General features: G+C 66.1%; 55 protein-coding genes, 1 tRNA gene, 1 pseudogene and 2 riboswitches (2 of these 59 running past the window's edge). Of the genes and pseudogenes, 35 read left to right on the top strand and 22 right to left on the bottom strand.

Going from position 1 to position 55,102, the window contains the following annotated elements:
• The 3 genes in view from ACQR2C_RS27445 to ACQR2C_RS27435 are tightly spaced (at most 38 nt apart) and all read left to right on the top strand, a layout consistent with a single transcriptional unit that may run on beyond the window.
• A protein-coding gene (locus tag ACQR2C_RS27445; RefSeq protein WP_434882504.1) for an ABC transporter ATP-binding protein crosses the window boundary here: on the top strand, positions 1–557 show its 3' portion. 214 nt of this gene lie to the left of the window's left edge; the window shows 557 of its 771 coding nt (coding positions 215–771); its start codon lies beyond the left edge, outside the window; its stop codon occupies positions 555–557.
• Between the two features lie 16 nt (positions 558–573).
• Positions 574–1,278: an ABC transporter ATP-binding protein gene (locus ACQR2C_RS27440; protein WP_315801771.1), complete on the top strand. Its 705-nt coding sequence runs from the start codon at positions 574–576 to the stop codon at positions 1,276–1,278.
• A 38-nt stretch (positions 1,279–1,316) separates the two neighbouring features.
• On the top strand, positions 1,317–1,616 hold the full coding sequence (locus tag ACQR2C_RS27435; RefSeq protein WP_315801615.1) for a hypothetical protein: 300 nt from the start codon (positions 1,317–1,319) through the stop codon (positions 1,614–1,616).
• 33 nt (positions 1,617–1,649) lie between these two features.
• Here the strand turns inward: ACQR2C_RS27435 and ACQR2C_RS27430 are convergent, their stop codons facing one another.
• The gene (locus ACQR2C_RS27430) at positions 1,650–2,012 is read right to left on the bottom strand and encodes a hypothetical protein (protein WP_316182025.1); all 363 of its coding nucleotides are present in this window, start codon (positions 2,010–2,012) and stop codon (positions 1,650–1,652) included.
• A 218-nt stretch (positions 2,013–2,230) separates the two neighbouring features.
• Positions 2,231–2,332, top strand: a riboswitch (guanidine-I (ykkC/yxkD leader).
• A 74-nt stretch (positions 2,333–2,406) separates the two neighbouring features.
• Here ACQR2C_RS27430 and ACQR2C_RS27425 point away from each other — a divergent pair.
• The 5 genes and pseudogenes from ACQR2C_RS27425 to ACQR2C_RS27405 form a co-directional block, all read left to right on the top strand.
• The gene (locus ACQR2C_RS27425; RefSeq protein WP_434882503.1) at positions 2,407–3,477 is read left to right on the top strand and encodes a putative urea ABC transporter substrate-binding protein; all 1,071 of its coding nucleotides are present in this window, start codon (positions 2,407–2,409) and stop codon (positions 3,475–3,477) included.
• 146 nt (positions 3,478–3,623) lie between these two features.
• A complete protein-coding gene (locus tag ACQR2C_RS27420) occupies positions 3,624–4,445 on the top strand; it encodes an ABC transporter permease (RefSeq protein WP_434882502.1) in 822 nt (273 codons plus the stop codon).
• Entirely contained in the window at positions 4,445–5,218 is a 774-nt protein-coding gene (locus ACQR2C_RS27415) for an ABC transporter ATP-binding protein (protein WP_315801611.1), read from the top strand. Before ACQR2C_RS27420 ends, ACQR2C_RS27415 begins: the two co-directional genes overlap by 1 nt.
• Before the next feature lie 40 nt (positions 5,219–5,258).
• Positions 5,259–6,464 (top strand): arginase family protein, encoded by a 1,206-nt coding sequence (locus tag ACQR2C_RS27410; RefSeq protein WP_315801610.1) that lies wholly within the window; start codon positions 5,259–5,261, stop codon positions 6,462–6,464.
• 143 nt (positions 6,465–6,607) lie between these two features.
• Positions 6,608–6,976 (top strand): annotated as a pseudogene (locus ACQR2C_RS27405) (hypothetical protein); the annotation flags it as partial.
• Between the two features lie 2 nt (positions 6,977–6,978).
• On the opposite strand, the gene ACQR2C_RS27400 reads toward ACQR2C_RS27405, so the two are convergent.
• From ACQR2C_RS27400 to ACQR2C_RS27390, 3 genes are all read right to left on the bottom strand, one after another.
• A complete protein-coding gene (locus ACQR2C_RS27400) occupies positions 6,979–7,236 on the bottom strand; it encodes a hypothetical protein (protein ID WP_316237357.1) in 258 nt (85 codons plus the stop codon).
• Between the two features lie 4 nt (positions 7,237–7,240).
• Positions 7,241–7,591: a PilZ domain-containing protein gene (locus tag ACQR2C_RS27395; RefSeq protein ID WP_315801608.1), complete on the bottom strand. Its 351-nt coding sequence runs from the start codon at positions 7,589–7,591 to the stop codon at positions 7,241–7,243.
• Between the two features lie 127 nt (positions 7,592–7,718).
• Positions 7,719–8,639 carry a helix-turn-helix transcriptional regulator gene (locus ACQR2C_RS27390; protein ID WP_315801607.1) on the bottom strand — a complete coding sequence of 307 codons (921 nt, stop codon included), beginning with the start codon at positions 8,637–8,639 and terminating at the stop codon, positions 7,719–7,721.
• A gap of 109 nt (positions 8,640–8,748) precedes the next feature.
• On the opposite strand from ACQR2C_RS27390, the gene ACQR2C_RS27385 reads away from it, so the two are divergent.
• From ACQR2C_RS27385 to boxB, 4 genes are all read left to right on the top strand, one after another.
• Positions 8,749–10,287 carry a benzoate-CoA ligase family protein gene (locus ACQR2C_RS27385; protein ID WP_434882501.1) on the top strand — a complete coding sequence of 513 codons (1,539 nt, stop codon included), beginning with the start codon at positions 8,749–8,751 and terminating at the stop codon, positions 10,285–10,287.
• 177 nt (positions 10,288–10,464) lie between these two features.
• Positions 10,465–11,268: an alpha/beta fold hydrolase gene (locus ACQR2C_RS27380; RefSeq protein WP_316218158.1), complete on the top strand. Its 804-nt coding sequence runs from the start codon at positions 10,465–10,467 to the stop codon at positions 11,266–11,268.
• 95 nt (positions 11,269–11,363) lie between these two features.
• A complete protein-coding gene (boxC, locus tag ACQR2C_RS27375; protein WP_315801604.1) occupies positions 11,364–13,052 on the top strand; it encodes a 2,3-epoxybenzoyl-CoA dihydrolase in 1,689 nt (562 codons plus the stop codon).
• Positions 13,053–13,169: 117 nt separating this feature from the next.
• Positions 13,170–14,621: a benzoyl-CoA 2,3-epoxidase subunit BoxB gene (gene boxB, locus ACQR2C_RS27370; RefSeq protein ID WP_434882500.1), complete on the top strand. Its 1,452-nt coding sequence runs from the start codon at positions 13,170–13,172 to the stop codon at positions 14,619–14,621.
• A 149-nt stretch (positions 14,622–14,770) separates the two neighbouring features.
• On the opposite strand, the gene ACQR2C_RS27365 is transcribed toward boxB, so the two are convergent.
• Complete coding sequence (locus ACQR2C_RS27365) at positions 14,771–15,580, bottom strand: SDR family oxidoreductase (protein WP_316182009.1); 810 nt, start codon at positions 15,578–15,580, stop codon at positions 14,771–14,773.
• Positions 15,581–15,695: 115 nt separating this feature from the next.
• Positions 15,696–16,754 carry a polysaccharide deacetylase family protein gene (locus tag ACQR2C_RS27360; RefSeq protein WP_434838119.1) on the bottom strand — a complete coding sequence of 353 codons (1,059 nt, stop codon included), beginning with the start codon at positions 16,752–16,754 and terminating at the stop codon, positions 15,696–15,698.
• Between the two features lie 164 nt (positions 16,755–16,918).
• On the opposite strand from ACQR2C_RS27360, the gene ACQR2C_RS27355 reads away from it, so the two are divergent.
• From ACQR2C_RS27355 to ACQR2C_RS27340, 4 genes are all read left to right on the top strand, one after another.
• Positions 16,919–18,313: an OmpA family protein gene (locus tag ACQR2C_RS27355; RefSeq protein ID WP_316182005.1), complete on the top strand. Its 1,395-nt coding sequence runs from the start codon at positions 16,919–16,921 to the stop codon at positions 18,311–18,313.
• Between the two features lie 4 nt (positions 18,314–18,317).
• Entirely contained in the window at positions 18,318–18,623 is a 306-nt protein-coding gene (locus ACQR2C_RS27350) for a hypothetical protein (protein ID WP_315801599.1), read from the top strand.
• Positions 18,624–19,126: 503 nt separating this feature from the next.
• Positions 19,127–20,182 carry a lysylphosphatidylglycerol synthase domain-containing protein gene (locus ACQR2C_RS27345; protein ID WP_315751236.1) on the top strand — a complete coding sequence of 352 codons (1,056 nt, stop codon included), beginning with the start codon at positions 19,127–19,129 and terminating at the stop codon, positions 20,180–20,182.
• A gap of 28 nt (positions 20,183–20,210) precedes the next feature.
• Positions 20,211–21,518 (top strand): ATP-binding protein, encoded by a 1,308-nt coding sequence (locus ACQR2C_RS27340; RefSeq protein WP_316237352.1) that lies wholly within the window; start codon positions 20,211–20,213, stop codon positions 21,516–21,518.
• A 120-nt stretch (positions 21,519–21,638) separates the two neighbouring features.
• On the opposite strand, the gene ACQR2C_RS27335 is transcribed toward ACQR2C_RS27340, so the two are convergent.
• Positions 21,639–22,154, bottom strand: coding sequence for a GcrA family cell cycle regulator (locus ACQR2C_RS27335; protein WP_434874025.1), 516 nt, complete (start codon positions 22,152–22,154; stop codon positions 21,639–21,641).
• Positions 22,155–22,632: 478 nt separating this feature from the next.
• On the opposite strand from ACQR2C_RS27335, the gene ACQR2C_RS27330 reads away from it, so the two are divergent.
• The 3 genes from ACQR2C_RS27330 to ACQR2C_RS27320 all read left to right on the top strand — a co-directional run bounded on the left by ACQR2C_RS27330 (position 22,633) and on the right by ACQR2C_RS27320 (position 26,039).
• Entirely contained in the window at positions 22,633–23,844 is a 1,212-nt protein-coding gene (locus ACQR2C_RS27330; protein ID WP_316182001.1) for an aspartate aminotransferase family protein, read from the top strand.
• 8 nt (positions 23,845–23,852) lie between these two features.
• Complete coding sequence (gene argF, locus ACQR2C_RS27325; protein WP_315801770.1) at positions 23,853–24,779, top strand: ornithine carbamoyltransferase; 927 nt, start codon at positions 23,853–23,855, stop codon at positions 24,777–24,779.
• Positions 24,780–25,043: 264 nt separating this feature from the next.
• Positions 25,044–26,039: an Hsp33 family molecular chaperone gene (locus tag ACQR2C_RS27320; protein ID WP_434874024.1), complete on the top strand. Its 996-nt coding sequence runs from the start codon at positions 25,044–25,046 to the stop codon at positions 26,037–26,039.
• Between the two features lie 127 nt (positions 26,040–26,166).
• Here ACQR2C_RS27320 and ACQR2C_RS27315 read toward each other — a convergent pair whose 3' ends face one another.
• Positions 26,167–26,712: a TetR/AcrR family transcriptional regulator gene (locus ACQR2C_RS27315; protein ID WP_434874023.1), complete on the bottom strand. Its 546-nt coding sequence runs from the start codon at positions 26,710–26,712 to the stop codon at positions 26,167–26,169.
• Between the two features lie 75 nt (positions 26,713–26,787).
• Between ACQR2C_RS27315 and ACQR2C_RS27310 the strand changes: the two genes are divergently transcribed.
• Together ACQR2C_RS27310 and ACQR2C_RS27305 are read left to right on the top strand one after the other, a co-directional pair.
• On the top strand, positions 26,788–27,756 hold the full coding sequence (locus ACQR2C_RS27310) for an NAD-dependent epimerase/dehydratase family protein (RefSeq protein ID WP_434874022.1): 969 nt from the start codon (positions 26,788–26,790) through the stop codon (positions 27,754–27,756).
• Between the two features lie 193 nt (positions 27,757–27,949).
• Positions 27,950–28,315, top strand: coding sequence for a hypothetical protein (locus ACQR2C_RS27305; protein ID WP_315801593.1), 366 nt, complete (start codon positions 27,950–27,952; stop codon positions 28,313–28,315).
• A 490-nt stretch (positions 28,316–28,805) separates the two neighbouring features.
• On the opposite strand, the gene apaG is transcribed toward ACQR2C_RS27305, so the two are convergent.
• Positions 28,806–29,201, bottom strand: coding sequence for a Co2+/Mg2+ efflux protein ApaG (apaG, locus tag ACQR2C_RS27300; RefSeq protein WP_315801592.1), 396 nt, complete (start codon positions 29,199–29,201; stop codon positions 28,806–28,808).
• 323 nt (positions 29,202–29,524) lie between these two features.
• On the opposite strand from apaG, the gene ACQR2C_RS27295 reads away from it, so the two are divergent.
• The 3 genes from ACQR2C_RS27295 to ACQR2C_RS27285 are packed head-to-tail and all read left to right on the top strand — an operon-like array spanning position 29,525 to position 32,797.
• On the top strand, positions 29,525–30,865 hold the full coding sequence (locus ACQR2C_RS27295; protein WP_315801591.1) for an OpgC domain-containing protein: 1,341 nt from the start codon (positions 29,525–29,527) through the stop codon (positions 30,863–30,865).
• Positions 30,865–31,623 (top strand): SGNH/GDSL hydrolase family protein, encoded by a 759-nt coding sequence (locus tag ACQR2C_RS27290; protein WP_315801590.1) that lies wholly within the window; start codon positions 30,865–30,867, stop codon positions 31,621–31,623. Before ACQR2C_RS27295 ends, ACQR2C_RS27290 begins: the two co-directional genes overlap by 1 nt.
• Positions 31,624–31,636: 13 nt before the next feature.
• The gene (locus ACQR2C_RS27285) at positions 31,637–32,797 is read left to right on the top strand and encodes a GDSL-type esterase/lipase family protein (RefSeq protein ID WP_316237349.1); all 1,161 of its coding nucleotides are present in this window, start codon (positions 31,637–31,639) and stop codon (positions 32,795–32,797) included.
• A gap of 132 nt (positions 32,798–32,929) precedes the next feature.
• Here the strand turns inward: ACQR2C_RS27285 and ACQR2C_RS27280 are convergent, their stop codons facing one another.
• A complete protein-coding gene (locus tag ACQR2C_RS27280; RefSeq protein WP_434874021.1) occupies positions 32,930–34,153 on the bottom strand; it encodes an O-succinylhomoserine sulfhydrylase in 1,224 nt (407 codons plus the stop codon).
• Positions 34,154–34,229: 76 nt separating this feature from the next.
• A riboswitch (SAM riboswitch) is annotated at positions 34,230–34,309 on the bottom strand.
• A 112-nt stretch (positions 34,310–34,421) separates the two neighbouring features.
• Between ACQR2C_RS27280 and ACQR2C_RS27275 the strand changes: the two genes are divergently transcribed.
• Both ACQR2C_RS27275 and ACQR2C_RS27270 read left to right on the top strand, forming a co-directional pair.
• Positions 34,422–35,528 carry a 2'-deoxycytidine 5'-triphosphate deaminase gene (locus ACQR2C_RS27275; RefSeq protein WP_434882499.1) on the top strand — a complete coding sequence of 369 codons (1,107 nt, stop codon included), beginning with the start codon at positions 34,422–34,424 and terminating at the stop codon, positions 35,526–35,528.
• A 128-nt stretch (positions 35,529–35,656) separates the two neighbouring features.
• Positions 35,657–37,129 (top strand): MATE family efflux transporter, encoded by a 1,473-nt coding sequence (locus ACQR2C_RS27270; RefSeq protein WP_434882498.1) that lies wholly within the window; start codon positions 35,657–35,659, stop codon positions 37,127–37,129.
• A gap of 4 nt (positions 37,130–37,133) precedes the next feature.
• On the opposite strand, the gene ACQR2C_RS27265 is transcribed toward ACQR2C_RS27270, so the two are convergent.
• The 5 genes from ACQR2C_RS27265 to ACQR2C_RS27245 form a co-directional block, all read right to left on the bottom strand.
• Positions 37,134–37,535 carry an SRPBCC family protein gene (locus ACQR2C_RS27265; RefSeq protein WP_434882497.1) on the bottom strand — a complete coding sequence of 134 codons (402 nt, stop codon included), beginning with the start codon at positions 37,533–37,535 and terminating at the stop codon, positions 37,134–37,136.
• A gap of 10 nt (positions 37,536–37,545) precedes the next feature.
• On the bottom strand, positions 37,546–37,905 hold the full coding sequence (locus ACQR2C_RS27260; protein ID WP_434882496.1) for a VOC family protein: 360 nt from the start codon (positions 37,903–37,905) through the stop codon (positions 37,546–37,548).
• A gap of 51 nt (positions 37,906–37,956) precedes the next feature.
• Positions 37,957–38,796, bottom strand: a complete 840-nt coding sequence (locus tag ACQR2C_RS27255) for a helix-turn-helix domain-containing protein (protein ID WP_434882495.1) — start codon at positions 38,794–38,796, stop codon at positions 37,957–37,959.
• A 75-nt stretch (positions 38,797–38,871) separates the two neighbouring features.
• The gene (locus tag ACQR2C_RS27250) at positions 38,872–39,444 is read right to left on the bottom strand and encodes a methylated-DNA--[protein]-cysteine S-methyltransferase (RefSeq protein WP_434882494.1); all 573 of its coding nucleotides are present in this window, start codon (positions 39,442–39,444) and stop codon (positions 38,872–38,874) included.
• Between the two features lie 223 nt (positions 39,445–39,667).
• A complete protein-coding gene (locus tag ACQR2C_RS27245) occupies positions 39,668–40,087 on the bottom strand; it encodes an SPW repeat protein (RefSeq protein ID WP_434882493.1) in 420 nt (139 codons plus the stop codon).
• Between the two features lie 226 nt (positions 40,088–40,313).
• Here ACQR2C_RS27245 and ACQR2C_RS27240 point away from each other — a divergent pair.
• Positions 40,314–40,387: transfer RNA gene (locus ACQR2C_RS27240), tRNA-Gly, on the top strand.
• A 34-nt stretch (positions 40,388–40,421) separates the two neighbouring features.
• Here ACQR2C_RS27240 and ACQR2C_RS27235 read toward each other — a convergent pair.
• Both ACQR2C_RS27235 and ACQR2C_RS27230 read right to left on the bottom strand, forming a co-directional pair.
• Positions 40,422–42,284, bottom strand: coding sequence for an AMP-dependent synthetase/ligase (locus tag ACQR2C_RS27235; RefSeq protein WP_434882492.1), 1,863 nt, complete (start codon positions 42,282–42,284; stop codon positions 40,422–40,424).
• 174 nt (positions 42,285–42,458) lie between these two features.
• Entirely contained in the window at positions 42,459–42,824 is a 366-nt protein-coding gene (locus ACQR2C_RS27230) for a nuclear transport factor 2 family protein (protein WP_434882491.1), read from the bottom strand.
• 165 nt (positions 42,825–42,989) lie between these two features.
• On the opposite strand from ACQR2C_RS27230, the gene ACQR2C_RS27225 reads away from it, so the two are divergent.
• From ACQR2C_RS27225 to ACQR2C_RS27200, 6 genes are all read left to right on the top strand, one after another.
• Positions 42,990–43,349, top strand: coding sequence for a hypothetical protein (locus tag ACQR2C_RS27225; protein ID WP_434874015.1), 360 nt, complete (start codon positions 42,990–42,992; stop codon positions 43,347–43,349).
• Between the two features lie 703 nt (positions 43,350–44,052).
• Positions 44,053–44,577 (top strand): hypothetical protein, encoded by a 525-nt coding sequence (locus ACQR2C_RS27220; protein ID WP_315801575.1) that lies wholly within the window; start codon positions 44,053–44,055, stop codon positions 44,575–44,577.
• Between the two features lie 159 nt (positions 44,578–44,736).
• The gene (locus ACQR2C_RS27215) at positions 44,737–44,889 is read left to right on the top strand and encodes a hypothetical protein (RefSeq protein ID WP_434847347.1); all 153 of its coding nucleotides are present in this window, start codon (positions 44,737–44,739) and stop codon (positions 44,887–44,889) included.
• 21 nt (positions 44,890–44,910) lie between these two features.
• Entirely contained in the window at positions 44,911–45,504 is a 594-nt protein-coding gene (locus ACQR2C_RS27210; RefSeq protein WP_316237344.1) for an SCO family protein, read from the top strand.
• A 98-nt stretch (positions 45,505–45,602) separates the two neighbouring features.
• Positions 45,603–46,508: a transporter substrate-binding domain-containing protein gene (locus ACQR2C_RS27205; protein ID WP_434882490.1), complete on the top strand. Its 906-nt coding sequence runs from the start codon at positions 45,603–45,605 to the stop codon at positions 46,506–46,508.
• Positions 46,509–46,649: 141 nt separating this feature from the next.
• Entirely contained in the window at positions 46,650–48,296 is a 1,647-nt protein-coding gene (locus tag ACQR2C_RS27200; RefSeq protein ID WP_434882489.1) for a lysine--tRNA ligase, read from the top strand.
• Positions 48,297–48,487: 191 nt separating this feature from the next.
• Here the strand turns inward: ACQR2C_RS27200 and ACQR2C_RS27195 are convergent, their stop codons facing one another.
• Positions 48,488–49,249, bottom strand: coding sequence for a carbonic anhydrase (locus ACQR2C_RS27195; protein WP_315801570.1), 762 nt, complete (start codon positions 49,247–49,249; stop codon positions 48,488–48,490).
• Between the two features lie 254 nt (positions 49,250–49,503).
• Here ACQR2C_RS27195 and ACQR2C_RS27190 point away from each other — a divergent pair, with 254 nt between their 5' ends.
• Positions 49,504–49,848: a DUF952 domain-containing protein gene (locus ACQR2C_RS27190; protein WP_315801569.1), complete on the top strand. Its 345-nt coding sequence runs from the start codon at positions 49,504–49,506 to the stop codon at positions 49,846–49,848.
• Positions 49,845–50,939, top strand: a complete 1,095-nt coding sequence (locus ACQR2C_RS27185) for a quinone-dependent dihydroorotate dehydrogenase (protein WP_315801568.1) — start codon at positions 49,845–49,847, stop codon at positions 50,937–50,939. Before ACQR2C_RS27190 ends, ACQR2C_RS27185 begins: the two co-directional genes overlap by 4 nt.
• Before the next feature lie 110 nt (positions 50,940–51,049).
• On the opposite strand, the gene ACQR2C_RS27180 is transcribed toward ACQR2C_RS27185, so the two are convergent.
• From ACQR2C_RS27180 to ACQR2C_RS27165, 4 genes are all read right to left on the bottom strand, one after another.
• On the bottom strand, positions 51,050–52,336 hold the full coding sequence (locus tag ACQR2C_RS27180; protein ID WP_315801769.1) for an MATE family efflux transporter: 1,287 nt from the start codon (positions 52,334–52,336) through the stop codon (positions 51,050–51,052).
• Positions 52,337–52,443: 107 nt separating this feature from the next.
• Positions 52,444–53,178 (bottom strand): MBL fold metallo-hydrolase, encoded by a 735-nt coding sequence (locus ACQR2C_RS27175; RefSeq protein WP_434882488.1) that lies wholly within the window; start codon positions 53,176–53,178, stop codon positions 52,444–52,446.
• 12 nt (positions 53,179–53,190) lie between these two features.
• Positions 53,191–53,499, bottom strand: coding sequence for a DUF6460 domain-containing protein (locus tag ACQR2C_RS27170; protein ID WP_315801566.1), 309 nt, complete (start codon positions 53,497–53,499; stop codon positions 53,191–53,193).
• Positions 53,500–53,817: 318 nt separating this feature from the next.
• Positions 53,818–55,102, bottom strand: the 3' portion of a protein-coding gene (locus tag ACQR2C_RS27165; RefSeq protein ID WP_434882487.1) for an ATP-dependent DNA ligase. Its footprint extends 602 nt past the window's final position; only the last 1,285 of its 1,887 coding nucleotides appear in the window; its start codon lies off the right edge, out of view; it ends in the stop codon at positions 53,818–53,820.

Below are 55,102 nucleotides of genomic sequence, written 5' to 3'. Positions count from 1 at the left end.
TCCCCGCCTATAAGCGCAGCGCACTGGGGCTGGCGCGTTCGTTCCAGATCACCTCGCTGCTGACCGACTTCACCGTGGCCGACAATGTCGCGCTGGCCGCGCAAGCCCATGACGGCAAACACTCGTTCCGTTTCTTCGCAGCCGCGCGCAAGGACAAGCCGCTGCGCGCCGCCGCGCACGCCGCGCTGGAGCGCGTCGGTCTCGGCCATCGCGCCGACGTGCTGGTCTCGAAGCTCAGCCATGGCGAGCAGCGCGAGCTGGAGCTCGCGGTCGCGCTCGCGACCAAGCCGCAGCTCCTGCTGCTCGATGAGCCGATGGCCGGCTTGGGGGTGACCGAGTCGCAGCGCATGGTGAAGCTGCTCAATGAGCTGCGCGACGAGGTCTCGATCGTGCTGGTCGAGCACGACATGGAGGCGGTGTTCGCGCTCGCCGACCGCATCTCGGTGCTGGTCTATGGCCGCATCATCGCCTCGGGCAAGCCGGACGAGATCCGGCAGAACGAGGAGGTCAAGCGCGCCTATCTCGGCGATCAGCACGTGGTGGTCGGCCATGGTTGATCTGGGGACAAGCGCCATGCTGCTCGAGGTCGACGGCATCGAGACCTGTTACGGCCTGAGTCAGGTCTTGTTCGGCCTGTCGCTGGCGATCCGTCCCGGCGAGATGGTCTCGTTGATGGGCCGCAACGGCATGGGCAAGACCACCACGATCCGATCGATCATGGGCCTGACCCAGGCGCGCGCCGGCCTGATCCGCTTCAGCGGCCAGGAGACGCGAAAGCTGCCGTCCTACAGGATCGCCCAGCTCGGCATCGGCCTGGTGCCGGAGGGACGGCAGATCTTTCCGAATCTGACCGTCACCGAGAATCTCGTAGCGGCTTCGGCCAACCGGCTCGGCGCGTCCGATCCTTGGACGCTCGACAAGATCCACGCGCTGTTTCCGCGGCTCGCCGAACGCGGCAGCAACATGGGCAACCAGCTCTCCGGCGGCGAGCAGCAGATGCTGGCGATCGGCCGGGCGCTGATGACCAACCCAAAACTCCTCATTCTCGACGAGGCGACCGAGGGGCTGGCGCCGTTGATCCGCGAGGAGATCTGGAACTGCCTGTCGCTGCTGAAATCGCGCGGGCAGTCGATCCTGGTGATCGACAAGAATGTCGAGCATCTGACCCGCATCTGCGACCGCCACTATATCATCGAGCGTGGCCGCACGGTGTGGCACGGCACATCGGACCAACTGATGGCCGAGCCGGAGCTGCAGCACCGTTATCTCGGTATCTGAGGGCGGAGCGCTGCCGGCTATGACGACGTGGAAGCGGATTGACTCAAATCAAGATCGCGTCGCGCGAGGGGCGTAGATTTCATAGTCGTGCTGGCGTGCGCCGATTTTTCGCATTGAGGCGCGGCGTGGACGGGATTATTCTTCAGGGTAGTACTTTGTTTCACCCTTTACCAAAGGTTGAGCAAATGCGTGCGCCTCATCTCCGAATCGAAGCACCGAAAAAGGCCGCGGCCAGTCTGCGCAGCTTCTGGTCTGCTCATTCCGACCTCGAGACGGCGCTTTGTCTCGCCTTCATGCTGATCGTCGGAATCATCGTCAAGATGACGCCGCCAACCTAGGCGCCGCCGATCTGCGCATCGCCGCCTCCGCGCTCAGCGGTCGAACGGGATGTACTTCTGGTATTCCTTCGGCACCCGGCTGCGATAGCGCGAGGGCACCTTGCCGCTGCGCAGGGAGTCTTCGACTTCCTGCCGGGTGGTCTTGGTACGCTTCTTCTTTTTCGTGGCGGCCGCATCGGCGGCCGGCTTTGTCTCGGCCGGCTTTTCGGTCGTGGCTGCCGGCGCCGGAGCAGGTGCCGCCGCGGCAGGGGAAGGACTTGGCGTCGGAGAGGGAGTTGCGGCGGGAGCAGGCTGGGCCGGCGCATCCGCTGCCGGTGCGCTCTGCGCCATGGCCGCTCCGGACGCAAGACTCACGACCAGCATGCTTGCCATTGCGATCCCTGACAACTTGATCATGACAACGAGACTCCCAACACAGCACCGGACGTGCCGACCTGATGAGGTCGTTCGCGCTCGGCCACCGGTTCATGCCACTGATGAATGGCCGCCGAGCGCCAACGATCCTCATCGCCTAAGATGAATTCGTGATGCCGTCTTTTTGAGCATATGCTGTGATTTGTTCCGTTGAATCGCAAGCATTTTCCGTGGCACGCGGATTGCTCTTCCAGTTGCTCAGAGTTGGCAGCTAGGGTTCCGGTTCTCGGTCGAGAACGCTGGTCCGAGAGCAGCCGCCAGGGGAGAGCCCTGGTGCACGGCGGGATAAAAACCCGGGAGACCTCAGTGGCCGCGCTTGGCAGGCACGAGGTTCTTCATGCCAGTCCGCGGTCAGAAAACCGATGAGGGACTGGACATGTTCAAAGCGCGAAATCTGTTTGTTGCCCTGCTCGCGGCATCGACGCTGGCGACCGCGTCGCTGTCACCAGCGTCAGCCGAGAAGAAGAAGGAATTCAACATCGCCTGGACGATCTATGTCGGCTGGATGCCGTGGCCCTATGCGGCCGAGTCCGGGATCGTCAAGAAGTGGGCCGACAAATACGGCATCACGATCAAGGTCACGCAGATCAACGACTACGTCGAATCGATCAACCAGTATACCGCCGGCAAGTTCGACGGCGTCACCGTCACCAACATGGATGCGCTGACCATCCCCGCTGCCGGCGGCGTCGACACGTCGGCCATCATCATGGGCGACTACTCCAACGGCAATGACGGCGTCGTGCTCAAGAAGGGCAAGACCATGGCCGACATCAAGGGCCAGAAGGTCAACCTCGTCGAGCTCTCGGTGTCGCATTATCTGCTGGCGCGCGGCCTCGAGACCGCGAAGCTGTCCGAGAAGAACATCAAGACGGTCAACACCTCGGACGCCGACATCGTCGCCGCCGCGAAGTCGCCGGACACGACGGCCGTGGTCACCTGGAATCCGCAGCTGCTGGAGGTGAAGGCCGAGCCTGGCGCGACGCTGGTGTTCGACTCCAGCAAGATCCCCGGCGAGATCGAGGATCTCATGGTCGTCAACAGTGCGACGCTCAAGGACAATCCCGAGCTCGGCAAGGCGCTGGTCGGCATCTGGTACGAGACCATCGCGCTGATGAAGGACCAGAGCGAGAAGGGCAAGGCCGCGCGCGAGGCGATGGCCAAGCTGTCGGGCACCGATCTCGCCGGTTTCGAGACCCAGCTCAAGACCACGTTCATGTATTATGAGCCGAAGGACGCGCTCGCCTTCGTGACCGGACCGGAATTGCCGAAGATCATGGATCTCGTGCGCACCTTCTGCTTCGACCACAATCTGCTTGGCGAGAACGTGAAGTCGAAGGACGCGGTCGGCATCTCCACGCCAACGAAGACGCTGGGCGCGGCAGGCAATGTCAAGCTGCGCTTCGATCCGACCTTCATGAAGATGGCCGCCGACGGGAAGCTCTGAGCCGTCTGTCCGCTGCGCAACTCGTGTCACCCCTCACCCTGAGGAGCTTGCGTCAGCAAGCGTCTCGAAGGGTGAGGCCGAGGTGGGCCTCATGGTTCGAGACGGCGCTGCGCGCCTCCTCACCATGAGGAGTTAGGGAGCCATCCATGACGCGTGCGATGAACGTCGTCCCGAACCGGGGCAGCCGGCTGTTGCTGGCGCTGCTGCCGTTCCTGCTGATCGCGCTGATCTACGTGGTGGGGTCGGCGCAGCGGCGTGCGGACAATCCGGACGACAAGCTGCTGCCGCCGGTCTCCGAGATGGTCGCGACCTCCAAGCGGCTCGCGACCGAGCCGGATCGTCGCTCCGGCGACTACGTGCTGTGGTCGGACACGGCCGCGAGCCTGCAGCGGCTCGCGCTCGGGCTCGGCATTGCCGCCGTCATCGGCCTCGTGCTCGGACTCGCCATCGGCTTGCTTCCGATCGCCGGCGCCGGCTTCGGCACGCTGATTGCGGTACTGTCGATGATCCCGCCGATGGCGGTGCTGCCGGTTCTGTTCATCGTGTTCGGCCTCGGCGAGCTGTCCAAGGTGGTGCTGATCATCATCGGCGTTACGCCGACCCTGGTGCGCGACCTCTCGCTCGAGGTGCAAAACATGCCGCGCGAGCAGCTGATCAAGGCGCAGACCCTGGGCGCCTCGACCTGGCAGGTCGCGATCCGCGTCGTGCTGCCGCAGATCATGCCACGCCTGATCCAGGGGCTGCGGCTCATGATCGGGCCCGCTTTCCTGTTCCTGATCTCGGCCGAGGCGATCGCCTCCGATGTCGGGCTCGGCTACCGCATCTTCCTGGTCCGGCGCTATCTGTCGATGGACGTGATCCTGCCTTACGTCGTCTGGATCACGCTGCTCGCCTACATCTTCGACTATGCGCTGGTCTGGTTCGGACGGCGCGCTTTTCCCTGGGCCTATGCGCAAGGGAGCCGCTGATGAGCACGCTGTCCTTCCGCAACGTCTGGGTCGAATACGGCAACCAGGTCGTGCTCGAGCGCATCAATCTCGAAATCGCCTCCGGCACCTTCCTGTCGATCGTCGGCCCTTCAGGTGCAGGCAAGAGCACCTTCCTGCGCCTGATCCTCGGCCAGGAGAGGCCGACCCAGGGCGCGGTGCTGCTCGATGGACAGCCGTTTCCGGCCGAGCCGGGGCCCGACCGCGGCATCGTGTTCCAGCGTTACTCGGTGTTCCCGCATCTGACCGTGCTCGGCAACGTGCTGCTCGGCTATGAGCTTGCCGGCAGCCCGTTCACGGCGCGGCTGTTCGGGTCGGCGCGCAAGGAGGCGATGGAGAAGAGCCGCGCGCTGATCGAGGCCGTCGGCCTGGCCGAGCATCGCGACAAATATCCGAGCGCGCTGTCCGGCGGCATGCAGCAGCGGCTGGCGATCGCGCAGGCACTGGCGAAGCAGCCGCGCGTGCTGCTGCTCGACGAGCCCTTTGGCGCGCTCGATCCCGGCACCCGTGCGCAGATGCATGGGCTGATCAAGCCGTTGTGGCGCGAGCACAACATGACCATCGTGATGGTCACCCACGATATCAAGGAGGCGTTCGGCCTCGCCACCCGGTTAATCGCGCTCGACCGCCCGCGCAAGGATCCGCAGGCGCCCGAGCGCTTCGGCGCGCGCATCACCTACGACCTCGATCTCACCCGCGACAGCGCCGTGCCGGTGCTCGGATTCATCCGCGCCAGCCTGCAGGCGGCGCAATAGTCAGTTCAAGAAACGTCGAAAGAAACGAAGGAGAGTCTCCATGTCATTCCCACTCATGCGCCGGTCGCACCGCGCCGGATTGCACGCGCAGCGCCGGCTCATGCGGCGTCACCATCCGGACTTCGACAAGATGGCGACGCAAGGCTGGCAGGCGCTGGAGGCCGAGGGCAGGCTGCCGAGCAACGGCTGGCGCAGGGAGAAGCAATGGGCGCTCGACATGGGTTTGCCCGGCGCCGACACGCTGACGGATCGCGAGATCCCGACCTTTGCGCGCGGCGAGCTGCCGCATTTCGCCGGGATCAACACCTTCATGAAGGCGCCGTATGTCGAGAACGTCCGCGACGTCGGCAAATACGACGCCGCGGTGATCGGCATCCCCTTCGATTCCGGCACCACCTATCGGCCCGGCACCCGCTTCGGGCCGCAGGGCATCCGCCGCATCTCTGCGCTGTACACGCCCTACAACTACGAGCTCGGCGTCGACCTGCGCGAGCAGATGACCCTGTGCGATGCCGGCGACGTCTTCACCATCCCCGCCAACCTTGAAAAGAGTTTTGACCAGATCAGCCGCGGCGTCGCGCATGTGTTCTCGTCCGGGGCGCTGCCGATCATGCTCGGCGGCGACCATTCGATCGGCTTCCCCTGCGTTCGCGGCATCGCGCAGTGCACCGACAAGCGCATCGGCATCATCCATTTCGACCGCCACATCGACATCCAGGAGAAGGATCTCGACGAGCGCATGCACACCACGCCCTGGTACTGGGCGACCAACCTGCCGAACGTGTCGCCGACCAATCTTGTGCAGCTCGGCATCGGCGGCTGGCAGGTGCCGCGCGAGGGCGTCGAGGTCGCGCGCAAGCGCAACACCAACGTGCTGACCATCGCCGACATCGAGAAGATCGGCCTGGAGAAGACCGCCGAGATCGCGCTGGAATTGGCCTGGAAGGATGCCGACGCGGTCTACATCTCGTTCGACGTCGATTCCATCGATTGCGGCTTCGTGCCGGGCACCGGCTGGCCCGAGCCCGGCGGCTTCCTGCCGCGCGAGGCGCTGAAGCTGCTCGGCCTCGTCGCCGCCGAAGGCCTGTGCGGGCTCGAGGTCGTGGAGGTCTCGCCACCCTACGACACCTCGGACATCACCGCGCTGATCGGCGTGCGCGTCGTCGTCGAGGCGCTCGGCTCGATGGTCGCCCACGGCAAGCTCGGCAGCCACAAGTCCATCATCAACAAGCCGGTCAGCTTCTGAGGCTCGCGATGCGTCATCATCACCACCATCATGGCCATCATCATCACGATCATGGCCATGCGCATGATCATGATCACCACCATGACCACGATCACCCCCCGCACGGTCCCGGTCACAACCATCCCCACGGCGGCCGCTCGCCGGTACAGTGGCAGACGCCGCATCAACCGGACGGCGCCAAGCCCGCCGCGGCGGCCGAACCGGATCTCGACAAGGTCGAGGCTGCCTTTGTCGACGGCTTCATCGCCGCGCCGGATCCGACCAGCTTCCTGCGGCTGGCGCGGGTTCCGTTCGAGATCCTGCGCGACGGCACGAGCCTCAAGCTGCTGCGCGTCGAGATCGACGCGCTGACCGATGTCGGCAGCCTGACGCCGCATCTCGGCGGCGGCACCTTCCGCTACGATCCGCTGCCGTCGAACTTCGTCTCACGCCGTCGCCGGTTGCGCTTCGTCTATTTCGATGGCGCCAGCCTCAAGCCGCTCACCTACGCGGAGCTGCGGGAAATGGAATGAGCTTACCGCAGCGGCGTTCGCTTGAGCGCCGCTGCGAGGGCCTCGAAGCGGTCGACGACCTCCGGCAGCACATAGGATCGCACGGTGGACGCCGCTGCGACGCCGATCAGCAGCACGATGACATATTGAGCGGCGAGCAGGAGGGCGACGCGCCGCAGCCACGCCAGCCGCGGCCGGCGCTCGGCAGCGCGAGCGGGGCTCTGCGGCGCATCGGGACCTGCAAGCAGCAGGTCGTCTCGGTCTCGCGAGACCTCGGACATCAGCTCAGTACCCCGACAGAATCTGTTCGAGGCGGGATTTGAGCCGCTTGTTGGTGCGTTCGCGGTCGCGCAGCGTGCGAGCCCATTCCAGCGAGACGACCTCGCTCTCCTTGTCGAAGGCGAGGCCGGCGCCGGCACCGTCGCGCCACACCATGCGGGCCGGCCGCGACCATCCGCGCCGTTCGATCGTGACGTCGACGCGGTCGGGCAGCAGCACGCTCCCTTCCAACTCGATCTTGATGCCTCGGTTGTTGAAGTTGCGCACGACGCAGGCGAGCGTCGAGCAGCCGGCGTTGAATGTCAGAACGCCGCCATAGTAGACGCGTTGGCGGGCCTCGTTGCGACGGTTGTCCATGACACGTCCTCCAGTCACTTAACGATCTATTAAGCAATCGGAGGGTGTGTGGCCACCATCGGCGGTATGAAAATGACGGCGGTGGTTAACGCATGCCGGGATGTGCCGGCATTGACGTTGCGCGCGTTCACCCTCGCGCAAACATCCTGGCCTCTTTGGCGATGACCGGCTTCACAGCTTCACCCAGCCGCGCGGCGGCCGCGTCGACCGACAGGCCCGCTGTATCCACGACGGCGTTGGCCCTTGCGTACAGCGGCTCGCGGCTGGCGAGGATGTTGCGCAGCTCGGCCATCGCCGAGCGGTCGTCGGCCATCGGGCGGAGGTCGCCCTGCTTGCGCACGCGCCCCATGTGCTCCTCCGGCTCGGCCTTCAGCCAGATCGTGTAGAACGAGGTCAAGATCAGGTCGAAGGTCACCGGTTCGGAGACGATGCCGCCGCCGGTCGCCAGCACCATCGGCTCCTTGCGCGCGAGCAGCTGCACCAGGGCGGCCTGCTCCATGCGGCGAAAGCCTTCCTGGCCGTAGAGCGCGATGATCTCGGCAACCGACAGCCCGTTCTGCCGCTCGATCTCCTTGTTCAGCTCGACGAAGCTCCAGCCGATCCGCGCCGCCAGCATCTTGCCGAGCGTCGACTTGCCGGCACCGCGCAGGCCGATCAGCGCAATGCCCGAGAACGAACGCCGCAGCGGCGCCGATGCGCCGCCGGCAAGCAGCTCCTTGACCTCGGCGATCTGGCTCGGGCTCGCCTTCTTCAGGAGATCGCGAATGACTGGCCAGTCCGGCGATGGCTCGCCGCCGGGGATGATGTCGTCGAGCGGCGCGTTGATCGCATTGGCGATGCGGCGCAGCAGCACGATCGAGACATTGCCCTTGCCGCTCTCGAGCTGGGCGATGTAGCGCTCGGAAATCCCGGAGACCTCGGCCAGCACCTTGCGAGACATGCCGGCGAGGCCGCGCATCCGCCGCACCCGCTGGCCCAGCTGGTCGAGGAAATCGGTCTCGGCCGCGGACTGGCCGTCGTCGCGCGGGGCATCGCTGTGTGGCGTCATATCCCTAAGGTACTCTTTTGAGCAGGAAACATAATGCCGGGGAGGATTGACAGCAAGCGATGTTGGTGGCCTTGTATGAATTATAATTCAAAAATCCGGGGAGAATGCCGTGAAGTCGTACAATGCGGTATCGTGGTTGCTTGACCGCAATGTCGAGGCGGGGCGCGGCGACAAGCTCGCCTACACGGACACGGTCTCCGAGCTGACCTATCGCGGTTTGCAGCAGCAGACCTGCCGCGTCGCCAACATGCTGCGTCGCCTTGGCGTCCGCCGCGAGGAGCGCGTGGCGATGATCATGCTCGATACGGTGGATTTCCCCGCGGTGTTTCTTGGCGCCATGCGCGCGGGCATCGTCCCGGTGCCACTCAACACGCTGCTGACCTCGGAGCAATACGCCTATGTGCTGGCCGACTGCCGCGCCCGCGTGCTGTTCGTGTACGAGGCGCTGTATCCGGTGGTGAAGGACATTGTCGGCCGGATGCCCGATCTCGATTGCGTCGTGGTCTCCGGCGCCAATGCCTTCGGCCACAAGCTGCTCACCGAGGAGCTCGCGCGCGAGAGCGATCAGTTCGACACGGTCGCCACCCACGAGGACGAGCCGGCGTTCTGGCTATATTCGTCGGGCTCGACCGGCATGCCCAAGGGCGTGCGCCATCTGCACGGCAATCTCGCCGCGACGGCGGAGACCTATGCCAGCCAGGTGCTCGGCATCCGCGAGAGCGACGTCTGTCTGTCAGCCGCAAAGCTGTTCTTCGCCTACGGCCTCGGCAATGCGCTGACCTTCCCGCTGTCGGTCGGCGCGACCACGATCCTCAACTCCGAGCGGCCGACGCCGGCGCTGATGTTCAAGCTGCTCAACCGCTACAATCCGACCATCTTCTACGGCGTGCCGACCTTGTTCGCCGCGATGCTGCACGATGAATCGCTGCGTCATGAGAAGGCCGGCAGCGCTCTGCGCATCTGCACTTCGGCCGGCGAGGCGCTGCCGGAATCGGTCGGCAATGCCTGGAAGGCGCGGTTCGGCGTCGACATTCTCGATGGCGTCGGCTCGACCGAGCTGCTGCACATCTTCCTGTCCAACGTGCCCGGGGACATCAAATACGGCTCATCGGGGCGCCCCGTGCCGGGCTATCAGGTTCGTCTTGTCAACGAGGCCGGTGAGGGCGTGCCGGACGGCGAGGTCGGCGAGATGCTGGTGCACGCGCCCTCGGCTGGCGAAGGCTACTGGAATCAGCGCCACAAGACCCGCTCGACCTTCGAGGGCTATTGGACGCGCACCGGCGACAAATATGTTCGCGATGCCGATGGCCGCTACACCTTCTGCGGCCGCTCCGACGACATGTTCAAGGTCTCCGGCATCTGGGTGTCGCCGTTCGAGGTCGAGAGCGCGCTGATCACGCATCCCTCCGTGCTGGAGGCCGCCGTGGTGCCGGAAGCCGATCCGGAGGGCCTGCTGAAGCCGAAGGCCTATGTCGTGCTGCGCCCGAGCGTCGATCGCTCGACCCTGCACGAGGCACTGAAGGAACACGTCAAGCAGAAGATCGGCCCGTGGAAATATCCGCGCTGGATCGAGGTGGTGGAATCCTTGCCGAAGACCGCGACCGGCAAGATCCAGCGCTTCAAGCTGCGCGAGGGGGCGAGCCAGTAATTGGTCTTCCTGCCCGTAAGTTGGCCCTGCTTTTAGTTGTCGTCATGGCCGGGCTTGACCCGGCCAACCATCCCGCCGCGACGAAGAAAGGCGTGGATGCCCGGGCCTTCGCCGCGTCGAAGCGGCTTCGGCCGCGCAGGCGGGTCAAGCCCGGGCATGACGAAGGAGAGAGTGACCGTGCAGCTTTCACCGAACGGCTTCCTCACCATCGACTCCGCCCAGCTCGAATATCGTCTCATCGGCCCGCAGCCGTCCGACGCCCCTTGCATCGTGCTGCTGCATGAAGGGCTGGGCTCGGTCGGCCTGTGGGGCGACTTCCCCGACAAGCTCCAACAGGCCACCGGCGCCTCCGTGCTCGCCTATTCCCGCGCCGGCTACGGCGCCTCGAGCCCGGTCACTCTGCCGCGCCCGCTCGACTACATGCAGCGCGAGGCGCGCGATGTCCTGCCGAAGCTGCTCGACGCGATCGGCTTCCGGCGCGGTCTTCTCGTCGGCCATTCCGACGGCGCCTCGATCGCGGCGATCTATGCCGGCAGCCACGCCGACCATCGCCTCCAGGGTATCGTGCTGATCGCGCCGCATGTCATCGTCGAGGACGTTTCGGTGTCGTCGATCGCCGCGATCAAGACCACTTACGAAACCACGGAGCTGCGCACCAAGCTCGGCCGCTGGCACAAGGACGTCGACAATGCGTTCCATGGCTGGAACGGCGCCTGGCTCGATCCGGCGTTCCGGACCTGGGACATCACGGCTGACCTCGCCTACATCCGCGTCCCCGTGGCCGTGATCCAGGGCGTCGATGACCAGTACGGCACCGTCCGCCAGGTCGAGATCCTCCAGGAGGAGTGCTACTGCCCGGTCGAGGTGACGATGCTGCCCAAGACCGGCCATTCCCCGCATCGCGAGGCGCCCGAGGCGACCCTGCGCGTTATCGCCGAGTTCGCCGCAGCCACCTTGCCGTCACCGGCATCACAAACATGAAACAAAGTGCATGTTCTGGCATTTAACGGTAGACGCCAGTCATAACATGAATTATTGTGCATCTCAACGATAAGCACTCCAACGAAGGGTGACTCATGGCCGGGGAAGACCGCGTGCTCGCGGGAGGCAAGACGTTCATCGATTTTCAGACCGATCCCTCCCGCTACAAACATTGGAAGCTCTCGATCGACGGCGAGGTGGCGACGCTCGCCATGGATGTCGACGAGAATGGCGGCCTGTTCGAGGGCTACCAGCTCAAGCTCAATTCCTATGATCTCGGCGTCGACATCGAGCTTGCAGATGCCGTGCAGCGGCTGCGCTTCGAGCACCCGCAAGTGAAGGTCGTGGTGCTGCGCTCGGCCAAGCCGCGCGTGTTCTGCGCCGGCGCCAACATCCGCATGCTCGCGGGCGCGACCCACGCCCACAAGGTGAACTTTTGCAAGTTCACCAACGAGACCCGCAATGGCTTCGAGGATTCATCCGAGAATTCCGGCCAGCGCTTCATCACCGTGGTGAACGGCACCGCGGCCGGCGGCGGCTATGAGCTCGCGCTCGCCACCGATCACATCATCCTCGCCGATGACGGCTCGTCTTCAGTGTCGCTGCCGGAGGTGCCGCTGCTCGCGGTGCTGCCCGGCACCGGCGGCCTGACGCGCGTCGTCGACAAGCGCAAGGTGCGCCGCGACCGTGCGGACGCGTTCTGCACGACGGAAGAGGGCGTCAAGGGCAAGCGCGCCGTGCAGTGGCGCCTCGTCGACGAGATCGCGCCGAACTCCAAGGTCGATGCCAAGGTCGCCGAGCGCGCCAGGGAGTTCGCGGCCGCATCCAAGCGCAACGGCAGCGGCAAGGGCGTCGCGCTCACGCCGCTGAAGCGCATCATTGACGCGAGCAGCGTGCGCTACGGCTTCGTCAATGTCGACATCGACCGCGCCGCCCGCATCGCCACCATCACGGTCTCAGCTCCCGAGGCCGCGCCGCCGGCCGACATCGACGGCATGATCGGGCAGGGCGCCTCGTTCTGGCCGCTGCAGGTCGCGCGCGAGCTCGATGACGCCATCCTGCATCTGCGCATCAACGAACTCGGCATCGCAATGCTGGTGTTCAAGTCGCAGGGCGAGAACTCCCAGGTCCTGGCCTACGACGCCTTCCTCGAAGCCAACAAGGCGCATTGGCTGGTCAACGAGATCAGGCACTATTGGAAGCGCGTGCTCAAGCGCATCGACGTCACGTCGCGCACGCTGGTGACGCTGGTCGAGCCCGGCTCGTGCTTCGCCGGCACCTTGGCCGAGCTCGTGTTCGCCTCCGACCGCTCCTACATGCTGATCGGCACCATCCAGGGCGACAACCGCCCGGCGCCTTCCATCGAATTGTCGGCGATGAATTTCGGTCCCTATCCGATGAGCCACGGTCTGACCCGGCTGCAGTCGCGCTTCCTCGACGATCCCAACGGGCTCGAGCGCGTGCACGAGCAGGTCGGCAAGCCGCTGGAGGCAGATGAGGCCGAGGAGCTCGGCCTCGTCACCTTCGCGCTCGACGATATCGACTGGGAGGACGAGATCCGCGTCTTCCTCGAGGAGCGCGCCAGCTTCTCGCCCGACAGTCTCACCGGCCTCGAGGCTAATCTGCGCTTCGCCGGTCCCGAGACGATGGAATCGAAGATCTTCGCTCGCCTGACCGCCTGGCAGAACTGGATCTTCCAGCGCCCCAACGCGGTCGGCGAGGAGGGCGCGCTCCGGCGCTACGGCACCGGCGAGCGGCCGCAATACGACATGACGCGCGTGTAGTTATCATCCGTCATGGCCGGGCTTGGCCCGGCCATGACGGGCTCATCGACACGAACGACGTGGATGCCCGGCACAAGGCCCGGCATGACCACCGGGAAGATTTCAGGGAGGCACGCCATGAACATGAACATCATGAACGTCGACTACTCGACCAAGATTCCGAACAACGTGAATCTCGCCGAGGACCGCCAGGTCCTGAAGGCGCTGGAAGGCTGGCATCCCGGCTATGTCGACTGGTGGAACGACATGGGCCCGGAAGGCTTCCAGCAGTCGCTCGTGTATCTGCGCACCGCTTATTCGGTCGATCCGCGCGGCTGGGCGAAGTTCGACTACGTCAAGATGCCGGACTATCGCTGGGGTATCCTGCTGGCCCCGCAGGAAGAGGATCGGAAGATTCCGTTCGGCGAGCATTATGGCGAGCCGGCGTGGCAGGAGGTCCCCGGCGAATACCGCGCGCTGATGCGCCGCCTGATCGTGATCCAGGGCGACACCGAGCCGGCCTCGGTCGAGCAGCAGCGCCATCTCGGCAAGACGGCGCCGTCGCTCTACGACATGCGCAACCTGTTCCAGGTCAACGTCGAGGAGGGCCGTCACCTCTGGGCGATGGTCTACCTGCTGCAGAAATATTTTGGCCGCGATGGCCGCGAGGAGGCCGACGAGCTGCTGCGCCGCCGCTCTGGCGATGCGGACTCTCCGCGCATGCTCGGCGCTTTCAACGAGAAGACGCCGGACTGGCTGTCGTTCTTCATGTTCACCTACTTCACCGACCGCGACGGCAAGATGCAGCTGCACAGCCTCGCGCAATCCGGCTTCGATCCGCTGTCGCGCACCTGCCGCTTCATGTTGACTGAAGAGGCGCATCACATGTTCGTCGGCGAGACCGGCGTCGGCCGCGTCATCCAGCGCACCGTCGAGGCGATGCGGGCCGCCGGCATCGACGATCCCACCGATATCGCCAAGGTCCGCGCGCTCGGCGTCATCGACCTGCCGACCATCCAGAAGAAGCTGAACCTGCACTACACGCTGTCGCTCGATCTGTTCGGCTCGGAGGTCTCGACCAACGCGGCCAACGCCTTCAACGCCGGCATCAAGGGCCGCTATCACGAGACCCAGATCCAGGACGATCACCAGCTCAAGAGCTCGACCTATCCGGTGCTCAAGCTGGTCGACGGCGAGATCAAGCGTGTCGACGAGCCGGCGCTGACCGCGCTCAACATGCGCCTGCGCGACGACTACTCGCAGGATTGCATCAAGGGCCTGCTGCGCTGGAACAAGATCATCACCACGGCCGGCTACGAGTTCCAGCTCAAGCTGCCGCACACCGCCTTCCACCGCGCCATCGGCGAGTTCAAGGACATCCATGCGACGCCCGACGGCATCCTGATCGATGAGGGCACCTGGCAGAAGCGCAAGGGCGACTGGCTGCCCTCGGCCGACGACGGCGCCTACATCTCCTCGCTGATGAAGCCCGTCACCGAGATCGGCGAATACGCGTCGTGGATCGCACCCCCGAAAGTCGGCATCGACAACAAGCCGGGTGATTTCGAGTACGTGAAGATCGAGACCTGAGACCTGGACCCGGTCTGTTCCCTCCCCCCTTGTGGGGGAGGGCTAGGGAGGGAAGCCGCGGAGACGGTCGTTCGTGGCTTACCCCCCTCTCCACCCCTCCCCCACAAGGGGGGAGGGAGCCGACCTTTCCTTGGGTTACTAATTCGGCCTCAACTATCCCAGCCCGCGCCTGGAATGCCGGGATTCGCGTAGACGATGCCGCCATCGACGGCGATCGTGTTTCCCACCACATAGTCGCCCGCCCGCGACGCCAGGAAGATCGCCGTCCCCGCCATGTCCTCGTCGGTGCCGATGCGGCCCGCGGGCACGCGCGCGGCGACCTCGTCGGCGTTGTCGCGCGCGGCCTTGTTCATGTCGGACTTGAACGGGCCCGGCGCGATCGCGGTGACCACGATGTGGTCCTTGATCAGCTTGGCGGCCATGCGCCGCGTCAGATGGATCAGGCCGGATTTGCTCGCCGCATAGGAATAGGTCTCGAGCGGGTTGACGAAGATGCCGTCGATCGAGGCGATGTTGATGACCTTCGCCGGCCGCTCGGCGCTGGCCGCCGCGCGCAACGGCGCCGCCAGCGCCTTGGTCAGGAAGAACGGCGTCTTGAGGTTGAGGTTCATCACCTTGTCCCAGCCGCTCTCGGGAAACTCATCGAAGTCGGCGCCCCAGGCGGCGCCGGCATTGTTGACGAGGATGTCGAGCCTGGGCTCGCGCGTCTTGATCTCGGCCGCGAGCATGTCGATACCCGCCATCGTCGAGATGTCGATCGGCAGCGCGATGCACTCGCCGCCATATTCCGCCGTCAGTGCCTTGGCAGTCTCCTCGCACGGACCGGCCTTTCGCGCCGTGATGTAGACCCGCGCTGCGCCCTGCGCGAGCAGCCCGGACGCGATCATCTTGCCGATGCCGCGCGAGCCGCCGGTGACGAGCGCGATGCGGCCTTCGAGCGAGAACAGGTTCTTGAGCATGGTGCCTCCCTTTTGCTTATGTCGTGCGCGCTTGTGTGCGGGACGCGCTGGCACTGTCAAGTGAGACGCAGTCGCAAGGATTTGCCGCAATTCATTGGGGGTGTGAAGACGCGGCCTATGCCGCGTCGATGCGGCGGAAGCCGTTCCACATCGCGGTCGCGGCGCCCGAGGTCAGCACCGGCAGCACGCGGGCGTCCTGGTAATGGCCGTTCAGCGAGACGCGCGACAGAGCCGTGAGATGATCGGCGCTTTCGGCGAAGATCATGCCGGGCCGGGTGGTGACGGCGGTCTTGTAGCCGCTCGCGGCCGCCAGCACGAATTCGCGCTGCGAGGCGGCGGCGCGGTCGCCGTAGGGGTAGGCCATGTGCAGCACAGGCCGCTGCAACTCGTTCTCGATCCGGGCACGGCTGTCGGCGATCTCGATGCGCGCCGTCTCCTCGGTCTGCTTGGCGAGATTGCAGTGACTGATCGAATGCGCGCCAATCGAGATCAATGGCTCCACCGACAGCGCCCGAAGCTCGTCCCAGGACAGGCAGAGCTCACGGCAGATCGACGCCTCGTCGACGTCGTAGCGCGCGCACAGCGCGCTGATCTCGCGCCGGACGTCGTGTTCGCCCGGCAGTGCGCGCAGCCAGTCGTGCAGGCGCTGGAACGTCACGCATTTGGCTGCCGGCGTCGATGCATCGAGCTGCAACGACAGCCCGCCGATCTTGATGTCGATCGCGTTGGTCTTCGCGACCAGCCGCTCCAGCGTCACCCACCAGAGCCGGCCGTTTCCGGACGCGAAATCGGTGGTCACATAGATCGTGAACGGCGCATCGAACTCGCGCATGACAGGCAGCGCGAAGTCGCGGTTGTCGCGATAGCCGTCGTCGAAGGTGAAGCAGGCAAAGCGGCGCGAGAAGTCCTTCGCCACCAGCCGGCTGTGCAACTCGTCGAGAGTGATGATCTCGATGTCGTGGTCGCGCAGGTGCGACAACATCTCGCGCAGGAAATCCGGCGTGACCTCGAGGTGGCAATTGGGCTGGAAATCGGCGTCGCGGTGCGGCCGCACATGATGCAGCGTATAGATCGCACCCACGCCCGAGAAGATCGGGCGCAGCCAGACATGCGCGCCGCTCAGATACAGCGCTTCCAGGCCGGCACGGATAAAGGTTTTGCGAAATCGCCTCATCTGAAATATGCGGCCCGGTGAGTGTCGGGACAAGGTTACCGACGAATGATTGAAGAAAACCTTAGCCTGCGGTCGCAACGTACCGTGCGGCGCTCCTCATTTCCGGTTTGACAGGCATGCAAGGGTTTGTTTTCTCTCTGCTTCCTCGATGCGACGGATGACGAATGCGCGGACTTTTCAGGTGGAGCGGGAAATGGTGGCCTGGTGTCATCCCGCTGATCGTGCTTTGGGGCTTCGCGGCCTGGACCAGCACCGTTCCCCTGGAGAATGATCTCGCCGGTCGCAGTTCGGCCGCCCTGAAGGGGGCGGTCCTCGACAAGACGAGCATCACGGTGGACGGCCGCGACGTCTCGCTGCGCGCCAATGCGTTCTCCGAGGCCGGGCGCCGCGATGCCGTCGCCGCGGTCGACGCCGTGGCCGGCGTGCGGCTCGTCAACGACGAGACCCGGCTGGTCCCCGAGGCCAAGCCGTTCGTCTGGTCGGCCGAGCGTGACGTCGTCCGGGTGACGCTGGGTGGCAGCGCGCCGTTGCCCGCCTTGAAGGGCAAGCTGATGGACGCGACCCGGGCGGCGCTGCCGGGCGTGGAGGTCGCTGACCAGATGGGCTTGGCGCGCGGCGCGCCGGCGCGCTTCGAGGATGCGGCGCTGCTGCTGATCGGCCAGATCGCCAAGCTGAAGGACGGCAAGTTCACGATCTCCGACGGCGACGTCACATTGTCCGGCATGGCGCGCGAACTCGGCGGCCGCGAGGCGATCGCGGCCGCGCTCGGAAAGCTGCCCGACGGCTTCAAGGTCGCCAGCAACGAGGTCAAGGCGCCGCCCTATGTCTTCCAGGCCTACAAGGACCCGGTCGCGGTGACCGTGACGCTCGCCGGCAACGTTCCAGACGAGAACATCCACGCCGTCGTCATCGGCTCCTCATCGCGCAAATTCTTCAGCGAGAAGGTCGTGGACAATCTCAAGAACAGCCTCGGCGCGCCGGCCAATTTCGTGAATGCGGTGGTGCCGGCGCTGGGCGCCTTGTCGCGGCTGTCGACCGGCACGCTGGTGGTGTCCGACCGCGACATCAAGATTTCGGGTGATGCGCTTTACGACGCCGCCGCCGCCCAGATCCGGACCGGGCTCGCCAAGGACGTGCCGCAGGGCTGGCAGGTGAAGGCCGAGATCACGGTGAAGCCGGCAGCCGCCCCGGTCGATCCCACGGTGTGCCAGCAGCTGTTCTCCGACCTGCTCGGCAAGGCCAAGATCCGCTTCGAGACCGGCCGCAGCGACCTCGACCGCGATTCCACCGGTCTGCTCGACCGCCTCGTCGAGATCGCGTTCCGCTGTCCCTCCGCCAATGTCGAGATCATCGGGCACACCGATGCTGAAGGCGACTCTGCGGCCAATCAGGTGCTGTCGCAGAAGCGCGCCCAGGCGGTCGTCGATTATCTGGTCAAGGCCGGGCTGCCGGCCGATCGTTTCAGCGCGATCGGCTATGGCAGCACCCAGCCGATCGCGGCCAACGACACCGCCGACGGCCGGGCGCAGAACCGGCGCATCGAATTCGTGGTGAGGTAACGTCATGGCCTATCTCGTTGCCTTTCACTGGGGCTGGCTGGCCGGCGCATTCGCCATCGGGCTGGCGATGGGCTGGGTCGCCGTGGTGCATCGCGCCCCGCGCGTGTCGGGCTGGCTGACCTGGCTGCTGGCGGCGCTGGCCGCCGGCCTGGTCGCGGCGGCCGTGGTCTCCCTGATCCCCGGCCGGGCCGGCTACTGGCTCGAGCTGTTGCTGATCATGTTCGTGCCCTACCTCGTCGGCTGCGCCATCGGCACCTGGCTGCGGGCGCTGGTGGTGATCCGCAGCATGCGGACGAAATCGGCGGCCTGAAACCGCCCGCACCGGACTGCCCCCGACGCCACCTGCCGAGACTGCGGCGGGCGCGCCCACCGTCCGCGTGCCCAGGTCATCGCAACTGCGAGACACGAAGGTTTGACGAGGCGCGAACCTGTCAAACGCGCAGCTCGCGCTTATCGTTGAGCCATGCCGACCCGCCGAGCCATGGGGCGCCCCGGAAAGCCCGGAGATCCGCGTTCCTCACCAAAGTTTAACCTGGGGTTTGCAGGCTGGCGGGAGCGTGCGCTGACCCGCCGTCCTGCATGATGCCTTGCCTGACGTCTTTGCCTGATGTCTTGCCTCATGTGCGGCAAAACGGTGCATCGCATTTCCGTAAAGCCTGCTAAGTATATCCATGTGTACGCTTTTGTTCGCACGCTCCGTGTTCCCCAATGCGTCGAAACGCGCTACGAGGGCGTTGTATGCGCACATGATGCTGCGGCCTCCGGGGCCCGGCATCCCCGGCCGTCGTGATCGGATCACGGTGAGAGGTGTAGATGCTTGAAGCCATACGCAGAGCGGCCACGTTCCTGCGCGAGAAGCAAGTCCTGCACAAGCTCGGCGTGCTGATCAGCATCGCGGTGATCGCGGTCGCCTGCTACGTCCTCTACCACATGCTGCGCGGCATCGACACCTATGAGGTGCTCGAGGCGATCAAGAGCACGGAGCCTCATCAGATCGCGCTCGCCGCGCTGTTCGTCGCCGCCGGCTATTTCACGCTGACCTTCTACGATCTGTTCGCGGTGCGCGCCATTGGCCACGACCACGTGCCCTACCGCGTCAACGCGCTGGCCGCCTTCACCAGCTATTCGATCGGCCACAATGTCGGCGCCAGCGTCTTCACCGGCGGTGCCGTGCGCTACCGCGTCTATTCGGCTCATGGGCTGAACGCCATCGACGTCGCCAAGATCTGCTTCCTTGCCGGCCTGACGTTCTGGCTCGGCAATGCCGCCGTGCTCGGGCTCGGCATCAGCTATCATCCGGAGGCGGCGGCCTCGATCGACCAGCTGCCGCCCTGGGTCAACCGCATGGTGGCGATCGCGATCCTGGTCGGCCTGTTGGGGTATGTCGCCTGGGTATGGACCAAGCCGCGCGTGGTCGGCCGCGGGCCGTGGACCGTGGTGCTGCCGAGCGGCCCGCTGACCCTGTTGCAGATCGCGATCGGCATCATCGACCTCGGTTTCTGCGCGCTGGCGATGTACGTACTGGTGCCGGACGAGCCCAATCTCGGCTTCGTCGTGGTGGCCGTGATCTTCGTCTCGGCAACCCTGCTCGGCTTCGCCAGCCATTCCCCCGGCGGGCTCGGCGTGTTCGACGCCGCGATGCTGGTCGGGCTGTGGCAGATGGACCGCGAGGAGCTGCTGGCCGGAATGCTGCTGTTCCGGATGCTGTATTATTTGGCGCCGTTCCTCATTTCTGTAATCTTGCTGACGTTTCGCGAGGTTATCATCAGCACACGGTCGAAGCGGTTGCGGCAGGCCGCGCTCAGCCTCGATCCGGGTCCCCCGCCCGAAGCCGCTTTTGTGAGGAAACGCAGCGATTCCGGTGCCTGACGCCAGTTCAAGGGAACAATCGGACCAGATGGCCCTCGACGCTCCCTCCGACACCTCGCTCTCGATCTTCACCCCCTGGCCGGACCGGCTGCGCCATTCCGCGATCATCCTGCTCGCTGCGGCGCTCGCGCTTGTCGGGCTCGTGCTGCTGGACGAGCTGCTGCCGCTGCGGGCCCTGGCGGTATTCCTGTGCATTGCCGCCGCCGCCCTGGTGCCGTGGCGGCTGCATGGCGCGGTCGCCAAGCGCGAGGAGGAGCGCCACGCCAACCCGGTCGAGGCGCCGGCCGTGAGCGCGGTGGTCGAGGGCATCCCCGATCCCGCCGTGCTGCTCGACCGCGCCGGCCGCGTCATCCACCTCAATGGCGCCGCCGCGCAGCTCGCGCCGGCCCTGCGCAAGGGCGAGCTCGCCCAGTTCGCGCTGCGCACGCCGGAGATCATCACCGCGCTGCGCGAGGCGATCGCCACCACCGAGATCCGTCGCGCCACCTATCACGATCACGTTCCGGTCGATCGCTGGATGGAGCTGATCATCACGCCGGTGCCGGTGCCGACGGCGTTCGGCGGCACCGACAAATGCATGCTGATGACGTTCCACGATCTGACCCCGCTGCGCCGGGTCGAGGAAATGCGCGCCGACTTCGTCGCCAATGCGAGCCACGAGCTGCGCACGCCGCTGGCGGCGCTCTCGGGCTTCATCGACACGCTGCAGGGGCCGGCGAAGGACGATCCGAAGGCGCGCGAGCGCTTCCTCGGCATCATGCACATCCAGGCGACGCGCATGGCGCGGCTGATCGACGATCTCCTGTCGCTGTCGCGGGTGGAGCTGTCGGCGCATGTCCAGCCCCACGCCATGGTCGACGTCGTCCCCATCATCCGCCAGGTCACCGACGGGCTGGAGTCGCTGGCCAGGGAGCGCCAGGTGGTGATCGAGACCAGCCTGCCGGAGGCGCCGGTGACGATCGCCGGCGACCGCGAGGAGCTGCTGCGCGTGTTCGAGAACCTGATCGAGAATGCGCTGAAATACGGCGCCTCGGGCGGGCGCGTGATCGTCTCGCTGGAGCAGGCCGTCTCCGCCGAGAACGCGCCGGAGATCCGGGTCAAGGTGCGCGATTTCGGCCCGGGCATCGCGCCCGAGCATCTGCCGCGCCTGACCGAGCGCTTCTATCGCGTCGATGTCGGCGACAGCCGCGCGCAGGGCGGCACCGGGCTCGGCCTCTCCCTGGTGAAGCACATCCTCAACCGCCATCGCGGCCGGCTGCTGATCGAGAGCGTGCCGCGCAATGGCGCCGCCTTCACGGCCTGCTTTCCGCAGTCGAAGCCCGCGCGGGGCGCCTGATCGGCGGGCGCGTCCTGCGGCCCGGCGCAGGCCGGGCACACGTCATCGATCGTTCTGAGTAAGCAGCCGGAGATCGCGGGGCGATGTGGAGCATCCTCATCGCCCGTCGCGGCCAACCGCTCAGCGCGTGGTCGACTTCGCCGGCTGGCGGCGGCGGTCGGCCGCAGGCTGATAGGCGACGCGCGAATGCTGCGCGCAATAGGGCAGGCCGGACAGCGCCTTGCCGCCGCAGAAGAAGAAATCCGCGCTCGAGGGATCGCCGACCGGCCAGTGGCAGGTCGCCTCGTTGAGCTCCAGCAGCGACAGCCGCTGGTTCATCGGCACGACGTTGTCGAATGCAACCGGATCGGGCTCCGCCTCGACCTCGAAAACCTGTGCGAGCGCCGTGTTGCCGCGGGCCACCGGACGCGCCACCCGCATCATCGGCTGTGCCGGGCGGGCCGCCTTGCGCTGGCGCGGTGCCGCGGTGGCCGGGCTCTTGGCCCGGCCGGACAGGCCCAGCCGGTGCACCTTGCCGATCACGGCGTTGCGCGTCACGTTTCCGAGTTCCGCGGCGATCTGGCTGGCCGATAGTCCGGCTTCCCAGAGTCTTTTCAGTTGCTCGACGCGATCGTCGGACCAGGTCAATACGGTCATCGAACCTTTCCCTTCGCGTTGCGCCGGCCAATTCCGGGACGGCGCTGCGATGCTGTCTCAAGAAAATCCCTGGCGGCAGAATCCCTTATCCCTCGCCGGGCGCGCACGAGGCACCCGGACGTTACGCAAACTCAGAGAACTTCGAGAGGGATCAGAACTGCCGCACGAGATGTCGTACTCGACGTCGAAAACGCTACAATATGGCGTGACTCTCGCGCAAGAGTCGGTGGCCGCAGTCCACACATTCCGTGGTTCCCTGTGGCACGTCTCGAGCCGTGTCGTGCGTCCGCAATCTCACGGGCCGGCCCCGCCATGCATCGGCTGACGCGTAGTTGACTCCCACCGCTGCCCGCATACAATAGATGTACGTGCCGCCTTGAAAAGGCGGCACATTTTGTTTTCCAGGGTGGGGTCCCTGATGCGCGATGGCGCCGCGTGGCGCGTGTCTCGGCCGGCCCGTCAGCTCATGTGATCCGCCATGACCAGTGTTGCCGCTACGCATCTCCTCCCCGTATTCGCCCGGGTCGATCTTTCGTTCGAGCGCGGCGAAGGCGCGTGGCTGATCGCGACCAATGGCGATCGCTATCTCGATTTCACCTCGGGCGTCGCCGTCAATTCGCTCGGCCATGCGCACCCGCATCTGGTCAAGGCGCTGCAGGAACAGGCGGCCAAGCTCTGGCACATGTCGAACCTGTTCAAGAGCCCGGATGGCGAGCGCCTCGCCGCGCGGCTGTGCGAGCAGAGCTTTGCCGACTACGTGTTCTTCGCCAATTCCGGCGCCGAGGCGATGGAAGGCGCGATCAAGATCACGCGCAAATATCACGCCGCCAAGGGCCATCCCGAACGCTACCGTATCATCACCTTCGAAGGCGCGTTCCACGGCCGCACGCTGGCGACGCTCGCCGCGACAGGTTCCGCGAAATATCTCGACGGCTTCGGTCCGCCGATGGACGGCTTCGATCAGGTTCCGTTCGGCGACATCGAAGCGGTGAAGAAGGCAATCGGTCCGCACACCGCCGGCATCCTGGTCGAGCCGGTGCAGGGCGAGGGCGGCGTGCGCACCGCGCCGCTGCCGTTCTACAAGGCGCTGCGCCAGCTCTGCGACGACAACGGTTTGTTGCTCGTCATCGACGAGGTCCAGACCGGCATGGGCCGCACCGGCGATCTGTTTGCGCATCGCTGGCTCGGCGTCACGCCGGACGTGATGTCGCTGGCCAAGGCGCTCGGCGGCGGCTTTCCCATCGGCGCCGTGCTCGCCACGGCCGAGGCCGCGTCGGGCATGACGCCGGGCTCGCACGGCTCGACCTTCGGCGGCAATCCGCTGGCGGTCGCCGCGGCCAACGCCGTGCTCGACGTGATGCTGGCGCCCGGCTTCTTCGATCACGTCCGCAGGATGTCGCTGCTGTTGAAGCAGAAGCTCGGTGCCGTCCTCGATCGTCATCCCGACATCATCTCCGAGATCCGCGGCGAGGGCCTTCTGATCGGGGTCAAGGCGGTGGTGCCGTCGGGCGATCTGGTCGCGGCGCTGCGCGATCAGAAGCTGCTCACGGTGGGCGCCGGCGACAACGTCGTGCGCTTTCTGCCGCCGCTGATCGTCAACGAATCCGAAATCGAACAATCGGTCGAGATGCTCGATCGCGCCTGTGCGGCGCTGTCGGGCAAGCCTGCCAGGCAGGCGGCCGCATCATGAGCAAGACCATGGGCAATACGCCGCGTCATTTCCTCGATCTCACCGAGATGCCGGTCGAGGAGCTGCGCAACGTGCTGGCGCTGTCCAGCGCGATGAAGAAGACCTTGAAGGCGCGCGAGCCGGCGAAGAAGCCGCTCGAGGGCAAGGTGCTGGCGATGATCTTCGACAAGCCGTCGACGCGCACCCGCGTGTCGTTCGACGTCGGCATGCGCCAGCTCGGCGGCGAGGCGATCATGCTGACCGGCACCGAGATGCAGCTCGGCCGCGGCGAGACCATCGCCGACACCGCGCGCGTGCTGTCGCGCTATGTCGACGCCATCATGATCCGCATCCTCAGCCACGAGGCGCTGCTCGAGCTCGCCGCGCACGCCACCGTGCCGGTGATCAACGGCCTGACCCGGCGCTCGCATCCCTGCCAGGTGATGGCCGACGTGATGACCTTCGAGGAGCATCGCGGTTCGATCGAGGGCCGCACCGTGGCCTGGACTGGCGACGACAACAACGTGCTGGCGTCCTGGGCGCATGCCGCCGAGCGCTTCAAGTTCCGGCTCAACGTCGCCACCCCGCCGCAGCTGTCGCCGGGCAAGCCGATGAAGGATTTCATCCGCGCCACCCGCGCCGACATCCATCTCGGCCACGACCCGGAAGTGGCCGTGGCGAATGCCGACTGCGTCGTCACCGACACCTGGGTGTCGATGGGCGACAAGGACGGCGAGCATCGCCACAACCTGCTCAAGCCGTATCAGGTCAATTCGAAGTTGATGTCCTTGGCCAAGCCCGAGGCGCTGTTCATGCACTGCCTGCCCGCCCACCGCGGCGAGGAGGTTACCGACGAGGTGATCGACGGCCCGCAGTCCGTCGTCTTCGACGAAGCCGAAAACCGCCTGCACGCCCAGAAGGGCATCCTGGCGTGGTGCTTCGGCGAGCGGGCGTAGGGTTCGACGGCGCCACACCACCGGTGTCGTCCCGGCCTTGAGCCGGGACCCATACCGCGTGATCGAACTGGTTTGCAGCGGTGGCCGTTGCTCTGCTTGGTTGTCGGGATCGTGGTTCGTTCGTCAAGGCCTGGTGTGGGCTGCAAGACGAGTGACTACTACCGACGTCCCTCGATAGCATCCGCGGTATGGGTCCCGGCTCAAGCCGGGACGACAGCCGGGGGGTGCCCTTCCATTCGTGCCAAAAAACCCCAAATACGCCCCATGACAGCCAATCCCCCCGACACCAATATCAATCTCGACACCAGCCGCGCGCCTTCGGCGGTGCCGGTCGACGACGCCGTGCTGCCGTTCGAAGTCGCGGCGCTCGATCTGCGCGGGCGGCTGACCCGCATGGGCCCGGCGCTCGACGACATCCTCACCAAGCACGCTTATCCCGCGCCCGTGGGCAAGCTGCTCGGCGAAGCCATCGTGCTGACGACCCTACTCGGCTCCTCGCTGAAGTTCGACGGTCGCTTCATCCTGCAGACCCAGACCGATGGTCCGGTCTCGTTTCTGGTTGTCGACTTCCAGGCGCCCGACCGGTTGCGCGCTTACGCACGCTATGACGAGGCGCGGCTCTCGGAAGCGAAGGACTCCGGCGGCCTGCTCGGCAAGGGCCATCTGGCGATGACCATCGACCAGGGCGCCGACATGAGCCGCTACCAGGGCCTCGTCGCGCTCTCCGGCGGCAGCCTGGAGGAGGCCGCGCACGAATACTTCCTCCGCTCCGAGCAGATCCCCACGCGGGTGCGCCTCGCCGTCGGCGAGGAGTGGAGCGGCGGCAAGCACCGCTGGCGCGCCGGCGGCCTGCTGACGCAATTCCTGCCGCAGGCGCCCGAGCGCCTGCGCCAGGCCGATCTGCATCCCGGCGATGCGCCGGAGGGTACCGAGCTGCACGCGGTCGAGGAAGACGAGGCCTGGATCGAGGGTCAATCGCTGGTCGCGACAGTCGAGGATATCGAGCTGATCGACCCGGCGCTGTCCGGCGAGCGGCTGCTGTATCGCCTGTTCCACGAGCGCGGCGTGCGCGTGTTCGACACCGTGCCGCTGCAGGCGCGCTGCTCCTGCTCGCGCGACGCGGTCGCCAACATGCTGAAGAGCTTCTCGTCCCAGGACCGCGCCGACATGGTCAAGGACGACAAGGTCGTCGTCACCTGCGAGTTCTGCTCCTCGGTCTATCAGTTCACCCCGCACGAGGCGGGCGTGACGGAGAACTAGGCCGTCGATTCACGACGCGACGGCCCGGCAGGAGTGATTGGACGGCCGGCGATGCGCCAGCGAGCGATGCCGCAAGGCGTGATGCGCAACAGGGCGCCGGAGCGTGACGCGATGGGATGGAGTCGCATTACTGATCAGTTCGCACAAACCTCGCGACAAGCGCCTCCAGCAATATGTCACTCGACCGCTTGATCTCGGCGGCCGGCACGTCCTGCAAGAACAGGGTCAGAACGCCGTTCGAAGCCGCCCAGATCGTTCGTGACGCGGTGTCCACGTCGGTCGTCAAACGCCCTTGGGCTTCAAGCCGCTCGACCACCGCCCGCATGAGTCCGAAAGCCTCTCTGGACACGCCTGGGTCCGACCGGGTTTGATCGATCATCATGCGGAACAATTTTGGTCGTTCGAGTGCGAAAGCGATCCAGCCGTTCCAGCCGCGCTTCAGATCGGCGAGGGCGTCAGCGGTGTGACGGTTGGTCCGCTTCTGTGTCATGAACGTCTCGACCCCCCGCAAGACCAGGGCACGCAGCAATCCGCTCTTGTCACCGAAGTGGTGATAGAGCGTTGGCGCGGTGACGCCCGCCGCTTGGCACACCGCCCGCGTCGTCACGGCTTCGGGGCCCTGCCGTTCCAGGATTTCAGCGGCGGCGGATAGAATCTGATCTTCGGTCGACATCGACAGTCCCTGGCGGATCTTGCATTGGCCTATAGCGGTGCTATATGAGTGCTATAGCAACGCTATAGAGGTAGCATGAAAAACGTCTTTGTCACAGGCGGCTCCGGCTTCGTCGGCAAGCGCCTCATCGCGCGGTTGCGGGAGATGAATGTGCGAGTGGTCGCGCTGGTTCGCAGCGACGAGGCGGCGGCGGCCGTCGAGGGCCCGGGTGTCGTGACCCGTCGGGGCGACCTTCAGGATGAGATGGCGCTGACCGAGGGTATGCAAGGGTGCGACACGGTCTTTCACGTGGCCGGGCACTTGAGCGAGTGGGACCCCCATACGCTGTTTCGCGAGGCCAATGTTGACGGCACGCGCAAGATGCTGGCCGCCGCCAAGGCGGCTGGCGCATCGACATTTGTCGCCGCCGGAGCCGCCGCGGTGGTGATGGGACGTCCGAAGCCGATGAGGGACGTCAGCGAGGATGCGACGCTGCAAAGGCCGTCCTGGGCGCCCTACATCGCGACCAAGGCGGATGCCGACCAGATGGTGCGGCAGGCCAACACGGCTGCGTTTCGCACGATCGTGGTCCGGCCGCCGCTGATCTGGGGCGAGGGGATGCCGATGCTCGATGCCATGGTCGAAACCGCGAGGGCAGGTCATTTCGCGCTGCCCGACGGCGGTGGACAGCTCATGTCCACGAGCCACGTCGACAATGTCGTCGCATGCCTGCTATTGGCGGCCGAAAAAGGCCGGGGCGGGCAGGCCTACCATGTCACCGACGGGCAGGCCCGCACGCTCAAGCAGGTGATCACCGATCTGCTCGGCACCCGGGACGTTCCCCCCATCCAACGATCCGCACCGTTCGGCATCGCCTGGCGCATGGCGGCCGTCATGGAGACCGTCTGGCGCATGTTTCATCTGCGCTCCAAGCCGCCGATCACGCGCCAGACACTGCGCATGATCGGCCAGGATTTCACGCTCGACATCAGCAAGGCGCGAAGCGACCTCGGCTACACCCCGGTCGTGACCTGGGCCGAAGGCATCGCGCGCATGCGGGGATGATCGAAGGGCGTCGCGCTGGCGGCACGGTGGCCCCGACGGCGCCTCCGAGCGTGATCGCGTTCCCACGATCGCGAGCGGTGGTCGCGGGCGGTGGGCACGGCGCCGTGCACTTGTGCCTCTATCGTCGGGCCTCCAAGTGCCTTTTGCCCGCCCTATGGTCCGGTGCTTCGTCGCTATTAGTTCATCCTGGATCGTGCCGACCGCACTGCCCGTCGCGCTCCTTTGTCGCAGCAACAAACAACTTGTGTCGTCGGGCAAATCACTGGCACATTTCCGCGCGTCTCTGCTGCCGCATGAGGGGCGTTTCGCGACCGTCACGAACCGTTGGCAGTGGGATGCGATGGGCGTGTATTGCCGCAGCGTGGATCAGTCCGCGCGGACGAACGGCGATGCACGCACGGTCAAGTCGCGCGGTCCTGATATCCCGACGCTGATATCAACTCACGCCGGAGCTTTCGCTTCGCGTGGGGATGGTGGCCAGAAAGCACGGCGCACCAGGGAGAACGCGAAGCAGCCGTTAAAACCGATCGCGCAGGGAGGGCCGGGTCGTTCCGGCTGAACCTGTGGTACCTGCCGCCTGCATTCTTTTCGCAGGCGGGCCACGGGCCTCAGCCGAGGCCCGGCCTTCCCTGCGCCCTCTGCTTTGAGAGGGCGAACGAATCGACAAAGCTCGGGCGCGGGATGCGTCGCGAGAATGCGAAGTGCTGTGACGTCAGCCAGAGAGGGGCGGTGTGACGCAATCTCGCTTCGACAGAAATGGTGTCGTCCCCGCCTAGTGCGCAATTGCGCACGTCGCGCGGGGAACCATAACCACAGGGTCTTGTAGTGAAACGGCATCGTCGCTCCAGCCGTCGCCAAACTGCACACTGTGGTTATGGGTCCCGGGTCGGCGCATCCGCCAACGCTGGCGCGTTGTCGGACGCTTGCCCGGGACGACAGCTGAGCAGAAGTCAGCGGGTGTGCCGGGCCGATACGCGATGAACGTTGAAAGCCAAGTACAAAAATGCGGGTGCACGATCGGTCATCAGCCGAACCAAGTGCACGCTCGGCTAATTCAACACCCGCTTGCCGCCGTCCGGGCTGTCGAGCGAAAACGCCGGCACGGCGATGTCGAAGTGCTCGCCGCTCTCGCTCTCCATCTGGTAGGAGCCGGCCATGAAGCCGGACGCGGTGGTGAGCGGCACGCCGGAGGTGTATTCGAAGCGCTCTCCTGGCGCGAGCACCGGCTGCTCGCCGACCACGCCCTCGCCGCGCACCTCCTGCTGCCGGCCGATCCCGTCGGTGATGATCCAGTGGCGGCTGCGCAGCCGCACCGTCTCCTCCCCGCTGTTGGTGATGACGACGGTATAGGACCAGAACCAGCGGCCATCGGCCACCGAAGACTTCTCAGGCAGGAAGTTCGGTTCGACGGTCACTTCGATGTGGCGAGTCACGGCGCGATACATGGTGGCATTGTAGCGGAAACCCGCGCCGGAACCAATCGCGACGCCATCGTGCTTTCAACACAGTTCCGCATTATGGCACCAGAATCGCGGACTCTGTCGGCCGTACGCGCGGTCCGTTCCTTGGACTCGGATCGGGCGCGGCCGGCAGACCCTGGCGGCGATCGACCTGTCCTGCGTCGTGCGATCGCCCACCAGCTGGCCGCCAAGGTCGAAAAACTGGGCACGGCCCAGCTGATAAGTCCTTCATCGCTTGCGCAAAAACTGCGCAGCCCTACATTTCCCCTGCCGGGCCTCGAAGGCTGGCAGCCTTGACGCGGTGCCTGATGACGTCGATTGCCGATCGCCTTGCCGGACCGTCCGCCCCCGCAGCCAGCGCCGCACCCGCGCCGGCTGCGGAGACCGCCGCCGCGGCGAGCGCGGCTGCACCTGTGGTCGCATCAGCATCAGCCGTGGCGGCCGCGCCGGCCGCCACTGCTGCACCCGCCACCACCGCTGCTCCGGCGATCACCTTCCCGGCGGTCGGCGAGCGCGAGCTGCGGCTCGACCTGTTTCGCGGGCTGGCGCTATGGCTGATCTTCATCGACCACCTGCCGCCGAACCTGCTGACCTGGTTCACGATCCGCAACTACGGCTTCTCCGACGCCACCGAGATCTTCATCTTCATCTCCGGCTACACGGCGGCATTCGTCTATGGCCGGGCGATGCAGGATGCCGGCTTCATCGTCGCCACCGCGCGCATCCTGCGCCGCGTCTGGCAGATCTACGTCGCCCATGTCTTCCTGTTCACGATCTTCCTCGCCGAGATCTCCTACGTCGCGACCAGCTTCGAGAACCCGCTCTACACCGAAGAGATGGGGATCATGGATTTTCTCAAGCAGCCGGACGTGACCATCGTGCAGGCGCTGATCCTGCGCTTCCGCCCCGTCAACATGGACGTGCTGCCGCTCTACATCGTGCTGATGCTGTTCCTGCCGCTGATCCTGTGGCTGATGCGCTGGCGTCCGGATGTCACGCTCGGGCTCTCGGTCGTTCTCTACGCACTCACCTGGGAGCTCGATCTCTATCTGACGGCCTATCCGAACGGCTTCTGGGCGTTCAACCCGTTCGCCTGGCAGCTCCTGTTCGTGTTCGGTGCGTGGTGCGCGCTCGGCGGTGCTCATCGCATGTCGCGCATCATCAACTCGCCGATCACGCTCGGGCTCTGCGTCGCCTATCTGGTCGCGGCGTTCTGCGTGACCCTGACCTGGTACATCCCGCAGCTCGGCCATCTGATGCCGCGCCGAATCGAGCAGTGGATGTATCCGATCGACAAGACCGACCTTGACGTGTTGCGCTTCGCGCATTTCCTCGCACTCGCAGCACTCACCGTGCACTATCTGCGCAAGGATTGGCCGCTGTTGAAGTCGCCGTGGCTGCGCCCGCTGATTGTTTGTGGGCAACACTCGCTCGAGATCTTCTGTCTTGGCGTATTTCTGGCGTTTGCGGGCCACTTCGTCCTTGCCGAAGTGTCCGGCGGCGCCATGATGCACGCGGTGATCAGCCTTTGCGGCATCCTCATCATGTGGGGGGTGGCGTCGTTGATTTCGTGGTACAAGCGTGAGGCCGATAAGGGCGCCGCGCGAAAAGGTGCGCGCAGCAACGCCGATCTGGCGGGAGGGGGCTGATGAAGTCCGTCTCGTGGTTAAGGTTTGGTATCGCGGCGCTGGCTGTTTCGCTGGCGGCCTCCGCGCGCGCGGAAGACGCGCCGCAGAACTGCGAGGTGCCGGCCTACCTGCTGACCACCGAGAGCCCGCTCCCGAAGGTTGCAGACGCCGTCAAGAACGGCCGCACACTCGATATTCTCGTCGTCGGAAGCCGCTCGTCCTCGATCGTCAACACCTCCGACGCCAATGCGTACCCCGCCCGTCTGCAGGCTGCGCTGAAGGACAAGCTGCCGGCGGTCGCCGTCAATCTCAGCATCGAGCTGCAGCCCAAGAAGACGGCCGAGGAAGTCGCGGGCAATCTCGTTAAACTGGTGGAAGGAAAAAGGCCTAATTTGGTCATCTGGCAGACCGGCACGGTCGACGCCATGCGGTCGATCGATCCTGATGAGTTCCGGCAGGCGGTCGACGACGGTGTGGCGACGCTGCAGAAAGCAGGAGCTGACGTCGTCTTGATGAATCTGCAATACAGTCCGCGGACGGAAACATTGATCTCCGTGCCGCCCTATGTCGACAACATGCGTGTGGTGGCGCAGCACCGCGACATTCCGCTGTTCGATCGGTTTGCCATCATGCGGCAGTGGAACGAGCAGGGCGATTTCGACCTGTTCAATCCGACACACGGGGTCGAGCTGGCCAGGCAGGTTCATGACTGCATCGGCCGGGCGCTGTCGAAGTTCATCATCGACGCGGCGCATATCGGGCCGGCGCAGCAGAACTAGGATTATGTCGTTCATGACGTCGAATGAGTGTCACCGCGTATCCGGGACATGGGAGAAGCTTTCGGCCGTTGCGGTCATTGCCATCGCCCTCGCGCTGAGCCCGCAGACGGTACGGGCGCAGAGCGCAGCGCCGGCTGCACCCGCCGCGCTGTCCGATGTGGAGAGCTCCGGTCCGAAGACTCCGCTGATCAGCGAGCTGCGACCTAGCATCGGACACGTCACATTGGCGCAGGCGAACGATCAGGTGCGCGGGCCGATCGCCGCGGTGCGCCCGGCGGCCACGACCGCGCCGCCTGCGGCGACGACTGCGCCGGCCATGACCGATGCACAGCCGCCGGCCGCAGCCGGGCAGGCCGTCGCGGCCACGCCGCCGCAATCGCGCAGCATCACCGAGCGGGCGATCGACAAGGTCAAGCAGGTCGCCAAATCGGCCACCGACATCTTCAACCGCGTGCCATGCCTGGCGCCGAAGGGCGTCGCGAAGAAGAATTTCATTTCGCTGCCGCACGTCGCCAACAAGCTCGCCTCCGGCCTGCCGATCGTGATCGTCGCCTTCGGCTCATCGTCGACGCAGGGCTATGGCGCAAGCGCGCCGGACTACACCTATCCGAATCGGCTCGCCGCGCAGCTGCGCCGGCAATATCCGATGGTCGACATCAGCGTCATCAATGCCGGCGTCGGCGGCGAGGATGCGCCGGAGATGATGAAGCGGATCGAGACGTCGGTGATCGACCGTCACCCGGATCTCGTGATCTGGCAGGTCGGCACCAATGCCGTGCTGCGCGATCTCGATCCGGCCGAGACCGCCAGGCTGGTCGAGGACGGCGTCGCCAAGATCCAGGCCGCAGCCTCCGATGTCGTGCTGGTCGATCTGCAATATTCGCCGCGCGTGAACGAGCGGCAGGAGAGCGCGGGTCGCATGAACAAGCTGCTCGGCCGCATCGCCGAGCTGCATCACGCCGGCATCTTCCCGCGCTTCGAGGTGATGCGCGACTGGCACGAGCGGCAGGCGATCCCGATGAACGAGTTCGTGATCTCGGACGGCTTGCACATGAGCGATTGGGGTTATGCCTGCTTCGCGCAACTGCTCGGCGACGACATCATCCGCTCGGTTGGCCAGGTCAAGCTCGGCATCAACGCGCCGGCCGAGGTGCCGACCTATCGGCCGATGTGACGCCGCGGGCGTTATCCCGGGGCGCTCGCCGCGCGAGCGAACCCCGGGATCCGGAGGTGATGTGCGGATGAGGAATGACGAGTAGCGCGCAGGGATGAGATCGGTCTACTCGCGACGCCACTTCACCATTCGCTACGCCGCGCTGAGGGCGGCGTCGAGATCCTCGATCAGATCGTCGGCATGCTCGAGCCCGGCGGAGAAGCGGATGAAGCCCTCGCTGATGCCGAGCTCGGCGCGCGCGTCCGGCGTCAGCCGCTGATGCGTGGTCGTCGCGGGATGCGTGACCAGCGTCTTGGCGTCGCCGAGATTGTTGGAGATGCGCGCGAGCCTCAATCCGTTGAGCATACGGAACGCCGACGCCTTGCCGCCCTTCACCTCGAAGCCGACCAGGGTCGAGCCGGCGCGCATCTGCTTCTTGACCGTCGCCGCCTGCGGATGGTCCTCGCGTCCGGGATAGATCAGCCGCGAGATCTTCGGATGCGCGGCGAGAAAATCGGCGACCTTGCCGGCGGTCTCAGTCTGCGCGCGCACGCGCACCGCGAGCGTCTCCAGGCCCTTGAGCAGGACCCAGGCGTTGAACGGCGAGATCGACGGGCCGGTCTGGCGCATGAAGTTGTGGATGTGCTCGGCGATGAACGCTTCCGACGACAGGATCACGCCGCCGAGGCAGCGGCCCTGGCCGTCGATGTGCTTTGTCGCGGAGTAGACGACGACGTCCGCGCCGAGCGCGAGCGGGCTCTGCCAGATCGGCGTGGCGAACACGTTGTCGACGATCAGCCGCGCGCCATGGGCGTGCGCGATCTCGGCGATCGCGGGAATGTCCATCACGTCGAGCGTCGGATTGGTCGGGCTCTCGAGGAAGAAGCTCTTGGTGTTCGGCCTGACCGCCTTCTGCCACTGGTCGAGATCGAGCCCATCGACCAGCGTCGACTCGATACCGTAGCGCGGCAGGAGATCCTCGACCACGTAGCGGCACGAGCCGAACAGCGCCTTCGCCGCGACGACGTGATCGCCGGCCCGCAGGGGGGCCAGGATCGCGGTGGTGACGGCGGCCATGCCGGTGGCGGCCGAGCGGCAGGCCTCGGCGCCCTCGAGCTCGATCATGCGGCGCTCGAACATCGCCGTGGTCGGATTGGAGAAGCGCGAATAGATGAAGCCGGGATCCTCGCCCTTGAAGCGCGCCTCGCACTCCTCGGCGGTGGCGTAGACGAAACCTTGCGTGAGATAGAGCGCCTCGGCGGTCTCGCCGAATTCGGAGCGCAAGGTGCCGGAATGCACCAGCCGGGTTTCGGGACGGTAGTGAGCGAACGACGCCGGGGCCTTCGCGGGGGACTTCGACGCAGGAGAATTGGACATGTGACCTCCATCGTGACCACCGCTGCTGGCGATGGGCACAAAAAAACCGGCCTGGGAAAACTCCTCACGGCCGGGATCACATTCGTCCCCGGCCTGTTTAGCGACTTATTTAACGTGGCTGCAAGCCGGCCGGCTCAAATCACCACGGGATAAGTGGTGCTCATAGTCGCAACCGGCCTTTCCGTCAAGCCGGCCATCGGATAACCGGTCAAAAGACCCTATATTGGCTCCACAAGCCGCCGTTCCGGCGCCTGCAAAGGATCAGGCCTTGCCGTTTTCGCTTCCCGCCGACGCCCACGGCATCCTCCCCGATCGCATGATCGTGGCGATGGCGGAGGCCGGCCTGATCATTCCCGAATATGATTTCGTCGAGAGCCAGATCCAGCCGGCGAGCTTGGACCTGCGGCTCGGCGACGTCGCCTATCGCGTGCGCGCAAGCTTCCTGCCCGGGCCGGGCGCGACGGTCGCCGAGCGCATCGACGAGCTCAAGCTGCACGAATTCGCGCTCGCCGACGGCGCGGTTCTGGAGACCAACTGCGTCTACATCGTGCCGCTGCTGGAGAGCCTGGCGCTGCCGAAGGACATCGTCGCGGCCGCCAATCCGAAGAGCTCGACCGGCCGGCTCGACGTTTTCACCCGCGTGATCGCCGACGGCACGCGACGCTTCGACATGATCGGCGCCGGCTATCACGGTCCGCTCTATGCCGAGATCAGCCCGAAGACGTTTCCGGTCCTGTTGCGCGAAGGCTCGCGCCTGTCCCAGGTTCGCTTCCGCTATCGCGACGCGGTCCTGTCAGAGGACGAATTGATCGCGCTGCACCAGGCCGAGCGGCTGGTGGATCGCGATGATGCGGATCTCGCCGGCGGTGTCGCTCTGTCCGTCGACCTCTCAGGCAGCAATGCGAACGGCTATGTCGGCTACCGCGCCAAGCGCCATACCGGCGTCGTCGACGTCGACCGCCGCGCCGGCTATCCGGTCGAGGAGTTCTGGGAGCCGATCAAGGCACGGCCCGACGGCAGCCTCATCCTCGATCCCGGCGAGTTCTACATCCTGGCCTCGAAGGAAGCCGTGCAGGTGCCGCCGGACTACGCCGCGGAGATGGTGCCGTTCGATCCGCTGGTCGGCGAATTCCGCGTCCACTATGCCGGCTTCTTCGATCCCGGTTTCGGCTATGCCGGCGCCGGCGGGCAGGGCTCGCGCGCGGTGCTCGAGGTGCGCTCGCGCGAGGTGCCGTTCATCCTCGAGCACGGCCAGATCGTCGGCCGCCTGGTCTACGAGAAGATGCTGGCGCGTCCCAACGCGATGTATGGCAGCCGCATCGGCTCCAACTACCAGGCCCAGGGCCTGAAGCTTTCCAAGCACTTCCGCTTCTAGCCGGCTGCGTCTGCCGCGCACCCCCAATGCGCCTGCCGCGCAGGGCGCGCGCCAGCGCCGTGCTAGGAAAGCGAAAGCAATCGAACGACAAGACGGCCGCGACCTGCGCGGCCGAGCGGGGAGCTGAGATGTCCGAGATCGGCCTGGCCGACAATCCGGTCGGCGAGGGGCGTGCATTGCCGCCCCCCGAGAAGCCGATGCGGAATAAGCTCGTCGACGGACCCATCCTGCGCACCCTGCTGTCGCTGGCCTGGCCGAACATCATCGCCAACACGGCCGGCACCTGCGTCGTCATTGCCGAGACCTCCTATATCGGCCGGCTCGGCATCGAGGCGCTGGCGGCGATGGCGCTGGTGTTTCCGCTGGTGATCCTGACCATGACGATGTCCGGCGGCGCGATGGGCGGCGGTGTGGCCTCGGCGATCGCACGGGCGCTGGGCGCCGGCGACACCGATCGCGCCTCGACGCTCGCCTCGCATGCGCTGCTGATCGCGCTGCTGTTCGGCGCGACCTTCATGATCGGCATGCTGGTGTTCGGCCCGGCCTTGCTGGAGTTGCTCGGCGGCCGCGGCGCGGTGCTGAGCCATGCCACGGCCTATCTGCAGATCTTCTTCGGCGGCGCGATCCTGCCCTGGCTGATGAACTCGATGGCCGGCATCCTGCGCGGCACCGGCAACATGAAGCTGCCGTCGTTCATGATCCTGAGCTCGGCGATGCTGCAGATCGTGCTGGGCGGCACGCTCAGCCTGGTCCTCGGGCTCGGTATGCGCGGCGTCGCCGCCGGCGCGCTGCTGGCGTTCTGCGTCAGCATCTCGGTGATGGGCTGGTACCTATTTTCGGGGCGCGCGCGCGTCCGGCCGAAGCTGCGCGGCCTCAGGATCAGCGGCGCGATGTTCGCCGACATTCTCAAGGTCGGCGCCGTCGCCTGCTTCTCGCCGCTGCAATCCGTGCTGTCGATCGCGATCTTCACGCATATGCTGGCGTCGTTCGGCACCGCGGTGCTCGCCGGCTACGGCATCGGCGCGCGGCTCGAATTTATGATGACCACGGTCGCCTTCTCCGTCGGCATGGCCTCGGTGCCGATGGTCGGCATGGCGATCGGCGCGCAGCAAGTCGCACGCGCCCGGCGCATCGCCTGGACGGCGGGGCTGGTGTCGTTCGCATCGGTTGGCGCGCTGTCGACGCTGATCGCGATCGTCCCGCAATTGTGGGTCGACATCTTCACCCAGGACGAGAGCGCGCGCAGCGCCGGCCGGCACTATCTTCAGGTCGCCGCGCCGATGTATGCCTTCATCGGCCTGGCGATCTCGATGTATTTCTCCTCGCAGGGCGCGGCCAGGGTGGTCGGCCCGGTGCTGGCGCAGACGGTGCGGCTCGTGTTCATCGCCGCAGGCGGCTCCTATCTGCTGAGCCATGCCGCGACCGAGGGCGACTTCTTCATGCTGGCGGCGTCATCGATGGTGCTGCTCGGCGTACTGACGCTCGCGAGCGTCATGCTGACGCGCTGGGGGCCGAAGCCGGCCGCAGCGCTGGAGCTGCGCCCGGCCGTGCTGGTTGCCGGACGCAATCCTGATGCGCACGCGCCGCCGCGTATCGGCTGAGCCGTTATCCGCGCAGCCTGCCCAGCGTGTCCTGCATCGCGCGCGCGCCGAGCTCCATCTGCTGCTCGATGTAAGGCGCGATCTCGTTCGGCAGCACGTCGGTCGTCCAGATCACCCGGCAGCGCTCCTCGCCGTCCGGGATGATCTGAAACGACGCACTGTGCTGGCTGATGCGCTCGTTCTTGATGGCATAGACGAGGCGCCGGCGTTGATCGTTGCAGTCGACCAGCTGCTCGCGCGTCACGCTGCCGTTGGCGAAGCTGACAATGCGGACGTCGCCGTCGAGCCTGGTGTCGGTCACGAAGCCGCGCGCCACCCTGGTATGAACAGCGCCGAAATCGCGCACGGCGTCCCACACTGCAGCCGCTGGGGCTGCGATCGGAATGTCCTTCTGGATGGATGCCATGGGCTTGACCTCACGGACACACGGCTTCGATGTTGTTGCCGTCGGGATCGATCAGGAAGGCGGCGTAGTAGGTCGGACTGTAGTCCGCGCGCGGGCCGGCGCCGCCATTGTCGCTGCCGCCGGCCTTCAGCCCCTCGCTGTGGAATCTGGCGACGGCGGCATGGTCCTGGGCGCGGAACCCGATATGGGCGGCGCCTTTGCTGGCGCCCTTGTCGAGATACAGCCACAGCGCCGGCTCGCCCTTCGGTCCGATTCCGGCCGAGGTTTCGTCCTTGGAGCAAAGGATGTGGCCGAGCGGCGCCAGCGCCGACGTGTAGAAGCGGACGCTGGCGTCCAGATTGTCGACCTTGAGGCCGATATGATCGTACATCGATGATCTCCATGCTCGCATGCGGCTGCCGCACGCGCTGGGATCATCCAATCAATGGCGGCTCAGACGGTCTTGGAGAATCTTGCGCTCGCCGCGCGAGGCCTTGCGAAACCTCGCCGGCGACACGCCGGCAGCGCGCGCGAAGGTGCGGGTGAAATTCGACAGATCGGCAAAGCCCGAATCATAGGCGATGGCGGTGACCGGCGAGTCCTCCTCGCTGAGACGCCGCGCGGCGCGCCGCAGGCGGGCGCGGATCAGATATTGGTGCGGCGTCACGCCGATCGTGGCCGCGAACAGCCGCAGGAAATGAAATGGGCTGACGCCGGCTTCGTGCGCCGCAGCGGCCAGGTCGATGTCGCGCTCCGCATTGTCGTCGATCCACAATGCGCTCTCGACCGCGCGCCTTCGATCGCGCAGGCTTGGCATCGCCGCCCGTTCCTGCTGGCCCGTGGCGGTCGCGACGAAACGGCGGGCGATGATCTGGCCAACCTCGTCCAGACCAAGGTCCTGCTCGCGCGCGGCGACGGCCTCCGCGAGCTCAGCGAGGACCATGAGCTCCGGCAGCGGCGGCATCGCGCCGGCCCGCCAGGCCTGCCTGTCGCCGCCGATCTCGTCGATCAGCGAATCGTCGAAGAAGAACGACAGGCATTCGTCGCCGCAGACGTGATCATGCGTGCACATGAACTCATCGCCGGGATGGCCCACCAGCAGCGCCCCGGTGACCAGCTCGAAGAAGCGGCCGCGATGCCGGCAGCCGAAGCTGCCCTTGCGCACATAGGAAAGCGAGTAGCCGGCAAACTGCTCGACATAGGGACGCTCGCCGGGCACCGCTGCACAGCGGAACTCGGACACTGTGACGTCACGGCTTTCGAACAGGATGGTGGCGGTCATCCTGCAAATCTAGCGCATTGCGGCGGAAAGTGGAGGCCGTCGCGCGAGATAATCTGCGCGACGCGAGGCGCCCGCTTACGACGCGCGTGGCCGGTCGACGGCGAGAAACGCGTCGAACAATGTCAGGCCCGCCTGAGGCCGTGCGCCTTCGAGCGACAGCAGCCGGCGCTTGGAGACGATGCCGTTGTTGGGCGACGGCTTGTCGAGGCCGTTGCCGATGTCGCGGACGCGGTGGCAGGGAACGATCAGAACGAGCGCATTCCTGCTCAGCGCCTGCGCGATGGAATTCAGCGCCTTGGGCACGTGCAGTTCGTCTGCGATCGCGTCGGCGCTGCGCGTCTCGCCGCGTGGAATCGCGCGAATGCAATCGTAGACGCGCTGGTTGAAGGGCGGGACGCCGTCGAGGTCGAGCGCAATGTCGGAGAAGTCGACATCCTGCCCGCGCAGCATGGCCGTGATGCCTTCGATGGCGAGTTCAGTATTCGAACACGGGCGCTGCTCCCGTGCGTCGGGAAACTGGCGAAACAGGCGCCGCCGTGTCTCGATTTCGCGTGCTTCCGGCAATTGTACGCCGGTGATTCCGGCATCGCTCCATGCAATGCCGCAACGGCCGAGGGCCGTATCAAAGATCGTATACCCACGCCCCATGACGCCACCCCAACCCCACGCGCATCATATCATCGTCACGATCGCCCGCATCAACTTTGTTTACAAAGTGTTAACAGCGCGGCCTGACGGGGGCGGGTTTGCCCTGATTTGGGTGATGGTTGTCAAGCGTCGCGTTGCGATCGCATTCTGCGATCTCTGTCATTGGCATCGCGATCGCGGAATGCGGCGCAGCACGCAGGTGAAGCGCGATCGGCAAGAGCCGCTACGGCCGGCTCACCGATGCAGGCCTATCGTCGGCAAAATCAGTATCATGCGCGAGCCACAGTTCGAGCAGGCTCAGGAAGGTCACGGCGATCCCGATGGTGATGCTGACATGCATCGCCGACGTATGCACGAATCCGAGCAGCCACGGCGCTGCAATCAGCCACATGCCAAGCGCGACCTTCAGCCACTCCTCCCAATCGGCAAACGCCAGAAGGCCGCCGAGCGAGAGCACGACGACGGCAGCCCCCGCCAACTCGGCATCGATCCGGCCGGCGCTGCCGGCGAAGCCGAACAGCCAGGGCGCGACGGCCAGGAACAGCCCGCAGCCGAGAGTGTAGACGTCGAGCGCCGACGGGCCCGACATGACGGCGAGGGCTTTCGAGGGGGCGGTCTGAGACGCGGGGCTGTGGCTCTGCATGATGTGAGCTCCCAGGACCTTCACGGCGGCGAAGCAGGAGGGGCGCCGTTTCCAACGGGCCAAGCGCGGCCGGCCCGATCCGTTCCGGAGCCCGCGGTCGCGGCCGATCACGATCGGGCGATCCGGCCGGGGCCGAACTCTCGAGACCGCCACGCCCGAGCGTTGGCGGTCTCGTGGCAACAAGCCGCTTGGCGAAACGCATGGTCTCGGCTAAGCATTGGCGAGCGCGGGCGTAGTTCAATGGTAGAACGGCAGCTTCCCAAGCTGCATACGAGGGTTCGATTCCCTTCGCCCGCTCCAATGCCGCAATGTCTCGCTGCGACGTCCTGCGGAATCAGCTTCGTACGAGAGCCGACGGCGCCACTGCCGCGCGTTTCGCATAGATCGCCTCGATCTCCTTCGCAAAGCTCCGCTCGATCGCCGGACGCTTGTTCTTCAAGGTCGGCGTGATCAGGCCTTCCTGCACGGTCCACGGCTCCAAGGTCCAATGCACCGCCTTCGGCGTCGCATAGGATGGATAGGCCTTCACGGCGCGCGCGATGTGGCGCAGCAGAGAGGCCGCCTCGGCCTCCGGGCCGCGCTGGCCGTGCGCCGCGAGCCGCGCCTGCTGCTCGGCCCAGCCCTTGGCGTTGAGCACGACGACCGCGGCCAGGAACGGCCGGTTCTCGCCGATCACGATGGCTTGCTCGAACAGCGGGTCGGTCAGGATCGCGGTCTCGAGATCGACCGGCGCGATCTTCTCGCCGGTCGAGGTGACGAGGATGTCCTTGATCCGGCCGGTGATGGTGATGCGTCCGCCGTCGATGCGGGCCTGGTCTCCGGTGTGCAGCCAGCCGTCGGCTTCCTTGGTGCGCGCGGTCTCCTCCGGACGGTGCCAGTAGCCGAGCATCACGTTCGGGCCGCGCACCATCAGTTCGTCATTGTCGCCGATGCGCACCTCGATGCCGGGCAGCGCGCGGCCGACGGTGCGCGGGTCGTTGTCGTCGGGCGTGTTGACGCTGACGACGGGCGAGGTCTCGGTCATGCCGTAACCCTGCAGCACCTCGAGCCCGAGCGCCAGGAACAGCCGCACCACCGGCTCGGCGATCGGCGCGCCGCCGCTGACGGCGACCCGCAGCCGTCCGCCGAACCGGGCCAGCACCTTGGCGGCGACCAGGCGTTGCAGCAGCGGCCACGCGATACGGTCGAACGCCGAGAGTCCCGTCCCGCGTCCATGCTGCGCATCGAAGCGACGGCCGCCGATCGCGATGGTCAGGTCGAGCAGCGCCCGTTCGAGCGGGTTCGCGGTCCCGCGATGATGCATGACCAGCGAGTAGATGCGTTCGTAGATGCGCGGCACCGAGATCAGGATGGTCGGACGCACCTCCGCCAGATCTTCGGACAATTGCTTCACCGAGCGCGCATAGGCCACGCAGGCGCCGATGGCGATCGCGTAGTAGTAGCCCGCGGTGCGCTCGAACGTGTGCGACAGCGGCAGGAACGACAGGAACACGTCGTCGGTGTCGGCCGCGAGCCGCTGATGAATGGCCTTGAGGTTGGAGACGACGTTGTCGTGCGACAGCATCACGCCCTTGGGCCGGCCCGTCGTGCCCGAGGTATAGACGATGGCGGCGAGGTCGTGCGGCGCGACGGCGACCTGGGGGCCGGGAGGCACGGCGTTGCCGGCTGCACTCAACCACGCCTCCAGATCGACGAGGCGCGGATCGCCGGCCGTGACGGCCGATCGCCGTTCGGCGCAGACGATGCGCCGCAGCTCGGGCAGGGCCTCGCCGACCGCCGCGATCTCCGCCCAGCGGGCGTCCGAATCGACCAGCAGCAACCGGGCGCCGGAATCGGCGAGGATGTAGGCGATGCTGTCGGCATTGTCGACGGCGTGCATCGGCACCGGCACCAGGCCCCGCGATAGCGCCGCCTGGTCCATGGCGAGATGCGCAGTCCCGTTCGGCATCAGGATGGCGATACGCTCGCCCCGGTCGAAGCCCTCGGCCGCAAGCGCCCGCCGCCAGCGGTCGACGACGAGATCGATGTCGCGCCAGCAGAGGCTCCCCCACCGGCCGCTTCGCGGGTCGAAATGACGGTAGGCCGGCTTGTCCGGGCTCTGTGCGACGCGCCAGCGCCAAAGCTCGGGCAGGGTGGTGATGGCGGCCAGCGTGCCGGCCGCCATGGCGTGATCATCGATGGGACTTGATTGCTGCACGCCTGTCTCCGGCGATCCTGAACTCCGTCGCGAGCAGAAGCTCTGCAGCGGCGGACCGGGTCCGACGTTGACGTAGCGCAATCATCGGAAGGCAGGTCGTGCGTCTGCGCATGGGAGCCCGGCCATCACGGCAGGCCGACACGGCAGCGGAAGCCGGACCGGTCGGAGCGTCCATCAGGCGCCCTGCGGGACCTTGTCGAGAAACCCGGTGACGCGCTGGATGCGGCCGTCGGCCAGCTCGACGAAGTCCGTGCCCTGGATCGGAGCTTCCGCATTCTCGGCGCCAAGCTCCCAGGAAAAACGCAGATGAGGACCGTGACCGTCCGCGGCGCCGATCAGGCGAAAGCGGAAGTCGGGAAAGCGCTGCTGCACGCCCGCGACCAGGCCATCCACCGCCTCGCGTCCTTCGCCGCGCATCATCGGGTCGACATAGAGCGCATCGGCGGTCCAGTGACGTGCGAGCAATGCGCCGCGCTGCGCGGCGTCGCGTTCGTTCCACAGCGCGATGTAGTTCTCGGCGATTTCGGTCGGGTTGGTCATCGGTGCTCTCCATGTTGTGAACGATGAGGAGCGCATGATCGCGCCAGGCGCGCAGCGAATCGATTACGTCGAACGTCATCTCATCCGGAATGACAGAACTGTAAGTTGCCGCCTGTCCGCGCGAGGCCTAGGTCTCGCGCGGCGGCGGTGCGGGGAATGCGTCTCATGATGTCCGACACTTGGAAGTGGATTGCCGTCGCGATCTGCCTGGTGCTGTTCACGGCGGATACCGTGCTCAAGCCGCAGGACAAGCCCAATCGCATGGTCTTCTTCGAGCTGCATCGCGGTGAGAGCCCGACGATGATCGGCATGATGCGCGACGACCTCTTCAAGCTGCCGGGACGCGGCGCCAGCCGCATCCGCGATGCGCTGGCGCGCGGCGAGACGTTAACGGTCTGGCAATATGAATTAAAAAAGATTGAAGACGGCAGCTATCAGGAGGTGCCGGAGCGGCAGATCGAGCTCGGCGCCGCCGATGCGCCGCTCGTCACCTTCGGTGCGCGGATTCGGCTGCCCGATAATTAGTTCGATCCGCCGGGGCCGTGAGCGTCGGGAGGCCGATCGTCTCCCGGCCGCTGGCGCGATGTCGGCGCGACCTCGCTTCATCTCCTCCCGATCAGACGGCGCGGTGCCGCCTGACCCCACCGCAGTCATTGCGGCGCAGGGCCAGGAGCGGACGGCACAAACTTGTGATTGCATCGACGGCCTCTCTTGACGTCGTCGCATGACGCCATGCCCGCGCGAGCCCACCCGCCATCGGGACCGCACCAGCGCCGCTGGGCCGGCGATCCGCGGGACTCGCCTCCCGCCCTGATTGGGGTGTGTCGTGCGAAAGCGCGGCCCCCGGGTTTCTCCGGAGTGCCGGTCGTGCCGCCGTGACGCCGCTGCCGCGCCGATGGGCGAATCATGCCGGGCCTCCGCCTTGCTCGTGGCGCCACCGCCATGTCCGGAACCAGCGTTCGGCCATTTTCGGTGGTAGCGACTCATTGGTGCAGCGGGCTTGCAACACTCGCGGTGAATTTGGCTTTGGTCGCTGCGCTCTCCTGGACAAAAACACGATCTCGAAACACGCTGCATGTGCGATTTGGATTTGGCCTTCGCGTTCCGGTTCTGCGGATGGGGTCGTGATTGCAAGGTCCACCGCAGTCCAAGCATCACAAGAAGCGCATCACACGAAGCGTGCCAAAGTCGGTCAGATCGGTTTCGCCGGGTTGCACTGGGGCTCGACATGAAATTCTGGACGGGATTGCTTGCGGTCGTTCTGTTGCTGTCGGGGGTCGGCGCCAGCCAGGCCGTGGTCCGGATCGCCGATGACCGCGGCGGCCGGATCGGAACCTATGTCGACAAGTACCAGGGCCTGCGGTCTTCCGGGGAGTACGTGATCATCGACGGGCTCTGCGCATCGGCCTGCACCATCGTGCTCGGCGCCATCCCGCACGAGAAGATCTGCGTCACCTCGCATGCCAATCTCGGTTTCCACGCCGCCTGGGATTTCGGCGCCAACGGCCGGGCCGTCACCAATCCCGAGGCGACCCAGATGCTGTACTCGATGTACCCGTCGCCGATCCGCCGCTGGATCACCCAGCGCGGCGGCCTGACGCCCCGGATGATCTTCCTGAAGGGCAAGGAGCTGCAGGCGATGTACAAGCCCTGCTACATGGATGCCCAGGCATCCTCGCCCTCGTCCTCGCATGTCGCGCCCAATGCGCCGGCCATCTCTCCGGCCGCGGCCAAGGCCTCCGCCTCCCATTGATAACGGCTGGCATTTGGGCTGATCGGCCGCCCGACTGCGGCGCTTGCCTGGACCGGTTGCGGGGCTTATCTGGAGTCTGAGGGGCGGGCCGCGTGGTCGGCTCCGGCCGATGAGTACGCCATCATGCAGCCTCTTTCAGCGCCGCAAGAGATACCGTCCGTGTCGCAAGCCCGGCGTCCCGCCTCTGTGCCGGCCATCGCGGCGGGGCTCGCGGCGATCGGACTCGTCCTCGGGGCCGTGACGATGTGGGCGCAGTACGGGACCGCGGTGTTCTTCGAGACCCTCGCGGCCGGCTTGCAGGCCTGCTTCTGAGAGACAGTGAAGGAGCGCGCAATGCCGTCCAATATCACCCGTCCGCTGGTGATCGTCGGAGCCTTCGCCGCCAGCCTGGTGATCGGGCTGTCGCTGATGTTCCTCGTCATGGGCGGCGGACGCAACATCGCGGCGCCAGCGGCGATCGGCGGCCCGTTCCAGTTGACCGACCAGAGCGGTGCGGTCGTCACCGAGAAGAGCCTGGAGGGGCGGCCGACTCTGATCTTCTTCGGCTTCACCCATTGCCCTGACGTCTGCCCGACCTCGCTGTTCGAGATCTCCGAGGTGCTGCGCGCGATGGGCAAGGATGCCGACAGCGTCAACGCCTATTTCATCTCGGTCGACCCGGAGCGCGACAATCCGGCCGCGATGAAGGATTACCTCTCGAGCTTCGACCCGCATCTCAAGGGCCTGACGGGCGATCCCGAGGTGCTGGCGAAGGTTCTCACCGAGTACCGGGTCTATGCCAAGAAAGTTCCCCTGAAGGACGGCGACTACACCATGGACCACACCGCTTTGGTGTATCTGATGGATCGCAACGGCCGGTTCGTCGCGCCGTTCAACCTGAAGCGGACGCCCGAGGAAGCTGCGGCGGATCTCAAGAAATACCTCTGAGCGCGTTAACGCTCCAGCCGGGCGGCTGCCTCCCGGCCGAATCCAGCCTCGAATTTGCGCTGGGATGCTTTATAAGGCGGTGACCATCGGGACCGCTGATGCCGACCGTCTTGTCAAAGCCCGTGAAATCGACCCGTCTCGCCCGCGCCGCCGCTGGCGCGTTGCTGTGCTTCGGCCTCGCCGCGGCCGGTTCCGAGGTGCGCGCGCAAGCGCCGGTGCGGCCGGTCGTCGAGGCGGCGCCGCAGGCCGTCCCTGGTTTCTGGGATCCGCGCCGCCGGCCGGAGCGGCCCGATCTGTCGCGCCTCACCGTGATTCGGTTCCTGACCGAGACCGACTATCCGCCGTTCAACTTCACCGGCCCGGACGGCAATCCGGCCGGCTTCAACGTCGATCTTGCCAGGGCGATCTGCGACGAGATCAAGGTCACCTGCACCGTCCAGATGCGCCGGTTCGAAACCCTGCTCGACGCGCTGTCGTCCAACCGGGGCGATGCGATTATCGCCTCGATCGCGGTGACGCCGCAGATGCGGGCGCGGGCCGACTTCTCCGATCCATATTACCGCGCGCCCGCGCGTTTCGTGTCCCGCCGCGACGCCGTCATGACCGAGATCCGCCCCGAATTTCTCGAGGGCAAGAAGATCGGTGCCGTCGCCGGCACCGCGCACGAGGCCTACCTCAAGGCGATGTTCACCGACGCCGAGATCAAGACCTATCCGAACGACGAGGCGCTGCGGCAGGCGCTGCGCCGGGCTGAGGTCGACCTGATCTTCGGTGACGGAATCTCGCTGGCGTTCTGGGTCAATGGCACCGATTCCGGCGATTGCTGCGCCTTTTCCGGTGGACCTTTCGTCGAAAGCCGCTATTTCGGCGAGGGCGTCGGCATCGCCGTGCGCAAGGGCAACGACCTCCTGCGCCAGGCGCTGAACTGGGCGCTGTTCCGGGTCTGGGAAAAAGGCCGCTACACCGATCTGTGGCTGCGCTACTTCTCGATCAGCCCGTTCTAGCGCTTGCCGTCGTTCCGGGGCGCGTCGAAGACGCGAACCCGGAACCTCGAGATTCCGGGTTCGATGCTTCGCATCGCCCCGGAATGACGGGTATCATGACCGCTGTTTTGCACTGACGTCTTCGGAGAAGTCTTTTTCACGATGTCCACGATCGATCTCGTCCCAACCAGCCCGAGCGACCTGCGTGCGCTTGCCGAAAACTCCAACGCCTGGCCGTTCGAGCAGGCGAAGGCGATCGTCAACCGGTTGAAGAAAACCCCGAAGGACGAGGTGCTGTTCGAGACCGGCTACGGCCCGTCCGGCCTGCCGCATATCGGCACCTTCGGCGAGGTCGCGCGCACCACGATGGTGCGCCACGCCTTCCGCGTGCTCACCGAGGACAAGATCAAGACCCGGCTGCTCGCCTTCTCCGACGACATGGACGGCCTGCGCAAGGTGCCGGACAACGTGCCGAACAAGGAGATGCTGGCCACGCATCTGGGCAAGCCGCTGTCGCGTATCCCCGATCCGTTCTCCAACGAGTATCCCTCGTTCGCCGCGCACAACAATGCGCGGCTGCGCGCGTTCCTCGACAGATTCGGCTTCGACTATGAGTTCGCCTCCTCGACCGAGTACTACACCTCCGGCAAGTTCGACGCGGCGCTGCTGCGCATGCTGGAACGGCTGGAGAAGGTGATGGCGATCATGCTGCCGTCCCTGCGCGAGGAGCGCGCGGCCAGCTACTCGCCGTTCCTCCCCATTTGCCCGCGCACCGGGCTGGTGCTGTACGTGCCGATCGTCGAGCACGACGCCAAGGCTGGCACGATCTCCTACGACGATCCCGAGACCAGGGAGCGGATGACCGTTCCGGTCACCGGCGGCCATTGCAAGCTGCAATGGAAGCCGGACTGGGCGATGCGCTGGCATGCGCTCGGCGTCGACTACGAAATGGCCGGCAAGGACCTGATCGATTCGGTCAAGCTGTCGGGAAAGATCTGCGCTGCGCTCGGCGGTATCCCGCCGGAGGGCTTCAACTACGAACTGTTCCTCGACGAGAAGGGCCAGAAGATATCGAAGTCGAAAGGCAACGGCCTGACCATCGACGAATGGCTGCGCTACGCCTCGCCGGAATCGCTGTCGCTGTTCATGTATCGCGAGCCCAAGGCCGCGAAGCGGCTGTATTTCGACGTCATCCCCCGCAACGTCGACGACTACCAGCAGTTCTTGGAAGGCTTTCCGAAGCAGGACGCCAAGCAGCAGCTCGGCAACCCGGTCTGGCACATCCATTCCGGCAAGCCGCCGAAGGCCGACATGCCGGTCACCTTCCAGCTGCTGCTGACCTTGGTGTCGTCGTCGAACGCCGAGAATGCCGAGACCCTATGGGGCTTCATCGGCCGCTACCGGCCAGGCGTGACGCCGCAAACCCATCCCAAGCTCGATGCGATGGTCGGCTACGCGATCAACTACTATCGCGACTTCGTCGCGCCCACCAAGACGTTCCGCGAGCCGACCGAGGGCGAGCGCGTGGCGCTGCAGGATCTGCGCGACGCGTTGTCGAACCTGCCGGCGGAGGCGACGGCCGAGGACATCCAGAACGTGGTCTACGAGATCGGCCGCCGCGAGCCGTTCCTCGACCACGCCAAGAAGGGCAAGGACGGCCGCCCGGGCGTGTCGCTCGACTGGTTCAACATGCTCTACCAGGTGCTGCTCGGCCAGGAGAAGGGCCCGCGCTTCGGCTCCTTCGTCGCGGTCTACGGCCTGAACAATGCGGTGGCGATGATCGACGGGGCATTGGCACGCAGCGCGTGAGGCCAACGCTGGTCATGACACAAAAGGTGTCGTCCCGGCCTTGAGCCGGGACCTATAGCCACCGGCCAACATGTGGCGGAGGGTCTCCGCCATCTTCTCAAACAATCAGGATTCCGCGGTATGGGTTCCGCTTTCGCGGGGACGACGGCGGAATGCGCGGCGGCGCTTTCCACCGCCGCGCGGCGAGCGAACTACACCCCTTGCAGCACGAAGCGGCGGTCGAGCTTCTGCACCGGACGGGCGTTCATCGGATACAGCTTTGCGAATTTCGCCACGTCGGCTTCCGCGACCGAGACCGGCTCGCTCAGCAGCAGCCATTCGACCACCTCCGAGCAGGGCGGCGTCGTCAGCGAGCCGGCATAGCGATAATAGGAGCGGCGCGCTGGCAGCATCATGTGGGGATTGATGCGCGGATCAGCCTTGACCGCGGGACCCTCCTTGTCCGGCATCGTCGCGACGATCTGCGCGAAGGCGGCGTTGGGGCGGCCGGTGGTCATGAGCACGCCGAGGACGGCGAGGCCGCCGGAGGCGGCGCGATGCACGAAATGCGCCTCCATCGGATAGTTCTTGCCGCCGATCTGGTGCTCGCTCGGACGATGAAAATGCACCTGCAGCAGCTTGTAGGTGGTGCCCTCGAGCTTCATGGTGCTGCTGCCATCGGCGAAGTTGAGCTGGATGGTGTGGCCGTTGTTGACGATGGTGTCGGCGGTCCTGGCCCAGTTCAGCCTGAAGTCGGGCAGCTGGGCCCGGGTCGAGTGCTCGATGTCGATGGGCGATTGCTGGGTGCCGACGCCGCAGACCTTGTTGGCCGCGTCGAGATCACCCCATTTGGCCGGTCCGGTCGCGCCCTCATAGCTCCAGTGCGGGGCGCCCTCGGCGGCGAAGCCCGGGGTGGCGCAGACGGGGCACAGGGCGAGCCCCGCCAGGGCCTTCAAGACGTGGCGGCGGTCCATGACAATCTCCAAAGGTTCAAGCGTGGGCATGATCGGCTGCGAATCGCGCGCAACAGGAAAGCCGAATCAGGTTAACTCTTGCTGAGGAACCGGTTGCACCCTCGCGAAGGCGCAGTCACTCGGATACAATCTGAACGGGTCGGCTGCCGAACCGTCCCGGGCAAACGATGCTTGAGTTCGCCGCCCCCTGCCGATACGGTCGGCCGCTCCCGAAAACATCAGCAAACTCAAGCTCAAGCCAGGACCGCGCGAAGGTGCCCAAAATCTACAAAATCTGCTCAGCTTCGGCCTGGCGCGAGGCGGAGCGGCTGGGCGTGTACCGCGGCAGCGCGGACGATCTGCGCGACGGGTTCATCCATTTTTCGACCGCCTCCCAGGTGCCGGAGACGGCGCGGAAGCACTTCTCGGGGCAGAGCGCGCTGTTCCTGGTCGAGGTCGAGGCGGATGCGCTGGGGGCAGGCTTACGCTGGGAGCGCTCGCGCAACGACGAGCTGTTCCCGCATTTGTATGGCGAGCTCGATCTCGGCGCCGTGACCGCCGTTCACCAGATGCACAGCCGTGCCGATGGCGGCCACGACCTTCCGGAATTGAAGCCGTGATCCGCGCTTTCGACCAGCTCTCGCTGCCGCTGCTCCGATGGCTCGACGCCGAGGATGCGCACCGGCTCGCCATCCAGGGCCTGAAGCTGCTGCCGGCGATCAAGCCGCGACCGGATGATGCCAAGCTCGCGGTGCGCGCCTTCGGGCTGAACTTCCCTAACCCGGTCGGCATGGCCGCCGGCTTCGACAAGAACGCCGAGGTGCCGGACGCGCTGCTGCGGCTCGGCTTCGGCTTCGTCGAGATCGGTTCGGTGACCCCGCGGCCGCAGAGCGGCAATCCGCGCCCGCGGCTGTTCCGGCTGGAGCGCGACGAGGCGGTCATCAACCGCATGGGCTTCAACAATGACGGCGCCGAGATCGTGCTGCGCCGGCTGGCCGGCCGCGCTCATCAGGGCGGCATCGTCGGCGTCAATGTCGGGGCCAACAAGGATTCGGCCGACCGCGTCGCCGACTATGTCCGGCTGATCGAGACCTTCGCGCCAGTGGCGAGCTATTTCACCGTCAACATCTCCTCGCCCAACACGCCGGGCCTGCGCAATCTGCAGCAGGCCTCGCAGCTCGACGAGCTCTTGTCCAAGGTGCTCGAGGCGCGCGACCGTATCAGGCGGAAATCCGGTGACACCCCGGTTCTGCTCAAGATCGCCCCCGATCTCAGCCTCGCCGAGCTCGACGACGTCGTCCACGTCGCCCGCTCGCGCGGCGTCGACGGCATGATCGTGTCGAACACGACGCTCGCCCGGCCGAGCTCGCTGCGCGAGCAGTTGCGCGCCAGGGAGCAGGGCGGCCTGTCCGGGCGGCCGCTGTTCCGGCTGTCGACCCGCATGGTGGCCGAGACCTTCGTGCGCGTCGAAGGCGCGTTCCCGCTGATCGGCGTCGGTGGCATCGACACCGGCGGCGCCGCGCTGACCAAGATCCGCGCCGGCGCCAGCCTGATCCAGCTGTATTCCTCGCTGGTCTACAAGGGCCTCGGCCTGGTCGAGAGCATCAAGGCCGACCTGACCTCGACCCTGCTGCGCACGGGACGCGATTCGCTGTCGGAGATCGTGGGCGCCGATGCCGCCACGATCACCGCCGAGGATTGGCCGGTCTAGCGCGCGGTCTATCGTCGACAAAGAATGTAGGGTGGGCAAAGCGCAGCGTGCCCACCATTTGCACGTCAAGGAAGGCGGCGGGCACGCTGCGCTTCGCCGCCCTACGACCCTCATGATTTCCCGAACGACGCCCGCAACAGCGCCGGATAGCGCGCGGCCTGGAAGCCGCCGCGCGCCGCGTAGAAGCTCAGCATCGCGATCCACAGGCCCGTATTGCCGAAGCCGCGCAGCGCCAGCCAGGTGCCGAGGAAGACGACCAGCGCCGCCACCATGAGGTTGCGCATGTCGCGCGCCCAGGTGGCGCCGATATAGACGCCGTCGAATGCAAAGGCGAACACCGACAGCAGCGGCGACGCCACCACGAACGGCAGGTAGTCGCGCGCCGCACGGCGCACGGCATCGCTTGCCGTCATCACGTCGATCAGCACCGGCCCGAACAGCGCGAAGATCGCGGCCACCGCGAGCGCGAAGCCGAAGCCCCAGGTCAGCACCAGCCTCGTGGCGCCGGCGAAGGCGTCCTTGTTGCGCGCGCCGAACGCGTAGCCGCAGAGCTGCTCGGCGGCATTGGCGAGCCCGTCGAGGAAGAAGGCGGCGACCAGCAGGAAATTGTTCAGCACCGCGTTGGCGGCAAGCGTCGTGTCGCCGGCGCGCGCGCCTTGCGAGGTGAAGAACAGGAAGGCCACGATCATCGCCGCGGTGCGGATCATGATGTCGCGGTTGACGGCCATCATGTGCATCAGCTTGGCGCGGTCGAGCAGCGCCGCACGCGACATCCGGGCGTCGGCCTTGACCAATCGGCGCGCCAGCACGAGGCCGATCGCGACACCGACCGTTTCCGCGATCACGGCGGCGATCGCCGCGCCGGCGATGCCGGCCTGCAGCACCTGGACGAACAGGATGGTCGCGGCCATGTTGATCAGGTTGATCGCGACCTGAACGCCCAAGGCCAGCCGCGCACGCGCCAGTCCGACCAGCCAGCCGAGCAGCACGTAGTTGGCGAGCGCCAGGGGCGCCGACCAGATCCGGACGATGAAATAGCTGTGGGCCGCGCTCAGCACGGCGTCGCTGCCGCCCATGATGTCGAAGATGATCGCGCCCAGCGGCAGTTGCAGCGCGATCAGGCTGACGCCGATCAGCGCGGCCAGCACGAGGCCGCGGACCAGGACCATCAGGATCTCGTCGGTCTCGCCGGCGCCGAGCGATTGCGCAGTGAAGGCGAGTGTGCTGGCGCGGAGGAACGCGAACAGCCAGAACAGGCAGTCGAAGATCACCGAGGCCATGGCGACGCCGCCGAGCATGGCCGCTTCACCGAGCCTGCCGATCGCCGTGGTCGAGACGATGCCGATCAGCGGCGTGGTCAGATTGGCGATCATCGCGGGGCCCGCGATGTCGAACACCTGCGCAGTCGTGACTTTGGCTGAAGCGGTCAAGAACGGCTCTTTGATTGGCGAAACGCGCGACACGCGCGTCTCTGCCGTTCTTAGCGGCCTTTCGCGTCTCCCGGCTAGAGGTCGATGCTCATGCCGTCATGCGCGGCCACGTGGTCGATGCGGTCCAGCCGGCCCAGCATGTCGTCGCTCATATGGGTGAGCACCAGCCGCTTCGGCCTGATAGCATCGAGATGCGCCTCCAGCGTCGCGAGGCTGAGATGGTTCTTCACCGCCTTGTCGTAGGTATAGGCCTCGGCGATCAGCAGGTCGGCGTCGCGGCCGAGCCGGATCAGGCTGTCGGTCCATTCGGTGTCGGCCGTATAGGCGACGACCTTGCCTTCCGCCTCGATGCGGTAGCCGAGAAACGGCCCTCCGGAGTTGCCGTGCACCACCGCAAACAGCGTCACGCTGATGTCACCGAAGCGCGTCGTCTCCTCGGGCACCAGCTCGATCACCGACAGCTCGAACTTGCGCGGCGTCGTCGACGAATGCTCGAACAGCGCTTCCATCACCTGCGTCAGCCGCGCCGCGATGCCGGCGGGGCCGGCGATCACCAGCGGCGTCGTTCGCCGTAAGAACTGCGCATCGAGCAGCAGGAACGGCAGGCCGGCGAAATGATCACCGTGGAAATGCGTGATCAGGATCAGTTCGATCGCGTTGCAGGCGATGCCGAGCCGCTTCAGCGCCGGCAGCGACGAGGCGCCGCAGTCGATCAGAAGATTGGTGCGCGCCCCCGTCAGATGGAAGCAGGTATTGGACCTGCCGCCCGATCCGAACGCGTCACCGCAGCCGACGAAGCGGAGCTGCATCGGCTGCGTCTCTCAGCGGCCGCGCGGAGCGAACAGCCGCGACAGGAACCAGATCGGGATCACGATGACGGCGCCGAGCAGGAAGTAGCGCCACAGCCAGTTGAAGGCGTCGAAGCCGAGCTCGTACAGGCGGATGAAAAGCAGCCGGATGCTATGCAGGATGTTCAGCGGATCGAAGCCGATGGCCGACAGCACCACGCCGACCAGGATCGACAGCAGCACAAGCCGGAACGCCACCGACAGCGGCGAGCCGCCGAGAAAACGGTACAGGCCATCCGAGCTGCGGGCGCGGGCCGGATAGTCCCTGACGTCGTTCGACATGGCATCGTCTCCAGGCGGGTTCGTCGGATTCGCGAGCCCGATTATAAGGCACGGCAGGGCAGGTGGGGAACCCGGCTCAGCACCGCAAGCCGGTTGCCGGCATTTAATGTTCCTCCGCGCTGCCGGACATTTGCGGATCGCCGCGCATTTCAATGCTGTCATGGCCGGGCTTGACCCGGCCATCCATCTTTCGAGTGAGGATGGATGCCCGGGCCTTCGCCGTGCCGAAGCGGCTACGGCCGCGCAGGCGGGTCAAGCCCGGGCATGACGAGTCCCCTATTGTCAGGCCATTTTGGGGTCTAGACACGCGAGACGCTGTCACGCCAGCGCCTCGCTCTTCAGCAGGCGCTCCAGCGTCTCCAGCCGGTCGGCGTCGCGCGGCGGCTTGTCCCAGCGCAGCCGGCTGATGCGCGGAAAGCGCATCGCGATGCCGGATTTGTGCCGCGGCGAGCGCTGCAGGCCCTCGAACGCCACTTCGAGCACAAGGCCCTGCTCGGGCTCGTGCACGACATGCCGCACGGGACCGAACTTCTCGGTGGTGTTGCGGCGGACGAAGCGGTCGATCTGCAGGAGCTCCTCGTCGGTGAAGCCGAAATAGGCCTTGCCGACGGGGACGAGCTGATCGCCACCGTCTCCTGCCGTCCAGACGCCGAACGTGTAGTCGGAGTAATAGGACGAGCGCTTGCCATGGCCGCGCTGCGCATACATCAGCACGGCATCGATGATGTGCGGATCGTGCTTCCACTTCCACCATTGCCCCTTGGGACGGCCGGGCAGATACAGCGCGTCCCGCCGCTTCAGCATCACGCCTTCGACCGCCTCGGCATCGTCGCCGGCACCGGCCGAGGCGGGATTGGCACGCGCAGCCTTCAGCTCGTCCCAGGTCGCGAACGCAATCGTCGGCGACAGGTCGACGCGCGGGTCATCCAGACGCCGGATGAACGCTTCGAGCCGCTCGCGCCGCTGTTCGAACGGCAGCTCGCGCAGATCGTGCTCCTCATCTCCGAGCAGGTCGTAGGCGCGCAGGTGGATCGGATAATCCTTCATCAGCTTCGGCGACACCGTCTTGCGGTTCAGCCGCTGCTGCAGCACGTTGAAGCTCTGCACGCGACGATCGCGCACCACCAGCAGCTCGCCGTCGAGCGAGCCCGGCAGATGCAGCGAGGGCAGCAGGTCCGGGAAGCTTGCCGTGATGTCCTCGCCGCTGCGCGAATACAGCCGCGTGACGACGCGGCCATCGGCCTCGCGGCCGCTCACTGCCTGCACGCGGATGCCGTCCCATTTCCATTCCGCGATGTAGTCGGCTGCCTTCATGTTGGCGAAGTCGTCGTCGTCGACGGCATGCGCCAGCATCACCGGCCGGAACGGCGCGGGATCGCGATTGACCGGCTTGTCGCCGCGGCCTTCCAGCCAGGCGAACAGGTCGAGATAGGGCGGCGCGAGGCCCGGCCAGATCAGCTCGACCTCGTGCGGGTCCTTGTCGCCGAGGGCGGCGGCCGCAGTCTTGGCGAGGCGCGCGGAGATGCCGATGCGCAACGCGCCGGTGACGAGCTTCAGCAGTGCCCAGCGCCCAGTTTCGTCGAGTTCATCCAGCCATTGCGCG

Origin of the sequence: Bradyrhizobium sp. HKCCYLRH3061, assembly GCF_051168015.1 — a bacterium.
In the GTDB taxonomy this organism is placed as follows: Bacteria; Pseudomonadota; Alphaproteobacteria; order Rhizobiales; family Xanthobacteraceae; genus Bradyrhizobium.
Note: the sequence above shows the minus strand (reverse complement) of the source record. Positions and strands in the feature narration are given on the sequence as shown.

Excerpts from the sequence above, each read along its gene's own strand:
- ACQR2C_RS27340 (WP_316237352.1), top strand. The coding sequence starts at position 20,211 with ATGGCCCTCGACGCTCCCTCCGACACCTCGCTCTCGATCTTCACCCCC.
- ACQR2C_RS27205 (WP_434882490.1), top strand. The coding sequence starts at position 45,603 with ATGCCGACCGTCTTGTCAAAGCCCGTGAAATCGACCCGTCTCGCCCGC.
- ACQR2C_RS27270 (WP_434882498.1), top strand. The coding sequence starts at position 35,657 with ATGTCCGAGATCGGCCTGGCCGACAATCCGGTCGGCGAGGGGCGTGCA.
- argF (WP_315801770.1), top strand. The coding sequence starts at position 23,853 with ATGGGCAATACGCCGCGTCATTTCCTCGATCTCACCGAGATGCCGGTC.
- ACQR2C_RS27415 (WP_315801611.1), top strand. The coding sequence starts at position 4,445 with ATGAGCACGCTGTCCTTCCGCAACGTCTGGGTCGAATACGGCAACCAG.
- ACQR2C_RS27400 (WP_316237357.1), bottom strand. The coding sequence starts at position 7,236 with ATGTCCGAGGTCTCGCGAGACCGAGACGACCTGCTGCTTGCAGGTCCC.
- ACQR2C_RS27225 (WP_434874015.1), top strand. The coding sequence starts at position 42,990 with ATGATGTCCGACACTTGGAAGTGGATTGCCGTCGCGATCTGCCTGGTG.
- ACQR2C_RS27310 (WP_434874022.1), top strand. The coding sequence starts at position 26,788 with ATGAAAAACGTCTTTGTCACAGGCGGCTCCGGCTTCGTCGGCAAGCGC.
- ACQR2C_RS27170 (WP_315801566.1), bottom strand. The coding sequence starts at position 53,499 with ATGTCGAACGACGTCAGGGACTATCCGGCCCGCGCCCGCAGCTCGGAT.
- ACQR2C_RS27220 (WP_315801575.1), top strand. The coding sequence starts at position 44,053 with ATGAAATTCTGGACGGGATTGCTTGCGGTCGTTCTGTTGCTGTCGGGG.
- ACQR2C_RS27425 (WP_434882503.1), top strand. The coding sequence starts at position 2,407 with ATGTTCAAAGCGCGAAATCTGTTTGTTGCCCTGCTCGCGGCATCGACG.
- ACQR2C_RS27230 (WP_434882491.1), bottom strand. The coding sequence starts at position 42,824 with ATGACCAACCCGACCGAAATCGCCGAGAACTACATCGCGCTGTGGAAC.
- apaG (WP_315801592.1), bottom strand. The coding sequence starts at position 29,201 with ATGTATCGCGCCGTGACTCGCCACATCGAAGTGACCGTCGAACCGAAC.
- ACQR2C_RS27290 (WP_315801590.1), top strand. The coding sequence starts at position 30,865 with ATGAAGTCCGTCTCGTGGTTAAGGTTTGGTATCGCGGCGCTGGCTGTT.
- ACQR2C_RS27360 (WP_434838119.1), bottom strand. The coding sequence starts at position 16,754 with ATGAGGCGATTTCGCAAAACCTTTATCCGTGCCGGCCTGGAAGCGCTG.
- boxB (WP_434882500.1), top strand. The coding sequence starts at position 13,170 with ATGAACATGAACATCATGAACGTCGACTACTCGACCAAGATTCCGAAC.
- ACQR2C_RS27255 (WP_434882495.1), bottom strand. The coding sequence starts at position 38,796 with ATGACCGCCACCATCCTGTTCGAAAGCCGTGACGTCACAGTGTCCGAG.
- ACQR2C_RS27420 (WP_434882502.1), top strand. The coding sequence starts at position 3,624 with ATGACGCGTGCGATGAACGTCGTCCCGAACCGGGGCAGCCGGCTGTTG.
- ACQR2C_RS27265 (WP_434882497.1), bottom strand. The coding sequence starts at position 37,535 with ATGGCATCCATCCAGAAGGACATTCCGATCGCAGCCCCAGCGGCTGCA.
- ACQR2C_RS27345 (WP_315751236.1), top strand. The coding sequence starts at position 19,127 with ATGCTTGAAGCCATACGCAGAGCGGCCACGTTCCTGCGCGAGAAGCAA.
- ACQR2C_RS27410 (WP_315801610.1), top strand. The coding sequence starts at position 5,259 with ATGTCATTCCCACTCATGCGCCGGTCGCACCGCGCCGGATTGCACGCG.
- ACQR2C_RS27350 (WP_315801599.1), top strand. The coding sequence starts at position 18,318 with ATGGCCTATCTCGTTGCCTTTCACTGGGGCTGGCTGGCCGGCGCATTC.
- ACQR2C_RS27210 (WP_316237344.1), top strand. The coding sequence starts at position 44,911 with ATGCCGTCCAATATCACCCGTCCGCTGGTGATCGTCGGAGCCTTCGCC.
- ACQR2C_RS27260 (WP_434882496.1), bottom strand. The coding sequence starts at position 37,905 with ATGTACGATCATATCGGCCTCAAGGTCGACAATCTGGACGCCAGCGTC.
- ACQR2C_RS27335 (WP_434874025.1), bottom strand. The coding sequence starts at position 22,154 with ATGACCGTATTGACCTGGTCCGACGATCGCGTCGAGCAACTGAAAAGA.
- ACQR2C_RS27390 (WP_315801607.1), bottom strand. The coding sequence starts at position 8,639 with ATGACGCCACACAGCGATGCCCCGCGCGACGACGGCCAGTCCGCGGCC.
- ACQR2C_RS27245 (WP_434882493.1), bottom strand. The coding sequence starts at position 40,087 with ATGCAGAGCCACAGCCCCGCGTCTCAGACCGCCCCCTCGAAAGCCCTC.
- ACQR2C_RS27330 (WP_316182001.1), top strand. The coding sequence starts at position 22,633 with ATGACCAGTGTTGCCGCTACGCATCTCCTCCCCGTATTCGCCCGGGTC.
- ACQR2C_RS27320 (WP_434874024.1), top strand. The coding sequence starts at position 25,044 with ATGACAGCCAATCCCCCCGACACCAATATCAATCTCGACACCAGCCGC.
- ACQR2C_RS27280 (WP_434874021.1), bottom strand. The coding sequence starts at position 34,153 with ATGTCCAATTCTCCTGCGTCGAAGTCCCCCGCGAAGGCCCCGGCGTCG.
- ACQR2C_RS27440 (WP_315801771.1), top strand. The coding sequence starts at position 574 with ATGCTGCTCGAGGTCGACGGCATCGAGACCTGTTACGGCCTGAGTCAG.
- ACQR2C_RS27430 (WP_316182025.1), bottom strand. The coding sequence starts at position 2,012 with ATGATCAAGTTGTCAGGGATCGCAATGGCAAGCATGCTGGTCGTGAGT.
- ACQR2C_RS27365 (WP_316182009.1), bottom strand. The coding sequence starts at position 15,580 with ATGCTCAAGAACCTGTTCTCGCTCGAAGGCCGCATCGCGCTCGTCACC.
- ACQR2C_RS27195 (WP_315801570.1), bottom strand. The coding sequence starts at position 49,249 with ATGGACCGCCGCCACGTCTTGAAGGCCCTGGCGGGGCTCGCCCTGTGC.
- ACQR2C_RS27315 (WP_434874023.1), bottom strand. The coding sequence starts at position 26,712 with ATGTCGACCGAAGATCAGATTCTATCCGCCGCCGCTGAAATCCTGGAA.
- ACQR2C_RS27395 (WP_315801608.1), bottom strand. The coding sequence starts at position 7,591 with ATGGACAACCGTCGCAACGAGGCCCGCCAACGCGTCTACTATGGCGGC.
- boxC (WP_315801604.1), top strand. The coding sequence starts at position 11,364 with ATGGCCGGGGAAGACCGCGTGCTCGCGGGAGGCAAGACGTTCATCGAT.
- ACQR2C_RS27200 (WP_434882489.1), top strand. The coding sequence starts at position 46,650 with ATGTCCACGATCGATCTCGTCCCAACCAGCCCGAGCGACCTGCGTGCG.
- ACQR2C_RS27250 (WP_434882494.1), bottom strand. The coding sequence starts at position 39,444 with ATGGGGCGTGGGTATACGATCTTTGATACGGCCCTCGGCCGTTGCGGC.
- ACQR2C_RS27355 (WP_316182005.1), top strand. The coding sequence starts at position 16,919 with ATGCGCGGACTTTTCAGGTGGAGCGGGAAATGGTGGCCTGGTGTCATC.
- ACQR2C_RS27175 (WP_434882488.1), bottom strand. The coding sequence starts at position 53,178 with ATGCAGCTCCGCTTCGTCGGCTGCGGTGACGCGTTCGGATCGGGCGGC.
- ACQR2C_RS27295 (WP_315801591.1), top strand. The coding sequence starts at position 29,525 with ATGACGTCGATTGCCGATCGCCTTGCCGGACCGTCCGCCCCCGCAGCC.
- ACQR2C_RS27285 (WP_316237349.1), top strand. The coding sequence starts at position 31,637 with ATGACGTCGAATGAGTGTCACCGCGTATCCGGGACATGGGAGAAGCTT.